53 protein-coding genes (2 of these 53 running past the window's edge) are annotated in these 56,883 nt (G+C 60.6%); 12 read left to right on the top strand and 41 right to left on the bottom strand.

The features are described from left to right. From clpB to rluD, 3 genes are all read right to left on the bottom strand, one after another. Window positions 1-2,067 carry the 5' portion of an ATP-dependent chaperone ClpB gene (gene clpB, locus AAF659_RS10700; RefSeq protein WP_349751740.1) on the bottom strand. The gene continues 510 nt to the left of window position 1, outside the view, so the window shows 2,067 of its 2,577 coding nt (coding positions 1-2,067); the start codon lies at window positions 2,065-2,067; its stop codon lies beyond the left edge, outside the window. 97 nt (window positions 2,068-2,164) lie between these two features. Beyond that, window positions 2,165-2,923: a peptidoglycan editing factor PgeF gene (pgeF, locus tag AAF659_RS10695; protein WP_349751739.1), complete on the bottom strand. Its 759-nt coding sequence runs from the start codon at window positions 2,921-2,923 to the stop codon at window positions 2,165-2,167. Further along, window positions 2,920-3,894, bottom strand: a complete 975-nt coding sequence (gene rluD / locus AAF659_RS10690; protein ID WP_349751738.1) for a 23S rRNA pseudouridine(1911/1915/1917) synthase RluD — start codon at window positions 3,892-3,894, stop codon at window positions 2,920-2,922. The genes pgeF and rluD overlap by 4 nt, the downstream gene beginning before the upstream one ends. A gap of 102 nt (window positions 3,895-3,996) precedes the next feature. Here rluD and AAF659_RS10685 point away from each other — a divergent pair, with 102 nt between their 5' ends. Continuing rightward, window positions 3,997-4,881, top strand: coding sequence for an outer membrane protein assembly factor BamD (locus AAF659_RS10685; RefSeq protein WP_349751737.1), 885 nt, complete (start codon window positions 3,997-3,999; stop codon window positions 4,879-4,881). Window positions 4,882-4,887: 6 nt separating this feature from the next. Here the strand turns inward: AAF659_RS10685 and AAF659_RS10680 are convergent, their stop codons facing one another. Further along, the gene (locus tag AAF659_RS10680) at window positions 4,888-6,510 is read right to left on the bottom strand and encodes an NAD+ synthase (protein ID WP_349751736.1); all 1,623 of its coding nucleotides are present in this window, start codon (window positions 6,508-6,510) and stop codon (window positions 4,888-4,890) included. A gap of 85 nt (window positions 6,511-6,595) precedes the next feature. Between AAF659_RS10680 and AAF659_RS10675 the strand changes: the two genes are divergently transcribed. The 3 genes from AAF659_RS10675 to AAF659_RS10665 all read left to right on the top strand — a co-directional run bounded on the left by AAF659_RS10675 (window position 6,596) and on the right by AAF659_RS10665 (window position 10,247). After that, a complete protein-coding gene (locus AAF659_RS10675) occupies window positions 6,596-8,236 on the top strand; it encodes an ATP-binding protein (RefSeq protein WP_349751735.1) in 1,641 nt (546 codons plus the stop codon). Between the two features lie 3 nt (window positions 8,237-8,239). Further along, a complete protein-coding gene (locus tag AAF659_RS10670) occupies window positions 8,240-9,610 on the top strand; it encodes a sigma-54-dependent transcriptional regulator (RefSeq protein ID WP_349751734.1) in 1,371 nt (456 codons plus the stop codon). Window positions 9,611-9,689: 79 nt separating this feature from the next. Continuing rightward, window positions 9,690-10,247, top strand: coding sequence for a GspH/FimT family pseudopilin (locus AAF659_RS10665; RefSeq protein ID WP_349751733.1), 558 nt, complete (start codon window positions 9,690-9,692; stop codon window positions 10,245-10,247). A 5-nt stretch (window positions 10,248-10,252) separates the two neighbouring features. Here the strand turns inward: AAF659_RS10665 and AAF659_RS10660 are convergent, their stop codons facing one another. The 13 genes from AAF659_RS10660 to murJ all read right to left on the bottom strand — a co-directional run bounded on the left by AAF659_RS10660 (window position 10,253) and on the right by murJ (window position 26,357). Beyond that, window positions 10,253-10,705 (bottom strand): type IV pilin protein, encoded by a 453-nt coding sequence (locus AAF659_RS10660; protein WP_349751732.1) that lies wholly within the window; start codon window positions 10,703-10,705, stop codon window positions 10,253-10,255. Then, on the bottom strand, window positions 10,702-14,319 hold the full coding sequence (locus AAF659_RS10655) for a pilus assembly protein (RefSeq protein WP_349751731.1): 3,618 nt from the start codon (window positions 14,317-14,319) through the stop codon (window positions 10,702-10,704). The genes AAF659_RS10660 and AAF659_RS10655 overlap by 4 nt, the downstream gene beginning before the upstream one ends. Continuing rightward, window positions 14,306-14,827, bottom strand: coding sequence for a pilus assembly PilX family protein (locus tag AAF659_RS10650; protein WP_349751730.1), 522 nt, complete (start codon window positions 14,825-14,827; stop codon window positions 14,306-14,308). Before AAF659_RS10650 ends, AAF659_RS10655 begins: the two co-directional genes overlap by 14 nt. Continuing rightward, the gene (locus tag AAF659_RS10645) at window positions 14,827-15,867 is read right to left on the bottom strand and encodes a PilW family protein (RefSeq protein WP_349751729.1); all 1,041 of its coding nucleotides are present in this window, start codon (window positions 15,865-15,867) and stop codon (window positions 14,827-14,829) included. The genes AAF659_RS10650 and AAF659_RS10645 overlap by 1 nt, the downstream gene beginning before the upstream one ends. A gap of 56 nt (window positions 15,868-15,923) precedes the next feature. Next, window positions 15,924-16,316, bottom strand: coding sequence for a type IV pilus modification PilV family protein (locus AAF659_RS10640; protein WP_349751728.1), 393 nt, complete (start codon window positions 16,314-16,316; stop codon window positions 15,924-15,926). Between the two features lie 21 nt (window positions 16,317-16,337). Continuing rightward, window positions 16,338-16,823, bottom strand: a complete 486-nt coding sequence (locus AAF659_RS10635) for a GspH/FimT family pseudopilin (protein ID WP_349751727.1) — start codon at window positions 16,821-16,823, stop codon at window positions 16,338-16,340. 245 nt (window positions 16,824-17,068) lie between these two features. Further along, window positions 17,069-18,778 carry a hypothetical protein gene (locus tag AAF659_RS10630; protein ID WP_349751726.1) on the bottom strand — a complete coding sequence of 570 codons (1,710 nt, stop codon included), beginning with the start codon at window positions 18,776-18,778 and terminating at the stop codon, window positions 17,069-17,071. A gap of 149 nt (window positions 18,779-18,927) precedes the next feature. Beyond that, window positions 18,928-19,884, bottom strand: a complete 957-nt coding sequence (ispH, locus tag AAF659_RS10625; RefSeq protein ID WP_349751725.1) for a 4-hydroxy-3-methylbut-2-enyl diphosphate reductase — start codon at window positions 19,882-19,884, stop codon at window positions 18,928-18,930. Between the two features lie 18 nt (window positions 19,885-19,902). After that, on the bottom strand, window positions 19,903-20,331 hold the full coding sequence (gene fkpB / locus AAF659_RS10620) for an FKBP-type peptidyl-prolyl cis-trans isomerase (RefSeq protein WP_349751724.1): 429 nt from the start codon (window positions 20,329-20,331) through the stop codon (window positions 19,903-19,905). Continuing rightward, window positions 20,328-20,840 carry a signal peptidase II gene (lspA, locus tag AAF659_RS10615; protein ID WP_349751723.1) on the bottom strand — a complete coding sequence of 171 codons (513 nt, stop codon included), beginning with the start codon at window positions 20,838-20,840 and terminating at the stop codon, window positions 20,328-20,330. The genes fkpB and lspA overlap by 4 nt, the downstream gene beginning before the upstream one ends. Before the next feature lie 4 nt (window positions 20,841-20,844). Beyond that, complete coding sequence (gene ileS / locus AAF659_RS10610; protein ID WP_349751722.1) at window positions 20,845-23,664, bottom strand: isoleucine--tRNA ligase; 2,820 nt, start codon at window positions 23,662-23,664, stop codon at window positions 20,845-20,847. A 27-nt stretch (window positions 23,665-23,691) separates the two neighbouring features. Then, a complete protein-coding gene (gene ribF / locus AAF659_RS10605) occupies window positions 23,692-24,672 on the bottom strand; it encodes a bifunctional riboflavin kinase/FAD synthetase (protein ID WP_349751721.1) in 981 nt (326 codons plus the stop codon). An 83-nt stretch (window positions 24,673-24,755) separates the two neighbouring features. Then, window positions 24,756-26,357 carry a murein biosynthesis integral membrane protein MurJ gene (gene murJ, locus AAF659_RS10600; protein ID WP_349751720.1) on the bottom strand — a complete coding sequence of 534 codons (1,602 nt, stop codon included), beginning with the start codon at window positions 26,355-26,357 and terminating at the stop codon, window positions 24,756-24,758. A 154-nt stretch (window positions 26,358-26,511) separates the two neighbouring features. On the opposite strand from murJ, the gene rpsT reads away from it, so the two are divergent. Next, window positions 26,512-26,781 (top strand): 30S ribosomal protein S20, encoded by a 270-nt coding sequence (rpsT, locus tag AAF659_RS10595; RefSeq protein ID WP_349751719.1) that lies wholly within the window; start codon window positions 26,512-26,514, stop codon window positions 26,779-26,781. A 78-nt stretch (window positions 26,782-26,859) separates the two neighbouring features. On the opposite strand, the gene proB is transcribed toward rpsT, so the two are convergent. From proB to rplU, 4 genes are all read right to left on the bottom strand, one after another. Then, a complete protein-coding gene (gene proB / locus AAF659_RS10590) occupies window positions 26,860-27,987 on the bottom strand; it encodes a glutamate 5-kinase (protein ID WP_349751718.1) in 1,128 nt (375 codons plus the stop codon). A gap of 11 nt (window positions 27,988-27,998) precedes the next feature. Continuing rightward, window positions 27,999-29,171, bottom strand: coding sequence for a GTPase ObgE (gene obgE / locus AAF659_RS10585; protein ID WP_349751717.1), 1,173 nt, complete (start codon window positions 29,169-29,171; stop codon window positions 27,999-28,001). Between the two features lie 70 nt (window positions 29,172-29,241). Next, on the bottom strand, window positions 29,242-29,502 hold the full coding sequence (rpmA, locus tag AAF659_RS10580) for a 50S ribosomal protein L27 (RefSeq protein ID WP_349751716.1): 261 nt from the start codon (window positions 29,500-29,502) through the stop codon (window positions 29,242-29,244). A gap of 9 nt (window positions 29,503-29,511) precedes the next feature. Then, a complete protein-coding gene (rplU, locus tag AAF659_RS10575; RefSeq protein ID WP_349751715.1) occupies window positions 29,512-29,823 on the bottom strand; it encodes a 50S ribosomal protein L21 in 312 nt (103 codons plus the stop codon). 275 nt (window positions 29,824-30,098) lie between these two features. Here rplU and AAF659_RS10570 point away from each other — a divergent pair, with 275 nt between their 5' ends. Beyond that, complete coding sequence (locus AAF659_RS10570; protein WP_349751714.1) at window positions 30,099-31,067, top strand: polyprenyl synthetase family protein; 969 nt, start codon at window positions 30,099-30,101, stop codon at window positions 31,065-31,067. Here the strand turns inward: AAF659_RS10570 and AAF659_RS10565 are convergent. Further along, window positions 31,059-32,075, bottom strand: a complete 1,017-nt coding sequence (locus tag AAF659_RS10565; RefSeq protein ID WP_349751713.1) for a glutathione S-transferase family protein — start codon at window positions 32,073-32,075, stop codon at window positions 31,059-31,061. The genes AAF659_RS10570 and AAF659_RS10565 overlap by 9 nt on opposite strands. A gap of 115 nt (window positions 32,076-32,190) precedes the next feature. Here AAF659_RS10565 and AAF659_RS10560 point away from each other — a divergent pair, with 115 nt between their 5' ends. The 3 genes from AAF659_RS10560 to AAF659_RS10550 all read left to right on the top strand — a co-directional run bounded on the left by AAF659_RS10560 (window position 32,191) and on the right by AAF659_RS10550 (window position 34,954). Then, a complete protein-coding gene (locus AAF659_RS10560; protein ID WP_349751712.1) occupies window positions 32,191-33,105 on the top strand; it encodes a LysR substrate-binding domain-containing protein in 915 nt (304 codons plus the stop codon). 40 nt (window positions 33,106-33,145) lie between these two features. After that, a complete protein-coding gene (locus AAF659_RS10555; RefSeq protein WP_349751711.1) occupies window positions 33,146-34,579 on the top strand; it encodes a wax ester/triacylglycerol synthase family O-acyltransferase in 1,434 nt (477 codons plus the stop codon). A gap of 162 nt (window positions 34,580-34,741) precedes the next feature. After that, window positions 34,742-34,954: a DUF6316 family protein gene (locus tag AAF659_RS10550; protein WP_349751710.1), complete on the top strand. Its 213-nt coding sequence runs from the start codon at window positions 34,742-34,744 to the stop codon at window positions 34,952-34,954. Window positions 34,955-34,963: 9 nt separating this feature from the next. Here the strand turns inward: AAF659_RS10550 and AAF659_RS10545 are convergent, their stop codons facing one another. From AAF659_RS10545 to glyA, 8 genes are read right to left on the bottom strand one after another with little or no spacing between them, the layout of a single operon-like run. Then, window positions 34,964-35,446, bottom strand: coding sequence for a phosphatidylglycerophosphatase A family protein (locus tag AAF659_RS10545; RefSeq protein WP_502949205.1), 483 nt, complete (start codon window positions 35,444-35,446; stop codon window positions 34,964-34,966). Continuing rightward, complete coding sequence (gene thiL, locus AAF659_RS10540; RefSeq protein WP_349751709.1) at window positions 35,439-36,401, bottom strand: thiamine-phosphate kinase; 963 nt, start codon at window positions 36,399-36,401, stop codon at window positions 35,439-35,441. The genes AAF659_RS10545 and thiL overlap by 8 nt, the downstream gene beginning before the upstream one ends. Window positions 36,402-36,415: 14 nt before the next feature. Continuing rightward, a complete protein-coding gene (gene nusB / locus AAF659_RS10535) occupies window positions 36,416-36,889 on the bottom strand; it encodes a transcription antitermination factor NusB (RefSeq protein WP_349751708.1) in 474 nt (157 codons plus the stop codon). Further along, a complete protein-coding gene (gene ribH / locus AAF659_RS10530; protein ID WP_349751707.1) occupies window positions 36,886-37,365 on the bottom strand; it encodes a 6,7-dimethyl-8-ribityllumazine synthase in 480 nt (159 codons plus the stop codon). Before ribH ends, nusB begins: the two co-directional genes overlap by 4 nt. Before the next feature lie 26 nt (window positions 37,366-37,391). Continuing rightward, on the bottom strand, window positions 37,392-38,528 hold the full coding sequence (ribBA, locus tag AAF659_RS10525) for a bifunctional 3,4-dihydroxy-2-butanone-4-phosphate synthase/GTP cyclohydrolase II (RefSeq protein ID WP_349751706.1): 1,137 nt from the start codon (window positions 38,526-38,528) through the stop codon (window positions 37,392-37,394). 22 nt (window positions 38,529-38,550) lie between these two features. Continuing rightward, complete coding sequence (ribD, locus tag AAF659_RS10520; protein WP_349751705.1) at window positions 38,551-39,684, bottom strand: bifunctional diaminohydroxyphosphoribosylaminopyrimidine deaminase/5-amino-6-(5-phosphoribosylamino)uracil reductase RibD; 1,134 nt, start codon at window positions 39,682-39,684, stop codon at window positions 38,551-38,553. A gap of 22 nt (window positions 39,685-39,706) precedes the next feature. After that, window positions 39,707-40,225, bottom strand: a complete 519-nt coding sequence (gene nrdR / locus AAF659_RS10515; RefSeq protein ID WP_349751704.1) for a transcriptional regulator NrdR — start codon at window positions 40,223-40,225, stop codon at window positions 39,707-39,709. Window positions 40,226-40,263: 38 nt separating this feature from the next. Further along, window positions 40,264-41,520, bottom strand: a complete 1,257-nt coding sequence (gene glyA / locus AAF659_RS10510; RefSeq protein WP_349751703.1) for a serine hydroxymethyltransferase — start codon at window positions 41,518-41,520, stop codon at window positions 40,264-40,266. Window positions 41,521-41,781: 261 nt separating this feature from the next. Here glyA and ettA point away from each other — a divergent pair, with 261 nt between their 5' ends. The 3 genes from ettA to AAF659_RS10495 all read left to right on the top strand — a co-directional run bounded on the left by ettA (window position 41,782) and on the right by AAF659_RS10495 (window position 45,520). Beyond that, a complete protein-coding gene (gene ettA, locus AAF659_RS10505; RefSeq protein WP_349751702.1) occupies window positions 41,782-43,443 on the top strand; it encodes an energy-dependent translational throttle protein EttA in 1,662 nt (553 codons plus the stop codon). Window positions 43,444-43,506: 63 nt separating this feature from the next. Then, window positions 43,507-43,872, top strand: coding sequence for a PilZ domain-containing protein (locus tag AAF659_RS10500; protein ID WP_349751701.1), 366 nt, complete (start codon window positions 43,507-43,509; stop codon window positions 43,870-43,872). Next, window positions 43,844-45,520 (top strand): HAD family hydrolase, encoded by a 1,677-nt coding sequence (locus AAF659_RS10495; protein WP_349751700.1) that lies wholly within the window; start codon window positions 43,844-43,846, stop codon window positions 45,518-45,520. The genes AAF659_RS10500 and AAF659_RS10495 overlap by 29 nt, the downstream gene beginning before the upstream one ends. Before the next feature lie 5 nt (window positions 45,521-45,525). Here the strand turns inward: AAF659_RS10495 and AAF659_RS10490 are convergent, their stop codons facing one another. From AAF659_RS10490 to AAF659_RS10440, 11 genes are all read right to left on the bottom strand, one after another. Then, entirely contained in the window at window positions 45,526-46,449 is a 924-nt protein-coding gene (locus tag AAF659_RS10490) for an AgmX/PglI C-terminal domain-containing protein (RefSeq protein WP_349751699.1), read from the bottom strand. Continuing rightward, window positions 46,446-46,937: an ExbD/TolR family protein gene (locus tag AAF659_RS10485; protein ID WP_349751698.1), complete on the bottom strand. Its 492-nt coding sequence runs from the start codon at window positions 46,935-46,937 to the stop codon at window positions 46,446-46,448. Before AAF659_RS10485 ends, AAF659_RS10490 begins: the two co-directional genes overlap by 4 nt. Next, window positions 46,934-47,455, bottom strand: coding sequence for an ExbD/TolR family protein (locus AAF659_RS10480; protein WP_349751697.1), 522 nt, complete (start codon window positions 47,453-47,455; stop codon window positions 46,934-46,936). The genes AAF659_RS10485 and AAF659_RS10480 overlap by 4 nt, the downstream gene beginning before the upstream one ends. A 9-nt stretch (window positions 47,456-47,464) precedes the next feature. Next, on the bottom strand, window positions 47,465-48,118 hold the full coding sequence (locus AAF659_RS10475) for a MotA/TolQ/ExbB proton channel family protein (protein ID WP_349751696.1): 654 nt from the start codon (window positions 48,116-48,118) through the stop codon (window positions 47,465-47,467). A 41-nt stretch (window positions 48,119-48,159) separates the two neighbouring features. Beyond that, entirely contained in the window at window positions 48,160-48,468 is a 309-nt protein-coding gene (locus tag AAF659_RS10470) for a hypothetical protein (RefSeq protein WP_349751695.1), read from the bottom strand. Then, window positions 48,465-49,061 carry a tetratricopeptide repeat protein gene (locus AAF659_RS10465; RefSeq protein ID WP_349751694.1) on the bottom strand — a complete coding sequence of 199 codons (597 nt, stop codon included), beginning with the start codon at window positions 49,059-49,061 and terminating at the stop codon, window positions 48,465-48,467. The genes AAF659_RS10470 and AAF659_RS10465 overlap by 4 nt, the downstream gene beginning before the upstream one ends. After that, on the bottom strand, window positions 49,045-51,846 hold the full coding sequence (locus AAF659_RS10460) for a tetratricopeptide repeat protein (RefSeq protein ID WP_349751693.1): 2,802 nt from the start codon (window positions 51,844-51,846) through the stop codon (window positions 49,045-49,047). The genes AAF659_RS10465 and AAF659_RS10460 overlap by 17 nt, the downstream gene beginning before the upstream one ends. Then, window positions 51,843-52,904 (bottom strand): tetratricopeptide repeat protein, encoded by a 1,062-nt coding sequence (locus tag AAF659_RS10455; RefSeq protein WP_349751692.1) that lies wholly within the window; start codon window positions 52,902-52,904, stop codon window positions 51,843-51,845. The genes AAF659_RS10460 and AAF659_RS10455 overlap by 4 nt, the downstream gene beginning before the upstream one ends. 99 nt (window positions 52,905-53,003) lie before the next feature. After that, window positions 53,004-56,159 (bottom strand): DUF1631 family protein, encoded by a 3,156-nt coding sequence (locus AAF659_RS10450; RefSeq protein ID WP_349751746.1) that lies wholly within the window; start codon window positions 56,157-56,159, stop codon window positions 53,004-53,006. Between the two features lie 34 nt (window positions 56,160-56,193). Next, on the bottom strand, window positions 56,194-56,697 hold the full coding sequence (locus AAF659_RS10445) for a hypothetical protein (RefSeq protein ID WP_349751691.1): 504 nt from the start codon (window positions 56,695-56,697) through the stop codon (window positions 56,194-56,196). A gap of 100 nt (window positions 56,698-56,797) precedes the next feature. Further along, a protein-coding gene (locus AAF659_RS10440; RefSeq protein ID WP_349751690.1) for a tetratricopeptide repeat protein crosses the window boundary here: on the bottom strand, window positions 56,798-56,883 show its 3' end. 1,243 nt of this gene lie beyond the right edge of the window; only the last 86 of its 1,329 coding nucleotides appear in the window; its start codon lies off the right edge, out of view; its stop codon occupies window positions 56,798-56,800.

Raw genomic sequence — 56,883 nt, 5'->3', positions numbered from 1 at the left:
GATGTTGAACACATCCCCGTGCGCTTTTTCGACCTCATCAAGCAGCAGCACCGAATAGGGCCGACGCCGCACGGCCTCGGTCAGGTAACCACCCTGCTCATACCCAACGTAACCCGGCGGTGCACCGATCAGCCGCGCCACAGAATGCTTCTCCATGAACTCGGACATATCGATGCGCACCATGGCGTCTTCGGTGTCGAACAAAAAGTTCGCAAGCGATTTGCACAGTTCTGTCTTGCCCACACCAGTGGGGCCCAGGAACAGGAAGGAGCCGTTCGGCCGATGCGGATCCGACAACCCAGCGCGGGACCGCCGCACCGCATTGGACACGGCGCTGATGGCCTCATCCTGGCCGATCACGCGCTCATGCAGGCTGTTTTCCATGCGCAGAAGCTTATCCTTCTCGCCCTCAAGCATCTTGGAAACCGGGATTCCCGTCCACTTGGCGATGACTTCCGCGATCTCTTCGTCGGTCACCCGATTACGCAGCAGCTGCATCTCCATCATCTCAGCCTGGCTGGCCATGTCCAGCTGGCGCTCCAGTTCCGGAATCTTGCCGTACTGAATCTCGGACATGCGCTGAAGGTCGCCGGTGCGCCTGGCGTTATCCAGCTCAATCCGGGCTTCTTCCAGCTGCTCCTTCACCTTCTGAGCGCCATGGAGCGACGCCTTCTCGGTATTCCAAACCTCCTCGAGATCCGCATACTCCTTCTCAAGGTCCGAGATCTGCTCCGACAGTTCATCCAGGCGCTTCTTCGAGGCCTCATCTTTTTCTTTCTTGAGCGCCTCGCGCTCGATCTTGAGCTGGATCAGCCGGCGCTCAAGCCGATCGAGCGATTCCGGCTTGGAGTCCATCTCAATTCGGATCTGGCTGGCCGCCTCGTCCACCAGGTCGATCGCCTTGTCCGGCAGTTTGCGATCCGCGATGTAACGATTGGAAAGCTTGGCTGCCGCGATGATCGCGCCATCGGTGACCTCCACACCGTGATGCACCTCATAGCGCTCCTTGAGACCACGCAGGATGGCAATGGTGTCCTCCTCGGTGGGCTCATCCACCATCACCTTCTGGAAGCGACGCTCCAGAGCGGCATCTTTCTCGATATTCTCGCGGTATTCATCCAGCGTCGTGGCTCCCACACAGTGGAGCTCACCACGCGCCAGGGCTGGCTTAAGCATGTTGCCGGCATCCATGGAGCCCTCGGTCTTGCCCGCGCCCACCATGGTGTGGAGCTCATCAATGAACAGGATGACCTGCCCTTCTTCCTTGCCGAGCTCATGAAGCACCGCCTTGAGGCGCTCCTCAAAGTCGCCCCGGTACTTCGCGCCAGCCAGCAGCGCACCAAGGTCCAGCGCCAGCACCCGCTTGTCCTTGAGGCCGTCTGGCACCTCGCCATCAACAATCCGCTGTGCGAGCCCTTCAATAATGGCCGTTTTGCCGACTCCCGGATCGCCGATCAACACCGGGTTGTTCTTCTGGCGACGCTGCAGCACCTGGATCGTGCGGCGGATCTCATCGTCACGGCCAATCACCGGGTCCAGTTTACCGTCGCGCGCACGGGCAGTAAGATCCGAAGTATACTTATCCAGTGCCTCACGGTTTTCCTCTGCTGAGGGATCGTCCACGGTCTCACCTCCCCGCATGCTGTCGATGGACTGAGCCATGGCGTCCTTGGTAACGCCAAATTCCTTGAACAGCTTGCCAAGAGCCCCTTTATCCTCGGTCGCTGCAAGAAGGAAAAGCTCACTCGAGATGTAGCCATCGCCGCGCTGCTGCGCCAGTTTGTCTGCCATATTGAGCAGACGGCCCAGCTCCTGCCCCATCTGGACATCGCCCTGGTTGTCCTTCACACGCGCCAGGTTGTCGATGCCATCCGCCACAGACTGGCGGAACCGGTTGGGATCCACGCTCAGCTGCTGCAGCAGCCCGCGTGTCCCGCCATCTTTCTGGTCAAGCAGAGCCTGCATCAGGTGCAGCGGCTCAATGGTGTTGTTGTCGTTACCCACAGCCAGTGACTGGGCATCCGCCAGCGCGTTCTGGAGCCGGCTTGTCATCTTATCGATTCGCATGGATTCGTTCTCCCACTGTTTCCGGAACCGCCTGATGGCGTCATCAACGGTTATGATCTTGCCTTTGCTGGAAGATATTGGGGCTTTTGTCGACTCTTCAAGCGTTGTCAAGCCAGATGAGCGACGCCATCCGGCCAGTGGTGCCATCACGGCGGTAGGAAAAGAAGTCCGCCTCATCCGAGAACGTGCAGGCGCAGCCCCCGAAGATGCGCGTTACGCCTGCTGTTTCAAGGCGCTGTCGGGCGAGGCCATAAAGGTCGGCATACCAGGTTTCGCCCAGCGAAGAAGCCGGCTGGAAATGGAAGGCCGCCTCCGGATCATCGGCCGTGAAAGTGGTGCGGACCTCGTCGCCCACCTCGAAGGCGGCGGGCCCGATAGCGGGCCCGAGATACGCCAGAACCCGAGCAGGCTCCGGGAACACCCCCAGCGCAGCCTCCAGCACACCCGCCGCAAGCCCCCGCCAGCCGGCATGGGCCACTGCTACCCGGCTCGCCTGATCGTCACAGAAAAGAACCGGCAAGCAGTCCGCCGTCATCACCGCACAGGCCTGTCCGGGTTGATCCGTCCAAGCTGCGTCCGCCACCGGCGTCGCCTCCATGGCGGGCACGCGAACCACGCGATTGCCGTGGACCTGCTCAAGCCAATGAAAAGCATCCTGAGCCAGCCCACTGATCCGAGCCAGTTTGGCACGGTTCGCCCGCACCGCAGCCGGAGCATCATGGACATGAACCCCAAGATTGAAACTCTGCCAGGGCCCCTCGCTGACGCCCCCTCGGCGGGTTGTGACCAGCGCGTGTACGCCTGGCGGCGCCGGCCACTCAGGGAGGAAAGCACTCTCGTCGGACACCGGCCTCATGACGCGGAGCGCCTCTCAACGAAGGCCGCCAAAGCATCCAGAAGCTCCCGCAAATCCGCGGGCAGCGGCGCCTCCCATTCACAGAACTCGTCGGTGGCCGGGTGCGCCAGCTCAAGGCGGCTGGCATGCAAGGCCTGACGGCGAAAGCCATCCAGAACGGCCCGCAACGGTTCATCGGTTCCCTTCGGATAACGCATACGGCTACCGTAGGTTGGGTCACCAAGCAGTGGATGATGAACGTGGGCCATGTGGACCCGGATCTGGTGGGTCCGACCACTTTCGAGCTGACACCGGATATGGCTGAATCCGCCCATACGGTTCACCAGCCGGTAATGCGTGACCGCTGGACGGCCATCAGGTACCACCGCCATCTTTTTGCGCTGCCTGGGATGGCGTCCAATGGGCTCATCAATGCGACCACCGCCCGTCAACTCGCCAACGCAGACCGCCTGGTACTCGCGCCCCATGCGCCGTTCCTGCAGCTGCTCGACCAGAGATGTATGGGCCTCCAGGCTGCGGGCCACAACCATAATACCGGTCGTATCCTTGTCCAGCCGATGCACAATCCCGGCACGGGGAATCCGCTCGAGCTCGGGCGCATGATTGAGTAGCGCGTTCACCAGCGTCCCGGCTTCATGCCCCGCGGCCGGATGTACCACCAGCCCTGCCGGCTTGTTAACCACAATCAGGTGCTCATCTTCATGGATGATGTCGAGATCAATCGGCTCCGCCTCCCAGGTGACCTCAGCCACCGTTTCAGCGGCCACCGCCACCTGATCGTCCACCAGCACCCGGTCGCGCGGCCGGCGCTTCTCGCCATTGACCGTCAGCTCTCCAGAGCGCACCCATCCCTGGATGCGTGAACGGGAGTGCTCCGGCATCAGCCGTGCCACGGCCTGATCCAGCCGCTGGTCGCTGAGTTCCGGGGGTACACTGAAGCTTGCCTCGATGCGCTCTGTGCCGCTTGTCATGGATTGCGCTGTCCTGCCTTCTACTGGTTCCGAATCATGATCCCGGCCGTTACAATGGCCGTCAACTCACACCCTTCCAAACCACAGTATACAGGTATTTGCATGACGCGCCGGGCTCCATTCCAAAACGCTCAGGGCAGCCGCCAGCGCACCACTGGCAAAGCTCTTGCCTGCGTCCTCATCACGCTGCTGGTCGCCGGTTGCGCCAGCACTGGCGACGATACGCTGCCGGAAGAAAAGTATTACGAGCAGGCCCGCAGCTCCATGAACGCCGGTAACTTCGAGTCCGCCCAGCAGAATCTGGAGGCTCTGGAGACTTACTATCCCTTTGGCCGGTATGCGGAGCAGGCCCAGCTCGACCTGATCTATGCCCGCTACCAAAACCTGGACCTCCAGGGGGCGCGGAGCGCGGCAGACCGCTTCCTGCGGCTCAACCCCCAGAGCGAGAATGCCGACTACGCACTCTACATGCGCGGCATCGCTTCCTATTACATGGACCTGGGCCTCGCCGCCCGGTACTTCCCCATTGAAGTGGATGCCCGCGACCCAGGTCAGCAGCGCCAGGCCTTCGACGATTTCTCTCAACTGGTGAACCGCTACCCGGACAGCCGCTATGCGGCCGATGCCCGCCAGCGCATGATCGCCATTCGCAACCGCATGGCCGGGCAAGAGCTGGCGGCAGCCGAATACTACATCAAGCGGGAGGCCTATATAGCGGCTCTTAATCGGGCACAGACCGTGGTCGAGGACTACAGCCGCACGCCGGCGGTGGAAGAAGGACTGGTCATCATGGCGGAAATGTACGCTCGCCTGGGCCTTGACCAGGAGCGCGAGGACACCGCCCGCGTACTCGCGCAGAACTACCCTGACAGCCCGGCACTGAGCGACGACGGAGACTTTCTGCGCCAAAGCTTCGGCATCCGGGACCGCACATTGACCAGTGTGCTGACCTTCGGCCTTCTGGGCGAGCCAGAGGGCACGGAATAACGGGCGTCAGTCGCCCGCTTTCCAGCGGTTGGTGATCGGGTAACGCCGATCCCGACCGAAGCCGCGCTGCGTGATGCGCGTGCCGATGGGTGCCTGACGGCGCTTGTATTCATTGATGTCCACCAACCGGACCGCTCGCATCACGTCCTCGCGCGCATAGCCTTCGGCAATGATGCCTTCAGCACTCACATCCTTCTCCACGTACAGCGCCAGAATCCGGTCCAGCACTTCGTAGGGCGGCAGGCTGTCCTCGTCCTTCTGGTCCGGCGCCAGCTCCGCCGAAGGCGGACGTTCAATGATCCGTTGCGGAATCGCCTCCTGTTCCTGGTTGCGCCAGCGTGAAAGCCGGTAAACCAGCGTCTTGGACACATCTTTGAGCACACTGAAGCCACCCGCCATGTCGCCGTAGAGGGTGGAGTAGCCCACAGCCAGCTCACTCTTATTGCCCGTGGTCAGAACCAGACTGCCGAACTTGTTGGAAAGACTCATCAGCAGCGTGCCACGGATCCGTGCCTGGAGGTTCTCCTCGGTGGTATCCGCAGCCTGGCCACCGAAGGACTCGGCCAGCGTCCCCATGAAGGCCTCGTAGATGGACTCGATGGACAGCACCCGATACTCAACGCCCAGCCCGTTCGTCATACGCTCCGCGTCCTCCAGGCTAATCCCCGAGGTGTAACGGAATGGCATCATCACTGCGGCGACCCGGTCCGCCCCAAGGGCATCCACCGCCACAGCCAGAGTCAGCGCCGAATCAATACCGCCGGACAGCCCCAGAACCACTGACGGGAAACCGTTCTTGCCAATGTAGTCACGCAGCCCAACACACAGAGCCCGGTAGGCGAGCGCATCCTCGTCCGGTTCTGGTGCGGCTTCTGTCTCCAGAATGCCACCCGTGGCATCCAGCATTACGGCATGCAGCCCCTCGTCAAAACGCGGCGCTCGAGTGCACTCGCGCCCCTGACCATCAAACGCCAGTGACCCGCCATCAAAGACCAGCTCATCCTGCCCGCCCACGAGGTTCACATAGACGATGCTCAGATTGTGGGCGCGGGCAACCCTAGCGAGGCGCTCCCGGCGCTCGGGCTGGCGGTTTAGGTGGTAGGGAGAGGCATTGAGGTTGATCAGCAGACGCGCTCCTTTTTCAGCGGCGGAGGCCGCAGGGCGCTCATGCCAGATGTCTTCGCAGATGGTTATGGCGACAGGCAGCCCCCGCAGCTCAAACACGCTTGTCTCCACTGCGGGAATGAACCAGCGTTTCTCATCGAACACATCCTGATTCGGCAGGTACTGCTTGGCCGCGTGCCCCAGAACCCGACCGGAATCCAGCACCATGGCTGCATTGACCAGACCTTCATCGGTAACCTGCGGTGCACCGAAGACGAGGACGACCTCCGGCATATTAGCCGCAATATGGGCCACCGCCCGCTCCACCCTGACACCAATACTCGGCCGCAGCAGCAGGTCTTCCGGGGGGTAGCCGGTCAACGCCAGCTCCGGAAAAACCACCATCTCCGCCCCTTGCTCACGTACGGCGTCCTGAGTCATCGAAAGTATGCCCTCAGCGTTACCGGGGATATCCCCGACCGTGGCATTAAACTGGGCCATCAGAACCCGCAAACCCGCTGTCATTCCACTGTCTCCTGTCACCATGGGCACTGGAACGCTATTATAACCCGCTGAAACCATTTTGACGTTGCACCCACAGGGAGTCTCCATGGAGGCGTCGCCCACAGCAGTAAGGAAAGACCAGCGCGCCCGCCTGTTCCGGGTCTACAACTACTACCGGATCGCCGTCAGCCTTCTGCTGGTCGCCCTGCTGCTGCTCGAGACCGATCTGGTCGGCACTACGCTGCGCGATGAATGGCTTTTCCAGGCAACGGCACTCGCTTACCTGGCGATGAACATTGTTACCGGTATGCTGCTGCTGGCCGGTTATATACTCCGGCCCTGGCACATTACCGTCTCCATCCTGACCGATATTCTGATGATCCACCTGCTCGCCTTTTTCAGCGGCGGCATCAGCAGTGGCATTGTGAATCTGGTGATCATCAGCGTGGCTGCGGGCAACATCCTGATTCCGGGCCGCATCGGCACTTTCTACGCCGCTCTGGCAACGCTCGCCTCGCTGGTCACGGCCACGCTGTTGATGCTTCAGGATCTATCAGGCGTGGATACCATCGTGCGCGCCGGGGTTATGGGGGGGATCTACTTTGCGGCCGCCTTTCTGCTCCAGAATATTACCCGCCGCCTGGCCTCCAGCGAACAGTTGGCTTCAGAACGTGCCCGCAGCATTGAGGAGCTGGAACACCTCAACCACCAAATCATCCAGCGCATGCACACCGGCATCCTGGTGGCGGAACCTAATGGCGCCATCCGCCTGGCCAACGCCGCTTCCGGCGAACTTCTACTGGGCGAGCGTGGCGCCTCGCCCCGGCTCACCACGCTTCCCCAGCCCCTGAAACAGCGATTGGATCAATGGCTCGAGCAGCCCGGCGAGCGCACACCACCATTCCAGGCCCGTAACGATACGCCCAGCGTCCAGGCCAACTTCATGCGCCTGGACAGTCCGCTGGAACACCTGATCCTGATCTTTCTGGAGGACACGGGCAAAATCACCCAACAGGCCCAGCAGATGAAACTGGCCTCCCTGGGTCGGCTCACCGCCGGCATCGCGCATGAAATCCGCAACCCCCTGGGCGCAATCAGTCACGCCGCCCAGTTGCTGGGCGAGTCCAGTAGCACTAATGAGGGCGATCGCCGGATGGCTGGCATCATCCAACGCCATAGTGAGCGTGTGAACACCATCATCGAGAACGTTCTGGAGCTCTCCCGTCGGCGGAGCACCAGTGTCCGCCTGATGGATCTGGGTGAATGGCTGGCCCATGTCGTCAATGACTATGTCGAGACGGTTCAGGAACCGGTATTGATTGACCTTAAACTGTCGGGTTCCCCTGGATCAGCGCGCTTCGACCCATCACAGCTCCAGCAGGCCCTGACCAATCTCATCGACAACGGCCTGCGTTACAGCCAAAAGCGCACCGGTCGCCCCCAACTCACCGTGCGTACCGGTGTGACCGACGACGGCCAGAGAGCCTATATTGATGTATGGGACTACGGGCCAGGGCTGAGTGACTCCCAGCAGGCCTCCCTGTTCGAGCCTTTCCAGACCACGGAACAGGAAGGCACGGGCCTGGGCCTCTATCTGGCCCGGGAACTGTGCGAGGCCAACCAGGCCCGGCTCTTTCTCCTGGAAAGCGGCACGGAGGGATGCTGTTTCCGCATCACCTTCGCCCATCCGGGCCGCCGCGCGCTGGATTTCAGTGCCTCGGGCGCCAACCTGATAGGGAATGAATGAACCATGAGTGATTACAGGGCCCTGATCGTTGACGACGAACCCGACATCCGGGAGCTTCTCGACATCACACTCAGCCGTATGGCCATTGAGTGCACCGCTGCCGCAACACTGAGTGAAGCGCGCGACCTGCTCGCCAATCAGCCCTTCCACCTCTGCCTGACCGACATGAGCCTGCCGGACGGTAATGGCATCGACCTGGTGGACTGGATGCAGAGCCAGTGCCCCGGCGTACCGGTCGCGGTGATTACCGCCTACGGCAGCATGGACTCCGCCATAACCGCCCTTAAAACCGGCGCGTTCGATTTTGTTTCCAAACCCGTGGAACTGCCCCGCCTGCGCGAGCTGGTGGAAAGTGCCCTGCGCCTGCCCGCGGACACCGGCAGCCAGAGTAAAGGCGACGACCGACCCGACGAGGATGACCCCCTACTGGGCGACTCCCCCGAGATTGACGCCCTCCGCCGCCAGGCGCGCAAGGTCGCGCGCAGCCAAGCGCCGGTTTACATCAGCGGCGAATCCGGCAGCGGCAAAGAACTGGTGGCACGGCTGATCCACGAACACGGCCCAAGACGTTCGCACCGCTTCGTGCCCGTCAACTGCGGCGCCATTCCCCAGGAGCTGATGGAAAGCGAGTTCTTCGGGCACCGCAAGGGCAGCTTCACCGGCGCCACCGAGAACAAAGACGGCCTGTTCCAGGCGGCGCACCAGGGCACTCTGTTTCTCGACGAGGTCGCGGACCTTCCCATGCCGATGCAGGTCAAGCTGCTGCGGGCGATTCAGGAGAAACGCATCCGTCCAGTCGGCGCCAAAGAGGAAACAGCAGTGGACGTGCGCGTTCTCAGCGCCACGCACCGCAACCTAGCCGCACTCGTGGAAGACGGCCTGTTCCGCCAGGACCTGTTCTATCGCATCAACGTTATTGAACTGCGGGTTCCCTCACTGCGCGAGCGCACGGCCGATATTCCAATCCTCGCCCAGCATATCCTCGCGCGCCTGGCGCAGGACTACGAGCTACCACCAGCCCAACTCAGCAAAGAGGCACTGACCGCCCTTCAGGCGCATCCTTTTCCCGGCAATGTGCGGGAGCTGGAGAACTGTCTAGAGAGGGCTTTCACGCTGAGCGAGGACGACGCCATTAACGCCTCGGACCTACAGCTCGGCGGCCCCTCAAAAACCCCGGAGGGAGGCGGCAACGCAGGCCTTCCAGACCCTGCGGAAAGCGGCATGGACCTGGAGTCCTATCTGGAGTCCATCGAACGCACTACCATCGACAAAGCCATGGCCCAGACCGAGGGCAATAAAACAGCAGCTGCACGCCAGCTTGGGGTCAGCTTCCGGGCGCTACGCTACAAGCTGAAAAAACTGGGAATGGAGTAGTTGCCCGCCCGCGCCCGTTTGCCTAGAATCTGTGCTTCCGAACAGGGATTGAACGGATCAGACAAAAGGACTCTCAGGGATGAGACGCAAACAATGCGGCGTGACGCTGCTCGAACTGATCATTGTGATCGCGGTGCTGGCCATTGCAACCACCACCGTCGTGCCCGGCATGCAGAAACTTTTCGAGAATACCGCCCGCCGAAGCCAGATGCAGAGCATGGTGGGCCTCTTCCATCTTGCCCGAACCGAGGCCGTCAGCCAGGGCACCATCGTAACCATCTGCCCGCTCGATGCCAGCAATCAATGCACAGGCGATTGGCAACGGCCGGTGCATGTATTCGCTGATCCGGACAACCAGCGGGCGCTCACCAGTAATCAGGCGGTTTTCCGCGTTAAGGAGCCGCCCGAATCAGGCAACTGGCACGTGCGCGTGGGCAACCGCGGCTATTTCCAGTACCGGCCCAATGGTATGGCGCGAGGAACGCTCGGCAACCTGACCTGGTGCCCGGAAAGCGGTGACGAGACAAACGCCGGCCAACTCATCATCAATATGGGCGGGCGCCTGCGCTACGCCCAGGATCAGTCCGGGGACGGCATTGTGCAGGGCAGCAGCGGGCAGCCCGTGAGCTGCCCGTAACCCGACTACCAGCAATCACTGCCGCCAGAACCGCGATTACCCTGATGGTCCAGCGTCAGGGTGCCACAGTCGTCGCCGGTCTGGGCGTTCTTGGGTTTTGCCTGCAACGTGTAAGCGTCATCCGTGACACTACCATCAAAGCTGATGCCGTAGTACGCCTCCGCTGCCTTATAGTCCTGAGGTGAATGATTGAAGGGCAGCGTGGGCGCATTGTCGTTATTGTCCTGATAGCTGAAGTTCCTGCTGTAGCGCTTTTCCATCCACTGTGACAGCTCCATAAGATCGCTCTGAGCAGTGGCGCGCCGGGTCTGCTCCACATACCCCTGATAGGTCGGAACCGCAATGGCAGTGAGGATACCGATGATCGCGACGACGATCATCAGTTCAATCAGCGTCACGCCCGTGCATCCTCTCCAGCCGAGGCGCACATCCCGTCTGAATGTTCGTCGTTCATTCATTGGATGAGTTCCCGCCAGCCAAGCCGCCAGTTCACATCTGCTGAATTGGGCGAGATCGGTGTCCCCTCCAGGCTGCCGTCAGAGAGCGTGGTGGTTCGGTAGTCTTTATCACCACCGCCAACCGTCTCTGACTCATTAGGCAATCCGCCAACTTGGTAACCTACAATTGGTTTATCAAACTCAAGGAATACCGGTGTCTGAGGTGTACGGCCATCAATCCCAAACGCCATGAGCCACCCTCGCCCTCCCTGAGCACAAGGGTTTACGTCAGGAATCATGGAATTAATGAACGCAACCTGACGCACACCGGAAGACGTTTTAACGCGACGGATACTGGCAGCCGTTGTCACCCGCTCAAACTGCTTCGGCAAATCGATGTACCAGCCCTCGTTGCTATTATAATCCATCTTATCGCCATTGGACTGGCGTACTTTAACGTTCCCATCCTCCCCTTCTTTCGACTCTTCAGATGTGGTGAAAGCCCGCGAGACCAGTGCATCCCGGTCGAGCCCACTCTCTCCCTGGTCCCGCACCGCGTAGACGCTCTGCGTCTGGTCGTCCTGCGGGGCGCCCTCGAATTCGTACTCACCCGTGCCCAGAACTACCAGAAAATCATCATCGTTAGCACTCACATTAGGAAGAGGCGTTCGGGTTACTGCCGGTGCGGCTGTTATAGGCTGTGCATTGCCCTTGCCGTCACGTGCCTTGAACAAGGGTTGGGGCGTTGCGTTTCCTCCCTTACCACTGGAGTAAACCGATCCCCAACCATTCCGGCTGGAAGCCGCCCACAGATTGCCCTCCAAATCCCCAGCATAGACCCGGTCCGCAATGCCATCGGCATCGGTATCCAGAACTTTCAACGGTGAAAGGCCGGTTGCGCCGAATCCGGTATCAAACTCCACATAATTGACAGCCTTTTTGCTCCAACCGTCCTGTATACCCGCCTCAAAATCCAGCATAAAGAAGCCCGTGGACTGGGAGCCCGACTTGTAACCGTTGGGCAGAAAAACCGTCCACCGCACATCCTGCCCATTATTGCCCCAGGCAGCTGGTGTAATGATAGGCGCTTGGGTGATGCGACCTAGCCGCTCATCGTCAGCATCGGAGAATTCCCACAGCGCAATATCCGTTGCATTGCTCTCAGAGAACTCAGCCGGATCTGTGACATCGAGTGCAAAAATCCCGCTCGCCCCGGTGCGGCTACCGCCGATCAGAATAGTTCGCCATTCTCCATCAACGTAAACATCCTGAGTCCTTGGCGGCAGATCAACGTAATATTGATGCTGATAGGCCGGATCGGCTAGTGCATGCAGGCCCTGGTTCGGTTGATCGGAATAGAGATACTCAGGTATGTACGCAAGCACCTCTTCGCCGCCATCCTCTGTGGCCTTGAAACCATGAAGCATGCCGTCATTAGCGCCCGCGTAGATCACCGGCGTGCGATCCTTCTGATCAAACTCAAAGTCCGAATAAGGCGAATTCTTTGGTGCGTAGGGCTCTTGGTCAGGCCAGCCGGCGTTGGGCGCACCAACATAGGACGGTGTCGAGTTCACAACGTCTCCCAACCGGCTCGCTCTTTCACGAAACATTGACCCCTCCTGCTTTCGTGCTCCGCGCAGAAAATCAAGCAAAGCCTGTGGATTGTCCCCGGGGCCCGCTTCCAGGTCAGCTTTCTGTGCCGAATCAAGCTTATCCCATCTAAACGCTATGCCCTCGCCATCTGATCCAGTAATAATGGTGCGGTCGAGATTCGTGAATCCCGGCTTGTCCAACTGATCCGCGGCTGACCAGATACCCCCGTCCAGAGTATCTGGAAAGGTAAAGTCTCCATCCTTTTCTTTAATGATCGGCAATGCCTGAATATCGCCGCTCCAACTCGCAGGATCAAATGAAGCTGCAAAGGTTAAAGCATCCTCTTTGATAGTGGCGACATCAAAAGAAACACCACTGGAAGACGCAGCTTCCGACTCAATTTCTTTCAGGAGCCCGCCCATCTCTTGAGCGAATTCATCAACTCGGCTGGTGCTGAAAAAGCTGCCCCGGCTGTTCATGGCTGCATGGAGTAGATCATCGATCCTTTCCGGCGAACCGTTTCCAGCGGCGACCGGATCCGGCCAATTGACGTCTTTCAGGTCGGCCTCAGTTAACGGTTCCTGCTCCTCATCAGTTGGATCCAGCTTCTGGAGCTCATCAACAACAGAATCCGCATCAAGCGTTCCATCAACGCCCAGTCCCACACCATGAGTGACCATGTGTTGCCAGAATGCCGGGTTAAGCTTTGAACTGGGCACAAAATTGTCCAAGCCACTGCGGATATCCCGCTTCCAGTAATCCATGGCGACGTCCGCAAGCGTGTTACCTTCGGAATCCGACCAAAAATCGTTCGCTTGGTACCGGTAGCTGTCGCCTGCAGCCGTATTCTGTATCAGCTCACCGGCCTCACTATCGATATCACCAGGGAGCGGTCTACCGGGTTGGTTGGAGCTCCAGAATCCATCCGTCATCAGAATGGTATTGGACTGACGGCATTCACGCAGCTCGGAGGTGGAAGAACTCGGATCGTCTGCCCAGGACCGATCATTCTTCTCATAGTACCGACCAGCACCATTCAGAGCCCGGCGAAGCGGAGTGCCCCCGTTGGCATCTACCGTATAAAGAAAATCATAGAAGGTCTTGCGATGCGACTGACCGTAAGGGCGAACCCCCTGAATAACTGCCTCCTGGCGGGTGCCATCCACATTCCCCGCCTGAAAGGATCTGGTGTTGATGGTGCCCCAGCCAAGGCGCGCTTTCTCACCCAGCCTATCAAACCCTTCACTGATGGCGGCACGCGCGGTATAGCGGCGCGTTCGGTAGTAGGCATACCAGTTCGCAAAACGCTGTCTGACATCACTATCAGCCGAGGTATCATTAACGGCCACGTAGTTGTAGCACTTGTTCTGTCGCGGGTCAGACTCACAGCCCTCTTCATCCCCATCGAATTCGTAGTAGAACGCCCCAGACTCATCAAATGTCACCCCACTGTGCTCAAAATCATCCCGCAAATCATCCTTGGTGGTCCCGCCCTCGGCGAAGTAATCCTGGTACCCGTTCTTCCATGCATTGTCATAGCGCGCGTCGGGCATGCGGTCATCATCGTCTTCCGCATTGGGCTTGAGGGGGGGGCGGTATTCTTTCTCGGGGTCCGGATCAAAATAAACGGTGTTCTCTTTTGAGGAGAAATACCACTGGTTTTCCACCTCCTTCCCCGAACTAACCGCTCTCTCAAGTCGACACCTAAAGTCACCATTCAGATTTACCAGGTCACCATCACCACAATCGTAAACAGAGCTACCCACATCCCAAGGACTTCGATAAACATACTCACCAAAAGCCGAGCTGATTTCGTTTGGCATATACTCAAACTGCATGGACCCAGAATCATCCATCAGGAACATGATATTCGGCTGAACCTTCGAGCCCACAAACAGGGGCTTATCCACCAGCTCGGCCCCTACAATCAGCGATGGCCAAAGCAACAGGGCCAGCCCTATCCCTGACAACCATTTGTAAAACGTTTTATTGCGTATAACCCAGCTCATACTTCCCCCACACTCAGGTTCAGGCGTCATCATAGACGTAGAACGATTCAATCAGCCGCTGCCCATTGCCATGCGGGCTATGAGCGTTCACCACGATTCGGACCCGGCGCGCATCCACCACGGATGAGTTGGTCACGTCCATCGATCCCGTTCGCACCTGCATTTCACCCATATCTTCCACGAAGAACCGATACTCGGGCGAGCGCTCATCCTCGAACCCTTCGAGTTTGACTTCGTGCGAGTTCGCGTCATTCCAGGTGTCGCTTTGGAACGGGTCAGGGGCATTGCCCTTGTTGTAGAAATCGTCGGTTCCCAACGATCCTGCTCTAATCTGCGTTTCAACTTCATCCAGAGCCGCATCAGCCAGTTCCAGCGCTACCACACTCTGGCGCTGGGCATTGGCCATACGTGTTTGCAGCAGGCTGCCGTCCAGGCTTGAAATCCCAAGAAGGGTGAGCACAAGCAGTATGATCAGCGCCAGCAGCAGGGCGGCACCCCGATGTTTTGTTTTTCCGGGAACCGCTTGCCTATGCCTACTCATTATTGCCCTCCACTCATCAACCGGTTACGTACTGATGCAGTCGCCGTATAAACTCGATAGACGCCTTTATCCGCCGCAGTTTCCTGATTCGAGGGCTTACACTCTTTTGGGTCTCCTGCGACCGTCCACGGCTCCCCTGGAAAACAATAATTCATCGGGTCTTCCACTACGTTCGTCTCAGGCGAGCGCACCAGAATACTGATTCTGGCGGCCTTTACTTGGGTCCAGTCGGTTACATCCGAGGGAGTCTCTTTCCAGTCACCGGCCTGCCAGTATTGAATCTTCATCTTCTGGATGCCCCGCACCAATTCCTCCTCATTACCTGCGGTCAGATCCCGGCGGTAGAGGCTCGAGACACCATCAGCGGTCTCCTTGATGTAGAACACATAGGATTTAACCTGGTTGATTTGTGCTCCATCGTTGTAGAGCCTGCTCGGGCAATTATTGCCCGAGCAGTTCGTATGTGGTTGGTCATAGCTGTTGCCGGGCGACTGTGTGTTACCTGTATTGGCGACAATAACGCCATTGGTGCCCTGAACATTGGTAACCTGAACAACATCACCCCCAACGCAGTCCGTGATGGCGATAATATCTCCTTCTTCCAGCGCTTCCGCGTTATTCACTTTAAAATTGGCTGAGTTGGGAACGTCTTCCACCCGCATCTCGATCGAATCGCCGCTACTGTCCCGCGGTGACTTGGCCGCCATCAGCCATAAGTGATCGGTATCGCTTTTTTGGTCCGTTACAGCCGCAGCACGTGTTTTGATCGGTTCCTTAGCGTTCAGAGCATGCGCGTTTTCATCGTACTCATCATCCGACTCGTCAAGATTGTTCGCCAAGTCAGCCTCTGCAGGCGTACACCCCATGTAGCCTGCATTGCGGACTTCCCGCGTTAGCATCTCAAGCGCGATTCGACCCGCTTCCTGGGTTCGAGCGTTCGCCTGCTGCAGTTGGAAACTCTGGTTGTTGGCTATGAAGATCTGAACAATTCCGAGCATGATCAGAGACGAGAGCAGAATGCCGATCATCAGTTCGATCAATGTCACACCCCTATGAAAGGTAAGGCCCCGGCTTCCACAGCTTGCAACTCGACGCATCACGGTTCATTCCTCGCGTAAACGGTTACAGTTTGCTTCTGTTGCTTATCGTTCGACTTCCCGGCATTCCAGCTCACGGTTATGCGTTGCAATTCATCCTCGGATTCCAGACTGATCGTTGCATCGTCACCCAGATCCCGCTGGACCGCAGCTCTAATGGGTTTCAGCGTTTCACTCCAGTCAGATCCACCAGAAAGGCGGTATTCCTCGGCAACCGTATTAGCGTGCAGCGTGGCGATGCTGTAACGGTTCATGTCGGTTGTCTGCTTCATTGCCTGCGTCTGCATCGCAGCCATGCCCAACAGACCGATGGACAGAACAAGCACCGTCACAATGACTTCCACAATGGAAAACCCCTGGCTCCTGCTGGCGCCATTCGAGTAACTGGTCATCTCATCTCTCCCATGCACTGATTACGGCCCACACCCAGCATCTTTTGACCGCACCTGCCCAGCCGGCGACACGGTTACTGAGTGGCGACCACTACCATTGCCGTCAATGATCTCCAAACACTTACCACTGCCGTCCTGAACCTCGCCTACGGCACGGAATGTAAACGCTTGGCCGCTGAACTCAACACCCTCAGGCGTCGATGCTCTGTGAATGCTGGCACCATTGGCTTTGAGGCTGACACCCTTCGCCCAATCACCTTTTAACGGCACAACATCAACGCTCTCACCGCGCGAAGCGGCCTCAGAGCGGGCCAGATTCAAAGCACCAACGAGGTCATTGGTTGTGGCTGTTATGCGATTACGGCTGATAAAGCCATCAAACGCGGGAACAGCGATAGCCGCCATAACGCCAGTAATGGCAACAACAATCATCAGCTCAACCAAAGTGAGCCCCTGGCTGCCACGCCATGAAAGACGTAAACGGTGGTTTCGATTGCCTGGGTTCATAAAGGTTCCATAGCTCTATGGCATCAATTCCTATTGGACCAGCATAAAGTACGACACGGCTGTGTCATTCGGGAGGTGATGAGCGGTTTAGAGGAAAGGATGAGTGGGGGTCAGGAAACTATTTGTATATAAAACCTCCCCGCGCAGGGGAGGTTTCTGGATATTGATAGAACAGCGGTCCGCCCGGTGCGAACACGCTCAGAAAGGGAGATTTTCCTAACCGGAAGCTCCCAGATTACAACCACTCACAGATCACGGGACGTCTCAGCGGCTGACTCCCCTGTCTGCGGATCAGCCACAACAGTAAGTCTCCCCGGCCCAACCGCTTTGACGCAGAACGTCTCTGCCACTGTGCTTCTGGGATCCTCTGACACGGTTCTCTCTGTCGTCTTGGAGGTGATTTCCCCATCACCGTCGCTGTCAAACGAAAAGCTGATTGTGGTACCGCTGGGCGGGGGCGTTGAATTGCCATTGCCTGTCTGACCGGAAACGGCAGCACAGTACTCGCCATCGCCGCCACCGTTAGGGCCATTAAGCTGGACCTGCAGGTTATCGGATGTCATCCAAAAATCCGTTATCGCCCGCCAGACCGGCACAGGCCCTTGCGTGCAGAACGATTCACCCGCAGGGCAGCTGGCACCATCGTATGCCGTCGTGCCCGTGGCGCTGCGAGTCTTATCATTGTCTTGATCGAAGAAATACTCAGTGTTGTCCCACGAGCCATTCTGATTCGCATCCACGTAGGGTTCAGGTCTGGAGTTTCTGTATGGCTCGCCCTGAGAATATTCACGGTTCCCGTCTGAATCGGTAAAGCTCTCCTCACCCAGACTCCGCGCCATAATCGTCACGCGACCATTGCCTGGTCTGGGCCGCTGGCTCCGCCATGTCACCGTACACTTGCCGCTCTCATCGAGGATACAATCACCCTCTATGGAGCCGCCAGACGTTACAAAGTTAACAACGGCATTACCCGAATTGTTGCCGTAGTTGTCAGTCGCCCTGACCGTGATTTCAGAAGTCACGCCATCCGTATTCCACGCGGCAGGAGGGAGCGCATCGGAGACCGATAGTGAGAACCCCTCCTGGGTTGGAATCCCACCACTGACGGCTATTGGCGCAGAAACCGTTCTGATAGCTGGGTTGTCCGCTAAAGACGCTGCTACACGGACAACCGCGTTCCCTGTCCCTGCCGCGACAAGCGCCGGCGCTTCACCAGAGCTGTCTGTCTCAGCTTGTTGGCTTTCCAAAGATGGCGCCCCGTCTCCGCTAAGGGCATCTGCACCAATCAATTCAAAGTTGACTTTTTCACGAGCCACTTTCGCACCGCCTTCTGCGGTCACTGTGAATACCACCTCGGCAGTCTGCCCGTTACCACTGACCCCTGACCCTTTAGTATCCAACGTTTGTGGCGATGGCGTGGCAGCGCTGACCTTTAGGTTGTCAGGCGCCGCAATATCAAGCGTGGAGCTGACCTCGGGAGTAGTGAAGCTGATCTCGCTGGATGCGTTTGCGCCATCAACAGCGGATGCAGTCGCAGTTACTGTATCCTTACCCTCGCATCCTTTCGCGGTATAGCGCACGGATACATCACCCGAACCGGTTTCAATTTCCAGGGGACCGTTAAGTTCCGCTTTTGGCGACGATTCCAACAGGCAACTGGACGCGAACGAGACCGCTACAGGGTCGCCGCTGTAGATTTCATTGCCTTTTCCAGTATTAACGATATTAAATGACAGATTCGTTGACCCGCCGGCAGACAGGCTCTTGCTACCAACCCGCATCTGCCCTGCCTGAAAACTGTCTCCTGACCCTGTTCCTACTGCCAGGCTGACCTGCTCCGTCGTATCGGGATCATCATTACCGTCTTCGCTTTCACCAGACCCTTCGTCAGTGCCGCAAGCAACGAGAAAGATGCTCACCAATAAGGTCAAAAACTGTTTCGTCCAGGCAGACATTGAAATCCCTCTTATCTACATATTCACTAACAGTCGCACAGGACTGCATACGATGTGCAGATTAGCACACTTCACAAAAAACGCCCGGAGACAATGCGTCCGGGCGTTACAGTTTGAAACCACGTTCACAAGCAGGTGATGGCCTGCCTTCAGGCCTCCACTTCCTTCGCCGGAATCCGCAACGCCTTCGGCATGCTGAACACCACGTTCTCCTGTTCGCCTTCCAGCTCATCCGGGGTCTGGCCGCCGAATTCGCGCAGGCGCGCGATCACCTCCTCTACCAGCACCTCGGGGGCGGATGCGCCGGCTGTCACGCCCACGGTGCCGATGTTTTCAAGCCATGAGGCGTCTATCTGGTCGGCGGTATCGATCAGGTAGCCGGGGGTACCGATGCGCTCGGCCAGTTCGCGCAGGCGGTTGGAGTTGGAGCTGTTAGGCGACCCTACCACCAGCATCACGTCGCTCTCGCCAGCCAGCATCTTAACGGCATCCTGGCGGTTCTGGGTGGCGTAGCAGATGTCGTCCTTACGCGGACCCTGAATGGCTGGGAAGCGGGTCTGGAGGGCGTCGATAACGCGTGCGGTATCATCCATGGAAAGCGTGGTCTGGGTGACGAACGCCAGCTTTTCCGGGTCCTTGACCTGCAGCTTCTCAACATCGGCCTCGTTTTCCACCAGGTAGATGTCGCCGCCGTTGTTGCGGTCGTACTGGCCCATAGTGCCTTCCACTTCCGGGTGGCCGGCATGGCCAATAAGGATGCATTCGCGCCCCTCACGGCTGTAGGTCATGACCTCCATGTGCACCTTGGTCACCAGCGGGCAGGTGGCATCAAACACCTGTAAGCCGCGGTCCTGCGCTTCCTGCTGCACCGCCTGGGAGACACCGTGGGCGCTGAAGATCACCCAGGCGTCATCAGGTACCTGATGCAGCTCATCCACAAAGACGGCGCCGCGCTCGCGCAGGTCATCCACTACGAACTTGTTGTGCACCACCTCATGGCGGACGTAGATGGGCGCGCCGTAGACATCGAGCGCGCGCTTAACGATTTCGATGGCGCGGTCAACGCCGGCACAGAATCCACGGGGGTTAGCGAGCTTGATCTGCATGGTCATGGTTCCCGGTGCTTACTGGACATCCACAATGGCAACCTCGAATTCGAGCGTTTTGCCAGCGAGCGGATGATTAAAATCAATCTCAACACTATCATCATCAAACGCCTTGATAATACCCGGCACCTCGGCCTTGGCCGCATCCGCGAAGGACAGCACCATGCCTTCCTCCAGCGGCAGCTCCGGGCTGAACTCGCGGCGCTTGAACGTCTGGACGTTGTTGGGGTTGGGCTGGCCGAAGGCATCCTCGGGCGGCACTGAAAAACTCTGGCGGTCGCCGGCTTTGAGTCCATGCAGGAGCCGTTCGAAGGGCTCCGGCAGGTTGCCGTCGCCCATGGTCAGGGTTGCGGGGTCCTTCTCGAAGGTGGAGTCCACGTCTGAACCGTCTTGCAGCCGCAGCGCGAAGTGCAGTGTCACCTGGCTGTCCGCTCCGATTACGCTCATTGCTTGTTGCCTTTATCCAGTGTGTCGCTGTCTCGGTGCTCACCGCTCATGAAAACGTCGAGCAGCAGCATGAGCGCGCCAACGGTAATGAAACTATCCGCCACATTAAAGGCGGGGAAATGGTAGCCGGCCCAGTGGAAGTGAAAGAAATCCACCACATAGCCGTGCACCACCCTGTCATACAGATTACCCACAGCGCCACCGAGCACGAAGGCCAGCGCAACGCCAAGCCAGGTCTCATGCTGCTTCAGGCGCGTGAGCCAGACCACCAGGACCCCGGATATGACCACCGCCAGCGTAATGAACAACCAGCGCTGCCAGCCGGAGCCCTCTGAAAGAAAACTGAAGGCGGCGCCGGTGTTGTGCAGCAGCGTCAGGTTGAAGAACGGCAGCACCACGTTGGCCTCACCGTAATCCAGCATGGCCGTGGCCGCGGCCTTGGTAGTGAGATCCGCCACCACAATGGCGGCAGCGATGATGAGCCCATAGCGGGCCAGCGGCGTCAGCATGGCGTTACGCAAACCAGCGGTTTTCGCCGTTGCCGCTGATGTTGCTGATGCAACGACCGCACAGCTCCGGGTACGCGCTGTGCTCACCCACATCCGGGCGATGATGCCAGCAGCGTTCGCACTTGGTGTGGCTGGCGGCACTAACGGCGACCTTCAGACCCTCAAGCTCGGTTGCCGGCGCCTCACCCGCCTCGGCCAGCGGCGCAATCCGGGCCTCGGAGGTGATCATCACAAAGCGCAGTTCATCGCCCAGACGTTCCAGCAGCTCCTTCAGGCCACCATCCGCATAAAGCGTGACCTCACCGCTCAGTGAGCCTTTGATGGTGCCCTCGTTGCGCGCGGCTTCGAGCTGCTTGTTCACCGCGCTGCGCACATCAATCAGCGTGTCCCACTCTTCCTGCTTGATGGGCGCATCCGCCGGCAGTGCCTCCAGACCCTCGTGCCAGGTGGCCCAGTGCACGCTCTCGTCCCGCTCGCCGGGAATATGCTGCCAGATCTCATCCGCGGTAAAGGTCAGAATGGGCGCGATCCAGCGCGACAGAGCCTCGGCCACGTGGTGCAGCGCGGTCTGGCAGGAGCGGCGCTCAAGGCTGTCCGCCTGAGTGGTGTACTGGCGATCCTTGATGATGTCCAGATAGAACCCTCCCAGATCCAGAATGCAGAAGTTGTGCACCTTCTGGTACACCTGCAGGAAGCTGTAGCGGTTATAGGCATCGATCACTTCGTCCTGCAGGCGCCGCACCCGGTCCACCATCCAGCGGTCCAGCGCCACCATATCGTCAAAAGCCACGCTGTTTGCGGCCGGATCGAAGCCGTCCAGGTTGGCCAGCAGGAAGCGCGAGGTATTGCGGATGCGGCGGTAGGCATCCGCGGTGCGCTTGAGGATGTCCTGAGAGACCGACATTTCTGCGCTGTAGTCGGTGGCTGCCACCCACAGGCGCAGGATGTCGGCGCCCAGCTCATCCATCACCTTCTGGGGCGCAATAACGTTGCCCATGGACTTGGACATCTTGTAGCCCTTTTCGTCCACGGTGAATCCGTGGGTCAGCACTTCTTTGTAGGGCGCCATTTTGTTGATGGCGATGCCGGTCTTGAGCGAGGACTGGAACCAGCCCCGGTGCTGATCCGACCCTTCCAGATACAGATCGGCGGGATAGCGATTAAGATCCTCGCGCCGGTCAAGCACCGAGGCATGGGTTACACCGGAGTCGAACCAGACGTCCAGGGTGTCCGTGACCTTCTCGTAGGTATCGGCGTCGTCGCCGAGCAGTTCGCGGGCGTCGAGCTCGTACCAGGCGTCAATGCCGTCCTTCTCAATGGCCTTGGCGGCGTCTTCGATCAGCTCGGGCGTGCGCGGATGCAACTCATAGGTATCTTTATGCACGAACAGCGTGATGGGCACGCCCCAGGTGCGCTGGCGCGAGATGCACCAGTCCGGGGACTGCTCGATCATGCCCTCGATGCGCTGCTGGCCCCAGGAGGGAATCCAGCGCACACCGGGAATCGCTTCCAGAGCCCCCTTCTTGAGCCCGTTGCGGTCCATGCTGATGAACCACTGGGGCGTGGCGCGGTAGATCAGCGGTGTCTTGGTTCGCCAGCAGTGGGGATAGCTGTGCTTGAATGACTCCTGGAACAGCAGGCAGCCCTCGCGTTCCAGCGCCTCACAGACCGGGGTATCCGCCTTGTAGATGTGGATGCCCGTGAACTCGCCGGCGGCATCGGCATAGGTGCCGTCCGCCTTCACCAGATTCAGCGTGCCGATGCCATTGGCGCGCCCAATCTCGAAGTCATCCGGACCATGGTCCGGTGCGGTGTGCACCAGCCCGGTACCCGCGTCCGTGGAAACATGATGCCCCAGCACAACAGGCACCTGGCGCTCATAGAGCGGGTGCTGCAGGCTCAGGCCGGTCAGCGCCGCGCCACGGCAGCGTGCCACGACCTCGGCATTCTGCAGGTTCCAGCGTTCGGTCACCGTCTCGCGCAGCTCCTCGGCCACAACGAGGTATTCAGTTCCCCGGCCGGCATCGGCGCGGATCAGGCTGTACTCCAGCTCCTCGTTAACTGCCACCGCCTGGTTGGCCGGGATGGTCCAGGGCGTAGTGGTCCAGATCACCATCGAGACGGGCGCATCCAGCTCGCTTTGGCCGAAGGCACCAGCCACTTTCCCCGGCGCAACCGCCGGGAAACGCACATCAATCTGGATGGAGGTTTTCTCCTGGTACTCCACCTCCGCTTCCGCCAATGCGGACTGGCCGACCACGCTCCAGTAGACCGGCTTGAAGCCACGCTCCAGGTGGCCGTTATCAATGATGCGGCCCAGGGAGCGGACGATGTCGGCCTCGACCTTCGGATCCATCGTCAGGTAGGGGTTGTACCAGTCCCCCATCACGCCGAGCCGGATGAAGTCCTGGCGCTGGTTGTCCAGCTGCTCAGCGGCGTAATCGCGGCAGGCCTGGCGGAAGGTCTTGTAGTCAACCTTGTCACCGGCCTTGCCGATGTCCTGCTCCACTTTATGCTCGATGGGCAGACCGTGGCAGTCCCAGCCCGGTACATAGGGGGCGTCATAGCCCATCAGGTTGCGGGACTTGACCACCATGTCCTTGAGGATCTTATTGACCGCGTGACCAATGTGAATGCTGCCGTTGGCGTAGGGCGGGCCATCGTGCAGCACGAAGCGCTCGGCGCCCGCACGGCGCTGGCGCAGCGTGCCGTAAAGATCCAGACGGTTCCAGCGTTCAAGCATCTCGGGCTCGCGCTTGGACAGGTTCCCCCGCATGGGGAAATCCGTCTTCGGCAGGTTCAGCGTGTCTTTGTAATCGCTCATGAAGGTTCCCGGAGTCTGTCGTTTCGGTCAGCGTTCCACATTGGTCGGTACCGGGCGGTTGTTCGCCAGCCAGTCACGGCCCTGGTTGATGTCCTCGTGAATGCGGTATTCAAGCTCTTCCACGGAGTCAAATTTGACCTCATCCCGCAGATGGTAAAGGAACGTCACACCCAGCCGCCGCCCATAAAGGTTGGCGGAGAAATCCAGCAGATGGACCTCCACTGACGGGTACTGCCCGTTAACAGTTGGCCGCATCCCAATATTGGCCAGACCGCGCTCAACGTGGCCGCCGGGCATTTCCACCATCACCACATAAACGCCGCGCAGCGGCGGCTTACGCCCCCCAAGCAGGATATTGGCGGTCGGTACGCCCAGCTCCCGGCCCAGCGCCTTGCCATAAACGACGCGCCCGGTAATGGCATAGGGGCGACCCAGCAGCTCCCCGGCGTCCGCCAGCCGGTTTTCTCCCAGTGCCTGGCGCAGGCGGGTGGAGCTGATGCGCTCGCCGCCAACCTGAATGGTCTTGGTGTGTTCCACCTCGAAGCCACGCTCCGCCCCAACCTGCTGCAGGAGCCGGAAGTCGCCCTTGCGATCACAGCCGAAGCGGAAGTCATCTCCGACCACCAGGTGCTGGACGTTCAATCCTTCCATCAGCACCTGCTCGATGAAATCCATGGCGGACAGGTTACGCAACCGGGAACCGAACTGCAGGCAGACGACGATATCCACATCATGGGCGAGCAACACCTCCACCTTCTCGCGGAAGCGCATCAGCCTCGGCGGCGCGTCCGCTCCGCCAAAGAATTCCCTTGGCTGGGGCTCAAACACCATCACCACCGAAGGAACGCCCAGCTGATGGGCGCGATCCCGCACCTGGTCGATAATGACCTGATGACCGCGATGGATGCCGTCAAAGTTGCCTATGGTGGCGACACACCCGTTAGCGAGGGGGTTGTCACTGCGTTCCGCCCAGCGCTTGAGATTGTGCAGCCCTCGGATCAGGCGCATGCGGGGCTCCTTCGTGAGTCTCGGGGGACGCGGATTATACCGCAATGGCGGGACAAGGCCCAATGCCCTCGACCACAAAGGCGTCAATGCATACGGAAATGACGCACACGAACCCCTGAAAGAAGCAGCACAGCGAAGTACACCAGGGCCCCGCCCACAACCAGCGCCGCTGTGTAACCCATTCGCATGAACAGGCTGAAATCCAGCCACTCAGCAGCACCAGGAGAGACCAGCAAAAGCAGCACCCCCATCAGCGCATTAGCCGCCAAAAGCTGCAACGCGAAACGGCCCCAGCCGGGCTGCGGGCGGAAGACACCTTCCCGATGCAGCCCACGCAACAGCAAACTGGCGTTCATCCAGGCGGACAGCGCCGTCGCCAATGCCAGCCCGGCATGCGCCAGCGGCCAGACCAGGATCAGGTTGAACACCATATTGGACGTCATCGCTATCACCGCAATCCGCACCGGCGTGCGCATATCCTGACGGGAGAAAAAGCCCGGAGCCAGCACTTTCACCAGCATGAAGGCAACCAGCGCCAGCGCGTAAGCCCGCAGGCTCTGGGCGGACATGAAAACGTCCCGCGTTGTGGTCTCGCCATAATGGAACAGGGTCGCAATCAACGGTTCCGCCAGCAGGCACAGCGCCAGCCCTGCCGGAATCCCCAGAAGCAATACACTGCGCAGCGCCCAGTCCAGGGTGCGCGAGAACGATGCCATGGACTCATCCGCGTGCTTGCGCGACAGATTCGGCAGGATCACGGTGCCGATGGCCACACCGAAGATGCCCAGAGGCAGCTCCGAGAGCCGGTCGGAATAATACAGCCAGGACACACTTCCGGTCTCGAGCATTGAAGCCAGTATGGTATCCAGCAGCAGGTTGATCTGGCTCACCGAGACACCGAAAAGCGCCGGCGCCATCAGTTTCATGATCTGGACCACGCCCTCGTGCCGGTAGTCGATACGCGGCCTCGGCAGCAGGTTGAGCCGGGCCAGGAACGGCAGCTGAAACAGCAATTGCAGCACACCAGCAATCACAACACCCCAGGCCAGTGCCAGTATTGGTTCCTGCATGTAAGGCGTCAGCCAGATGGCGCTGGCAATCATGCTCAGGTTCAGGATCACGGGCGTGAACGCCTGAACCCCGAAAATGTCGTAACTGTTCAGAACACTGCTGCAGAAAGCGGTGAGCGAGATCAGCATCAGGTAGGGAAACGTGATGCGCAGCATCGCCACCGCCAGCGGGTAGCGGGCTTCGTCGCCGATGAACCCCGGAGCAAAGGCGGCAGTAATCCAGGGGGATCCCAGCACTGCCAGCACGGAAACAACCAACAGCACGAACCCGAGCGACCCGGCCACGGTATTGACCAGTGAATGCACGGAGCGGGTGTCGTATTTTTCGCGGTATTCCGACAGGACCGGCACGAACGCCTGATTGAAGGCGCCCTCCCCGAACAGGCGGCGCAGGAAGTTGGGGATCTTGAAGGCAACAAAAAAGGCATCGGCGTCCGGACCGGCGCCAAAGTAGCGGGCAATCACAATGTCACGGGCCAGCCCCAGAACCCGGGAGAGCATGGTGAAGACCGCAAAAATGCCGGAGGAGCGCAGAAGACCACGGACATGGCCCGATGAGGCCTCCTCTTCCTCCGGTTCCTCCGGTACTGGCTCGCTCTGCGGCTCCTGAGACATGCCTGATGATCCCGGGTGAAAACGCGGGATACTACCACCCTGACCGGCACCTGACGACCGCACCACCGCTCAATCCTTGACAACAGCGCATCTGCGCGGCATGATTCCGCGTCATTTCAGACCCATTGGTAACCCGAATTCGAGGAGTCAAACGGTGGCTAACTCTCCGCAAGCAAGAAAGCGTGCCCGCCTCAACGAGCTGCAGCGCAAACACAACGCTGGCCAGCGCTCGCGCGCGCGCACCTACATCAAGAAAGTTGAGACCCAGCTGCGCAACGGCAATGCCGAAGGCGCACGTGAAGCGTTCCGCGAGATGGAGCCCGTGCTCGACAACAGCGTGAACAAGGGCGTGTTCGCCAAGAACAAAGTGGCTCGTCACAAGAGCCGCCTCAACGCACGCATCAAGGCGCTTCAGTCCGGCTGAACGCAACGGGTTGCCGTTCACAGCAGACCCCGCTTCGGCGGGGTCTGTTCGTTTCAGGATTCAGCGGCGGAGCTGGAGCTAGACCAGGACCATGTTGTCCCGATGCACCAGCTCTTCCTCCTGCACATACCCCAACCGCTCGGCAATCCGCTCACTGGGGCAGCCGGCAAGCTGCTGGGCCTCAGCCGCATCGTAGCTGACTAACCCGCGCGCCACTTCCTGCCCCTGTGCATCCACACAGGAAACCATCTCTCCCCGACGGAAGCCGCCTTCGACAAGGCGCACCCCAACAGGCAGCAAGCTCCGCCCCCCCTCACGCAACACCCGTACCGCGCCATCATCCAGCACCAGCCGTCCACGAGTGCGAAGATGCCCGGCGATCCACTGTTTACGCGCATCCAGACGCTCCTGATCCGGAACCAACAGGGTACCCAACACCTCGTCAGAGCGAACCCGTTCAAGAACGCGCTCGATGCGGCCACCAACAATCAGCGTGAAGGCACCGGAACGAGCCGCCAGCCGTGCCGCGCGCACCTTGGTCGCCATACCACCGCTTCCCAGCGAGCCACGACTGCCGCCCGCCACCATGGCATCGAGACGCTCATCGCTGGCCCGCGCCTCAGGAATCAAGGCAGCATCAGGGTTGCTGCGAGGGTCACTGTCATAGAGGCCTGGCTGGTCGGTCAGAACGATCAGGCCATCGGCCTCTACAAGGTTGGCGACGAGAGCCCCGAGTGTGTCGTTATCACCGAAACGGATTTCGTCTGTGACCACCGTGTCATTCTCGTTGACGATAGGGATAACGCCCATGGGCAGAAGCGTCCTGAGCGTACTGCGCGCATTCAGGTAACGCTTGCGGTCGGAGAGATCATCATGGGTCAGAAGGATCTGAGCGGTGTGGGTACCGTGGCGCTGAAACTGCGCCTCCCAGGCCTGCACGAGCCCCATCTGGCCCACGGCTGCGGCTGCCTGGAGCTCATGCACATGTTCCGGGCGCTGAGCCCATCCGAGCCGACTCATGCCCTCGGCAACCGAGCCGGAAGACACCAGCACCACCTCGACGCCCGCGCGCCGCCATGCCATGAGCTGATCGACCCACTGCGTGAAGGTTTCTCGGGACAGGCCGCGGCCGTCGTCGGTCAGCAGGGCGCTGCCGATCTTAACCACCAGCCGGCGCGCCCCGGCAATGCGCTGGCGCTCAGTCATGGCGCGCCGCCTCAGCGTGCGTAGACCACCTCAACATCGTGATCATCGTCTTCGTCATCATCCTCGTCTTCATCCTGCTGAGGTCCCCGCAGCGACTGGATCTGCTCCCGGGCCTGCGCGTCGACCTGCTGGCGAAGCTCGGCCTCAGCCCGGGCGAACACCGGATCCTCCCGTTCACGCTCAGTCTGCTGCTCAAGCCAACGCATGATCGCCTGGGCAAGCGCCTGAATGCCATCGCCGCTGAGCGCTGAGATCAGGAAAATCGGGCCTTCCCAGCCCAGGGATTCACGCAGGCGCGCCACTTCGTCCTCGGCATCCGGAAGCGAGTCGGCCTTGTTGATCACCAGCCAGCGCTCGCGCTCGGCCAGCGCCGGACTGAAACGCTCCAGCTCACGGGTGATGGTGTGGACCGACTCGACAGGGTCCTCATCATCCCAGGGCATGGGATCCACAACGTGCAGCAGCAGCCGGGTGCGCACCAAGTGCCTCAGGAAGCGGATACCCAGTCCCGCGCCCTCGGAGGCGCCTGCGATCAGCCCGGGAATATCCGCCACCACAAAACTCTGGTGCGCGGCCACTGAGACCACGCCCAGATTCGGCACTAGCGTAGTGAAGGGGTAGTCCGCAACCCGGGGCTTGGCGGCGGACATGGCGCGGATCAGGGTGGACTTGCCGGCGTTGGGCAGCCCCACCAGCCCCACATCCGCGAGCACTTTCATTTCCAGACGGATTTCGCGGGCTTCACCCGCGGAGCCGGAGGTGGTCTGACGCGGCGCACGGTTCACGCTCGACTTGTAACGGGTGTTGCCCAGCCCGTGAAAACCGCCCTGGGCTACCCGCAGGGTCTGCCCTGCCTCAGTCAGATCGCCCAGGATTTCATCGGTATCACAGTCGACTACGGTCGTGCCGAGCGGCACATCCAGCACCCGATTCTCACCCTTGCCGCCCGAACAGTTGCTGCCACGGCCATCCTCGCCCGTACCAGCGCGGAACTTGCGCTGATAGCGGTAATCCGCAAGGGTATTGAGATCGCTATCCGCCCGCAGGATGATGGAACCGCCATCGCCTCCGTCGCCACCATCGGGCCCGCCCTTGGGCACATATTTCTCACGCCGGAAACTCAGGCAGCCATTACCGCCCTTGCCGGCCTGAACCACTATGGTGACTTCGTCAACGAACTGCATGGGATGCCTCGAATCAAAAAACCCCGTACCGCATTGCGGCACGGGGTTGCAGAGCCTCAGAAATCGCGGTTCAGCCCGCGGATTCGATGCTCACGTACTTGCGGTTGCGCGGCCCTTTCACATCGAACCGCACCACACCCTCGTCCAGAGCGAACAGAGTGAAATCCTTGCCAACGCCCACGCCCTGACCGGCGCGGAAGCTGGAACCACGCTGGCGGACAATGATGCTGCCGGGCTGCACTGCCTGGCCACCAAACGCCTTCACACCGAGGCGTTTCGACTCGGAATCGCGTCCGTTCTTGGTACTACCTGCTGCCTTTTTGTGAGCCATGCTGCCCCCTTAAGCCTTGATACCGGTAATCTTGACTTCAGTATACCACTGCCGGTGCCCCATCTGCTTCATGGAGTGCTTGCGGCGGCGGAACTTGATGATCTGGATCTTGTCGTGACGACCGTGGCTGACTACCTCGCCAGTCACTTTTGCGCCATCTAGGTCCGGGGTACCGATTTTCACTTCGTCCCCTTCTCCCGCCAGCAGTACACGGTCGAACTCCACCGTGCCGCCGGTTTCAGTCTCGATTTTCTCGAGCTTGATCTTCTCGCCTTCGCGAACGCGGTGCTGCTTACCACCGCTGACAATCACTGCGTACATGCGCCTTCTCCGTCGATGACCCATCCCTGCTCTTGAGCCTGGTTCTAAGGGAAGCACTCTGGCGACCCTATAGCAGGGAGCGGCAGGTATTGGGATGAGTTACAGGGCTGCGGATTATAGAGAAATCCGGCCTCGGGAGCAATAAGCGCCGGTTAATGACCACTCACTACATTGATGCATCACTCCAAGTTGACAGCCCCTGACACGCCCCATAATCTACGACTCCTGCATGTCCTGGCGCCGCTGGGGCGCTGCCCGACAACTGCTGAATGCCTATGAGTCTGGATGCCATCTACGCCCCTGTCCGGGATGATTTCGAGCGCGTTAACGCGCAGATCCACGAGCAGCTGAACTCGCGCGTGCCGCTGGTCGAGCACATTGGCCATTACATCGTGGACAGCGGCGGTAAGCGCCTGCGTCCGCTTTTAGTGCTCCTCAGTGCCGGGGCACTGGGGAATACAGGCCAACGCCAGGCGACCCTGGCGGCGGTGATCGAGTTTCTGCACACCGCAACCCTTCTGCACGATGATGTTGTGGATACCTCCGAGCTGCGCCGTGGGCGTGAGACCGCCAATGCCCGCTGGGGCAACGCGCCCAGCGTGCTCGTAGGGGATTTCCTCTACGCCCGCGCCTTTCAGATGATGGTCAGTCTCGAAAACATGCGCGTGATGGATCTGCTTTCAGAGGCCACCGGTGTGATCGCCGAGGGCGAGGTGCTGCAGCTCACCAATATCCGTAACCCGGATCTTTCCGAAGCGGACTATCGCAACGTCATACACAGCAAGACAGCCATGCTTTTCCAGGCGGCCTCCCATTCCGCTGCCGTACTGACGCAGGCCGATAGCGCCACCGAAGCCGCTCTGCGCGATTACGGCCAGCATCTGGGCATGGCGTTCCAGCTCGTGGATGACGTGCTGGACTATGAAGGCAGCGCCGGGACCATGGGCAAGAATGTGGGCGACGATCTGGCCGAGGGCAAGGCCACTCTGCCGCTCATCCATGCCATGACGAACGGTCACTCCGCAGATGCCTCAACGGTGCGTCAAGCCATCCGCAGTGGTGGGTCCGATCAGCTCACGCCTGTGCTTGAAGCCGTTCACAACAGCGGCGCCATTGAGTACTGCCGCCGGTGTGCCGCTGCGGAGGCGGCACAGGCGCGGCGATGCCTTGAAGTGCTGGCCGACTCGCCTCATCGCCAGGCTCTCCATCATCTGGTGGATCTGGCGGTCCAGCGCTCAGACTGAGCCGGCAGCGCAAGCCTCAGGGAAATCCGGGCCGAGATGACCCCGGTCATGAGCCTGTTCCAGCTCAAGCACCGGCCCCGCCGGCACGATCTTGGTCGGGTTGATGGTCCTCTGGCTGCGGTAGTAATGGCGCTTGATCTGGTCGATGTTCACCGTCTCCGAAACGCCCGGAATCTGGTAGAGGTCTTTCAGGTAGCCCTGCAGATTCGGAAAATCGCGCAGCTGGTGACGGTTGCACTTGAAGTGGCTGTAGTAGACCGCGTCAAAGCGCACCAGGGTCGTGAACAGGCGCCAGTCCGCCTCGGTCAGGCGGTTGCCCACCAGATAGCGCTGCCGCGCCAAGCGGCTTTCAAGCCACTCCAGCGCTTCAAAGACTTCCGTGAACGCCTGCTCGTACTTGTCCTGAACCGTGGCGAAGCCCGCCCGGTAGACGCCGTTGTTGACGCTGTTGTAGATCCGCTCGTTGACGGTGTCGATCTCATCTCGCAGCGACTCAGGATGAAAATCCAGGGGCCGTGCACCCTGGCCGTCAAAACCGCTGTTGAACATCCGGATCAGATCCGCGGATTCATTGCTCACGATCCGTTGCTGATGTGTATCCCACAGGCACGGGATTGTTACCCGGCCGGTGTAGTCCGGCGTATCCCGGGTGTAGATCTCATGCATGAAACGGGCCCCGTTTTCATGGTCACGATGGAAGTGATCATCAGGCCGGAACTCCCAGCCGTTCTCCAGCATGTCCGGATGCACGATGGATACCGGGATCATGTCCTCCAGCCCCTTGAGCCTGCGGAAAACCAGCGTACGGTGCGCCCATGGGCAGGCCAGTGCCACATAGAGGTGATAGCGCCCGGGTTCTGCCGCAAAGCCAGCCTCGCCCGTGGGTCCGGCACTGCCGTCCGGTGTTACCCAGTTGCGGAACTGGGCGCTCTCGCGCACAAAGGCACCCCCGCTCTTGGCGGTGTCGTACCACTGGTCATGCCACTCCCCATTGATCAACAGGCCCATAGCGCTTTCTCCTCTCATAAAACTCAGGCAATGAATACGTCTATAGCCAGATTGCGTTAGAATGGCATTCGCGACAACCAATTAAATCTGGCCAACCCTTTCAGTATTTTTGACCATGGCATTTCCCATCACCATTGACGCCCTGCGCGTCCTCGACGCCATCGCCCGCAAGGGCAGCTTTGCTGCTGCCGCCGAGGAAATGCACCGGGTGCCGTCCGCGATCAGTTACACGGTGCACAAGCTGGAGGAAGATCTGGATGTGCTCCTGTTTGACCGTTCCGGCCACCGCGCAACCCTGACCAACGCCGGTCACTACCTGCTGGAAGAAGGCCGGCAGCTTCTGGAGGCCGCCAACACACTGGCGCGCACCACTCGACGCGTAGCCGAAGGCTGGGAGGCGAGTGTAACCATTGCCGTGAATGCACTACTTCCAGTGGCAGCTCTGTTCCCGGCGGTCAGTGCATTCAACGAGCTTGGGGTTCCGGTAGAAATTCACCTGCTCGATGAAGTATTCAACGGCCCCTGGGATGCCCTCCACACGGGCAGGGCGGACCTCATTGCCGGGGCCACCAGCGAAATCCAGCCCCCAGGGGATTTCGAGCACCGGGATATCGGCCAGGTGCCCTTTGTCTATGCCGTCGCCCACAATCACCCACTGGCGGCCGAAACGGGCCCCCTCTCCGAGGAGACCCTGAGCGCCTGGCCCGCGGTTGTGGCGGCGGACAGTTCCCGCCAGCTGCCGGCCGGTTCGGCGGGCATCTTTGCCCGCCAGCGCACTCTTACGGTCTCCAGCATGGCCCACAAGATCGAGGCCCAGAAAGCCGGCATGGGCGTTGGCTGGCTGCCGCGCCCTCAGGTGGAGCCGGCCCTGGCATCCGGCGAACTCGTGGCACTGGACGTAGCCACCAGGCGCCCTCCGGTGATACTTTGCATGGCCCGCCGGCGTGGGGATCAGGGCAAGGCCATCAACTGGTTCTGGGATCATCTTTCCCAACCGGACTATTTCAGCCCCTGGCTCACCCCGGTCTGAGACGAAGATCATCCATCACGGAGCAAAGCGGATTTCCCTGATGCATCAACTGAACGAACTGGACGCGTCCTTTCTTTTCCTCGAATCCGAGACCACACCCATGCACATCGGCGGTCTCTACATCTTCGATGCCGCGGAACGGGAGAAGGCGCTGACGTTCGATGACTTCCGGGACTACCTGAACCACCGCCTGCACCTCGCGGGTTTTTTCCGCCAGAAACTGATGCACCTGCCCTTTAACTTGGACCGCCCCTACTGGATTGACGACCCGGATTTCGCCATTGAGCGCCATATTGAATCAGTAAATCTGGAGGGCGGTGACCACGCCGCACTCATGGCCCTGACAGAGGATCGACTGGCCACCCCCCTGCCCCGCACACGCCCACTCTGGCATGTCACCTGGGTGGAAGGGTTTGGTCCGGACACCCTGCTTCCCGCGGATGGCTTTGCGCTGGTGGTGCGCGTGCATCATGCCGCCGTAGACGCCTTCAGCGGCGAGGAAGTCATGGGTAAGCTGCTCGAATACACCCCGGACACGCCCACCAAGACGCGGCCACCGGCATGGCAGCCGGAACCCGTACCGCGACCGGAGCAGCTGCTGACGCGCGCATCACTGAATCTGCTGCGCAAGCCGTTCCAGTTCCTCAGCCTCACCCAGTCAACCATGACAGCGGCACTGCGCGACTTCATGGAACACCCCATCGGCCGAATCCGGACCCCGAAAAATGTTCTGAGCGCGCCACGCACCCCCTTCAATCGCAACCTCACGACACGCCGGCGCCTCAACAGCACTTCATTTGACCTGTCCCGGCTGAAAACCCTGAAAGGCGCCATCGGCCCGGACATCAGCCTCAATGACCTGGTGCTCGGGATCTGTGCGGAAGCGTTGAAACGCTACATGACGGGCCATGGCATTCAACCGGAAGACAGCCTGGTAGCGCTGACGCCGGTCTCAGTACGTTCGCGCAGCCTGCGCCAGCCAATGGGCAACCAGATGTCAGCCATGCTGGTGAACCTGGCCACTGAGGAACCGGATCCCGCCCGCCGGGTCGCCCTCATCCGGGATAACACGCGGACCTCGGAGAACTACGGGGAAGCCATTGCCGCGGACCGCCTGACCGAACGTCTGCCTTCAACGCTGGTTGCCCTCTCCACGCGGCTCTACAGTGAATTCCATCTGGCCCAGCACTACCAGCCAGCATTCAACCTGCCCATCACCAATGTGCCCGGTCCCCAGGTGCCGCTGTATCTCAAGGGCGCACGGCTGGTTCATCAGGTCAACTCCGCGCCTCTGTTCCACGGCGCCGGCCTGGCAATCCTGGCGTTGAGTTACGCCGGCGCTATTCACCTCAATCTGACGACCTGTCCAGACCTGGTTCCGGACGGCGAGCAGCTCGCGGAACTGATGGAAACCGCTGTTGAGGCAATTGAAGCCAGCGCCATAGCCGGAACTGACAATCCAGCGGTAAGCTGACGTCATTAAGCCGATCAGAGTCGCGCTACAAATCCGGGTCTCTGACGGATTGTCAAACCGGGTCAAAATCTGTCTATACTGCAACACGGATTGTTTAATGACTATCCAATAAAGACATCCGAGAATAACAAACCACATCGCATGGTATTAAAGGGGGCAACCATGGAGCCTAAAGCCAGGGTGGGAGAAGAGCGCATCCCCATTCCATTCCGCAGCAGCCGCTTTTTCTGCGTGGGAAACCGTTGGTACTTCACCACTCGGGAAGGCTTCGACAGCGGCCCCTATGCCACCCGTGAACGCGCTGAAGTGGGTCTGCGCCGCTTTCTCAACGTCGTCCAGATGCTTCCCGAGCAGCGCGATGAGGCGCGACACTGACGCAGTGGTTCAGACCCCCCACTGGAGCAGAGCCATCAGCACCAGTGCATAGGCACCAGCCACCACGTCGTCGATCATGATGCCAAGGCCTCCCGGCATGCGCCGGTCCAACCAGCCGATGGGCCAGGGTTTGATGATGTCGAAAAAACGGAAAGCGAGGAAGGCGAACAGCAGCCAGAAAGCCCCGGTCGGTTGCAGCGCCAGTGCCAGCCATATGCCCACGAATTCATCCCAGACTATCCCCGGATGATCATGCACGCCCAGCGCTTTTGCCGTGCGGGCACACAGCTGAACACCCGCCACGAAGGCGGCAACCAGCAGAGCGAGGTAGACAGGGGCCGGCAGCCAGACGATCAGCGAGTACAGCAGCAGACCCGCCAGCGTACCCCAGGTGCCCGGAGCCCGGCGAATGCAGCCGGATCCCAGCCCCAGCGCGAGGCAGTGCCCGGGGTCCCGCAGCAGTGTCCGTGGGTTCATTGCACTCTCAGCCATGATGCGCCCCGAAATGGGTGTAGCCCTGCTCTGCAATGTTGATCCTGCCATCAGGCCCCAGGAGTGTCACGCCGGCCTCTTGCGTTACGGTCCCGATCACCGTCTGAGGCAGTGTGCCGCCGTTGGGGCCTGAAGGGGCTGGCGCATCCAAGGGCCAGGTATAGAGCAGTTCATAATCATCCCCGGCGGAGGCAGCCAGCCTCCGCGCACCGTCCGCACCACGCAAGCTCACCAATTCCGGGGAAACGGGCAGCGCCTGCCAGTCCACACAGGCCCCGCGATCAACCAACAGATGCCCTAGATCGGCCAGCAGGCCATCACTCACGTCCACGGCGCAAGCACCTGCCTCACGCAACCACTGCCCCAGTGCCAGCCGGGGTTGCGGATACCGGTAGCGTTCAAGCATCGCGGATACGGCGGGCGCCGGCGCATCCGCAGCGTCCAGCCAGTTGAGCGCTTCTCCCGCCTCGCCGAGCGTACCGCTGACACAGATGCGGTCTCCAACCTGAGCGCTTCCCCGGCGAACGGCTGAGCCATCGGGCAACAGCCCCTGAGCCTGGATCGTGATGCTTAACGGCCCGCGCGTGGTATCGCCGCCCACCAGCTGGATATTTTCCTGGACCGCCAACGCTCCTATGCCATCCGCGAAAGCAGCCAGCCAGGATTCGCTGGCCTCGGGCAACGTAACAGAAAGGGTAAAGCACAGGGGCTCAGCCCCCATGGCGGCAAGATCACTGAGATTCACCGCCAGAGCGCGCCACCCCAGGGCGTGGGGCGGCATATTGCGGGGAAAGTGAACGCCCTCAAGCAGGGTATCCATGGTCACAACCTGATTCTGCCCCGGCGGACAGCGCACCACGGCGCCGTCATTGCCGATGCCCTCGATCACCTCGCTGCGGGTAATCGCATCCCCAAGAGGCTTCCAGAAGCGGTCGATCAGGCTGAATTCATCCATGGAGGCAAGCGCGTTCAGGCGTGCCGCGAGCGCGTTTCCGCGGGACGCAGACGCGGACAGAGACGATCCAGAATGCTGTTGATGTACTTATGGCCATCGGTACCGCCAAAGCGCTTGGCCAGTTCAATACCCTCGTTGACCACCACTCGGTAAGGCACATCAGCGCGGTTCATCAGCTCGAAGGTTCCGATACGCAGGATGGCAAGCTCAATGGGATCAAGCTCACTAACCGGCCGATCCAGCAGCTGCTCGAACTGGCGGTCGAGCTCACTTCGGGAGCGGTCCACGCCCTGCAGCAGTGCCCGGAAGTAGGCGCCATCAATCTTTTCCATGTCGTTATCGGTCACAAACTCGGCTTCGATCTGGCTGATCGGGCTGTTGGAAAAGTGGCGCTGATACAGGGCCTGCAGCGCCAGCGAACGCGCCTTGCGGCGGTCCGCCGGGCGTGATTTGCCCTGGTTGTTCTCTGGCTCACCGCCTTCACTCATTGCGCGTCAATCCTCCGGAACAGGCTGACCATTTCCAGCGCCGTCATGGCGGCGTCGGCGCCCTTGTTGCCGGCTTTGGTTCCGGCCCGCTCAATGGCCTGTTCAATGGTATCCAGCGTCAGCACGCCGAAGATGACCGGGAGTCCGGTATCCAGAGCGACGCTGCCCACTCCGGAAGAGCTCTCACCGGCCACGTAGTCGAAATGCGGCGTCCCGCCGCGGATCACCGCGCCCAACGCGATCACCGCGTCATGGCGCCCGCTGCGCGCGACTTTCTGGGCGGTCACCGGGATCTCGTATGCGCCCGGGACGCGGTAGATGGTGATACTCTCCCGGCTGATCCCGTGTCGGACCAGCGTATCGGTGGCGGCCTCCACGAGGCTTTCAACCACAAACCCGTTGAAGCGACCCACCACCAGCGCGTAATCGCCACGGCAGTCGATGAAGTCCCCTTCAATGGTCTTTATGTCTGTCATTACTGTCTCCGTACCGGCAATAGCCGTTATTGGTCATTCCCGTCATGGTAGGGCAGGTACTCAACAACCTCCAGATCGAAGCCGGAAATTCCCGAGAACTTGATGGGCGCACTCAGCAGCCGCATCCGACTGACACCCAGATCCCTCAGGATCTGGGAGCCGGTGCCCACTGTCAGGTAGACACCGGAGCTGCCCGAGGCATCCGGCGAACCCTGGCCACTGGAAAGGGCCTCAAAGAACCCCCGGATGCGCTCCTCCAGCGCGTAGCTGTCGCGGCCGTTATTGAGCAGCACAATCACACCAGAGCCCTCTGTCGCTACCTTGCGCATTGCTGCGTGCAGAGGCCAGCGTGGTGATCCCGGATAGTTGGCATGCAGCAGGTCGCGCAGCGTGTCCGTTATATGAACCCGGACCAGGGTCGGCTCCTGCGGGTCGATCTCGCCCATGGTCAGCGCCAGGTGGGTCTCACCCTGAATGGAATCACGGTAGGTATGCAGTCGGAATTCCCCGTATTCTGTGGTCATCTCGTAATGATCCACGCACTCCACGGTCCGCTCGTTCATGGTGCGGTAATGAATCAGGTCCGCAATGGTGCCGATCTTCAGATCGTGGCGCTGCGCAAACGCTTCCAGCTCGGGGCGGCGCGCCATAGTGCCATCGTCATTCATGACCTCACAGATCACGCCGGCGGATTCGAGCCCCGCCATGCCTGCAAGGTCACAGGCCGCTTCCGTATGCCCGGCACGCGATAGCACCCCACCAGGCTGGGCCATCAGGGGAAATATATGCCCGGGGCTCACAATGTCTTGCGCTTGCGCGCCCCGACCCGCTGCGACCTGCACAGTGCGTGCCCGATCAGCCGCCGAGATGCCCGTGGTCACGCCCTTCGCCGCCTCAATGGAGACGGTGAACTTGGTACCGTACCCGGAACTGTTGCGCTGGACCATCAGAGGCAGGTTCAGGCGCTCACAGCGCTCGCGGGCCATGGGCATGCAGATCAACCCGCGCGCCTCGGTGGCCATGAAGGTGATGTGTTCCGGCTGGACGCACTCCGCAGCCATGATCACATCGCCCTCATTCTCCCGGTCCTCGTCGTCCATCAGAATGACCATCCGGCCCTGCCGGATGTCCTGAAGGATTTCGTCAATACTGTTCAGTGCCATTCTGCACCCTGTTCGCCGTCACTTAATGGGCATGCGCCGCCGGTTTCAGGATCAGTCTCTGATCCGCGCCGACCACCCGCCGCTCCCATACCGCCATACGGTGCTGCTGCGCCATCTGATCCAGCGCCAGCTCCGCCATGGGTCTCGCCCGGCTGCCCAGTATCGTTGGTGCCTGATACAGCCAGAGCTCGTCGATCACTTGCGCTTCCAGAGCCGCACCCGCCAGCGTGGCGCCAGCCTCAATAAGCACATCGTTGATGCCGCGTGCCGCCAGCAGCTCAACAACAGCACGCAGAGCTGGACGACCACGGCTGTCCGGCGCCACGGTTACCACCTCGGCGCCGTGTTCCCGCAAACGTGCGGCACGGCCTTCGTCCACGGCTGCCGGCGTGCTCACAAGCAGGCACTCGCCCTCGCCCTGAATAACACGGGCACCAGGGTCCGTTCCCAGGCAGGGATCCAGAACCACCCGCAGCGGTTGCTCAGGCGGAAGTGCCTTACCCCCTGTTTCACCCATTTCAAAGGCGCGCACGGTCAATGACGGGTCATCGGCACTGACCGTGCCGGACCCCGTCATGATCGCGCCGGAACGCGCCCGCAACCGCTGGACATCCCTGCGGGCATCAGACCCTGTAATCCACTGACTTTCACCAGAGGCCATGGCGGTGCGCCCATCAAGGCTGGCGGCCAGCTTGAGCCGTACCCAGGGCGCTCCCCCGGCCATCCGCCGCAGGAACCCCGCGTTGAGTTGCCAAGCGGGTTCAGCCAGTACACCACTGTCTGTTTCGACGCCCGCAGCCCGCAACAGAGCCAGACCTCGGCCCGCAACCGCTGGATTCGGATCACCGGTAGCGATCACCGTCCGCGCAATACCCGCATCCACCAGCGCCTGGGCACAGGGCGGCGTCCGACCGTGGTGGCTGCAGGGCTCCAGAGTCACATAGGCGGTAGCGCCCCGTGCCCGCTCACCCGCAGCCGCCAGCGCGTTCACTTCCGCGTGTGCCTCCCCAGCCTTCTGGTGCCAGCCGGTGCCAACCACTTCGCCCTCGTTGACCACCACACACCCTACCCTCGGGTTGGGGTGCGCACTGTATAGCCCGCGCTCGGCAAGCTGCAGAGCCATTGCCATGTATCGGGTATCAGTGGCTTTGATCAACGGCGGGTCACCCGGTTCCGGATTATTTATCCACGGATTCCTTCAACGCACGTGCCGCCACGGTTACCGGAGACTCATCACCCACGTCACCGGAGCGGCCCAGTCGCTCGATCTCTTCCTTGAATTCATTGATGTCCTGAAAGCTGCGATACACGGAGGCAAAACGCACATACGCCACTTTGTCGAGCTGGCGCAGTTCGTACATCACTTCCTCGCCGATCATCCGGGATTTCACCTCCCGTTCACCGGTCGAGCGCAGCCGGAACTTGATCCGGTTGACGGCGGCCTCGATGGCCTCGATATCAACTGGGCGCTTTTCGAGGGCCTTCATCAGACCCTCGCGCAACCTGTCCTCATCGAAGGGAACCCGCGAGCCGTCCTGTTTGACCACGCGGGGCATGATCAGCTCCGCCCCCTCAAAGGTAGTGAAGCGTTCACGACATGAAAGGCATTCACGACGCCGTCGCACCTGGTCGCCGTCGCCGACCAGGCGCGAATCGATCACTTTGGTATCCGCCTCGCCGCAGAAGGGGCAATGCATCCAGTCACACTCCCGGACGGCAAGCGAGCCGCCAGTGATCAGTCAGCGTAAACCGGGAAACGCCGGCACAGCTCCTGAACGTCTTTGCGAACCCGCTCGATGGTCTCTTCGTTATCCAGATCATCAAGGATATCACACATCCAGCCGGCCAGGTCGCGTGCCTCGCTTTCACCGAAACCACGCGTGGTCATCGCCGGTGTACCAATCCGCAACCCGGAAGTCACGAACGGCGAGCGCGGATCATTGGGGACCGCATTCTTATTGACCGTGATGTTGGCCTTGCTGAGCGCCGCATCGGCGTCTTTGCCGGTAATATCCTGCTTGATCAGGCTCAGCAGAAACAGATGGTTCTTGGTGCCCCCGGAAATGACATCAAAACCACGCTTCTGGAACACCTCGGCCATGGCCTGGGCGTTTTGCACCACGCGCTGCTGATACTCGCGGAAGTCATCCTGCATGGCTTCCTTGAAGCACACCGCCTTGCCGGCGATGGCATGCATCAACGGGCCACCCTGGCTGCCCGGGAAAACTGCGGAGTTGAACTTCTTCTCCAGATCGGGGTTGGACCTGGCCAGGATCAGACCGCTACGCGGGCCTCTCAGGGTCTTGTGGGTCGTGGTGGTGACCACATCGGCATAGGGCACCGGGTTCGGATAAACGCCGGCAGCAACAAGACCTGCGAAGTGCGCCATATCAACAAACAGATAGGCGCCTACCTTGTCCGCGATTTCACGGAAACGCTTGAAGTCGAGCTGCTGGGAATAGGCGGAGAAGCCGGCCAGAACCACTTTCGGCTGGTTCTCAACCGCCAGACGCTCGATCTCTTCGTAGTCAAGCAGGCCGGTTTCTGTATCAAGACCGTACTGCACGGCGTTATAGATCTTGCCTGAGAAATTGACGCTGGCACCGTGAGTCAGGTGCCCGCCGGCATCCAGGCTCATGCCCAGCACGGTCTCACCCGGCTTCATAAGAGCCAGATAGACCGCGTTGTTGGCGGAGGAACCGGAGTGCGGCTGAACGTTGGCGTAGTCAGCCCCGAAAAGCTTCTTGGCTCGCTCGATGGCGATCTCCTCAACCACGTCCACATGCTCGCAACCGCCATAGTAGCGCTTACCGGGGTACCCTTCAGCGTACTTGTTGGTCAGTGCCGAGCCCTGCGCTTCCATCACGCGTGGACTGGTGTAGTTTTCGGACGCAATCAGTTCGATATGCTCTTCCTGTCGGCGGACTTCCGCCTCCATGGCATTCCAGACTTCCTCGTCGTAACCGGCAATGGTCATATCTCGCTTAAACATTGTCAGCCTCTCGTGTGCTGGCAATTGACGCGCCCCGAGGAACGCCTTTGCTTGCCAGAAAATGGTCGATCATGAACTCTCGGGGTCTCTCCTGCAGAAATCCTATTCTACCGAAAAGGGGCGAGAATAACAGCCGCCCTCCCGGAATGCGCCGCAACCCCCCCGCCATTGGTGGCCTTTATTGCCTCAACCGCAGGGATTGGTTAACGTACGCACAGACCACGCTTCCATTTCCCGACTCCTGATCAGGACACTGCTTCCATGGCTCAGTACGTATTCAGCATGAGCGGCCTCGGCAAGGTCGTTCCTCCAAAAAAAGAAATCCTCAAGGACATCAACCTGAGTTTCTTCCCCGGCGCCAAAATCGGCGTTCTCGGCCTCAATGGCGCCGGCAAGTCGACCCTGCTGCGGATCATGGCCGGCGTTGAGACGGACTATGTCGGCGAGGCGCGGCCACTGCCCGGCCTTAACATCGGCTATCTGCCTCAGGAGCCGGAACTGGACGACGACAAGACCGTGCGCGAAGTGATTGAGGAGGCCGTTGAAGGAGTGCATAAGGCCCTGGCAAGGCTGGACGAAATCTATGCCGCCTACGCCGAGCCAGACGCCGACTTCGATGCTCTGTCTCAGGAACAGGGCGAGCTGGAAGCCTTCATTCAGGCCTCCGAGGGCCACGACATTCAGCGGCGCATGGAAGTGGCCGCTGAGGCTCTGCGTCTACCGCCCTGGGATGCGCAGGTGAGTCACCTTTCCGGCGGCGAGCGCCGGCGCGTGGCGTTGTGCCGACTGTTGCTGTCCAGCCCGGACATGCTGCTGCTGGATGAGCCCACCAACCACCTTGACGCCGAGAGTGTGGCCTGGCTGGAGCGATTCCTGCACGACTTCCAGGGAACAGTGGTGGCGATCACGCACGACCGTTACTTCCTGGACAACGTCGCAGGTTGGATTCTGGAGCTGGACCGTGGTCAGGGCATTCCCTTCCAGGGCAACTACACCGAATGGCTGGAACAAAAAGAAAAGCGCCTGCAGCAGGAAGCCAAACAGGAAGCGTCGCAGCGCAAGGCTGTTCAGCAGGAGCTGGAATGGGTGAAGAGCCAGGCCAAGGGCCAGCAGTCCAAGAACAAGGCCCGCCTCAAGCGCTTCGAGGAGCTCAATTCCCAGGAATTCCAGAAACGTAATGAGACCAATGAGCTCTATATCCCGCCAGGGCCGCGCTTGGGCAATAAGGTGATCGAGGTTGATGGCGTCACCAAACGCTATGACGACGAGGTTCTGTTTGAAAATCTGACCTTCAGCGTACCGCCAGCCAGCATTGTTGGCATCATCGGCGGCAACGGCGCGGGCAAGTCAACGCTGTTCCGGATGATCATCGGTACCGAAGAGCCTGACGAGGGCCAGATCGTGCTGGGCGAGTCGGTACAGCTGGCCTATGTGGACCAGATGCGCGAACTCAATGAGGGAAACAGCGTCTGGGAGGAGATCAGTGGTGGCCAGGACATCATCCAGGTTGGTCAATACCAGACCCAGTCGCGAGCCTATGTAGGGCGCTTCAATTTCAAGGGCGCCGAGCAGCAGAAGCGCATCAAGGAGCTTTCCGGCGGTGAGCGCAGTCGCGTCCATCTGGCTAAGCTGCTGCAGGAAGGCGGCAACGTCCTCCTGCTGGACGAACCCACCAACGACCTGGACGTGGAAACCCTGCGCGCGCTCGAGGAGGCCCTGCTGGTTTATCCCGGCTGTGCAATGATCATCTCCCACGACCGCTGGTTCCTGGACCGGGTGGCCACCCATATCCTGGCCTATGAAAGCGATGGCGACGTGGTCTTCTTCGAGGGCAACTTCTCAGAGTACGACCGCGACCTGCGCGCCCGCAAAGGCGACGACGCCTGGGTACCGAAACGGGTCAAGCACAAAAAACTTGCCTGAACGATTTTCCCCATCAGGGCATCTTTCACTATAGTGAAGGAAATGCCCTGATGAGGTTTGCCCATGGCCAACCAGGAACGTCGCGTTTTCAGCCGCATCCTGTTCGATGCCCTCTGCGAGATCCATCTGGGAGACCGGATCTGGCCCAGTCAGGTATTGGATATCTCCCTCCATGGCGCCCTGCTGAAAGCACCAAAAGACTTCAGTGGTGACCCCGGTGATGGGTACACCGTAACTGTCTGGCTTTCAGACAACAGCACCTGCATCACTATGGGTGCCACATTGCGCCACAAGGAAGATGACCAGCTGGGTTTTGAATGCCGCTCGCTGGATCTGGACAGCGCTACCCACCTCCGGCGCCTGGTAGAACTAAACCTGGGCGACGAAGCGGAGCTGCACCGTGAACTGGCCCGACTCACCGACCCCTGAGCTCATCCTTTTTGACTGGCACGGGACCCTCGTGGATACCCACGATGCGATGTTCTCGGCCATGGAAGAGATGCTGCCCCGGCTGGAAGAACTCGGGCTGGTGGAAGAATTGCTCCCGGAAGAGTGGTGCAAGACAGCTGATGACACCCGGCTGGTGCGCTACATTCGCCTGTTCCGCCGCCTCCACCCGCGCATTCTCTCAGAGCGCCGCGTTTCGCGCACCGACATTTTCAATGCCATCTTTGGTAACAACACCCGAGCAAAACAGGTTGCCCATGAAGCCTATAACGCCTGTTACCGCCATCACTACGGCGAGGTCACACCATTCCAGGAGGGCATTGGTGATTATCTCAGGGCCTGGCGTGCGGCGGGCATCCAACTGGGCATAGCCACCAACCGCAACCGGGAATTTCTGGAGCGCGAGTTGACACTGGTTGATAGTGGACTCTGGCAGCCGCTGATCGACCTCACTGTCTGTGCCGGCGATATCACTGCTTACAAGCCTGATCCAGACATCATTCTGAAAGCGACCGAAGCCGCACAGCATCCGGCGGATGCCCGCATCTGGTATATTGGCGACAGCACCACAGATATGATCACGGCCGGCAACGCTGGTGTTACGCCGGTGTTCTTCAACGGTGGCCAATGGGAACCGGAATACATCGAACGCCGTTTTTCCGGGGATCCTGAACACTATCCGGTGGCCATCGCCCATTCTTTTGAAGCCCTGACCGAGCGCATCGCACACAGCCTTGAAGGCCGCTCCCTCACCATCCTGGAATCCGAGCGACCGGCGCCTTACCCCGCACCCAAGCCACCCGATCCCCGAGTCGAGCCAGACTGGCATCCCTCAGTGGTCAATCTGACACCGCCCCGGGTCATCCTTTTCGACTGGCACGCCACTCTGGTCGACACACTGGACGCCATGTATCACGCGGTGGACGACATGCTGCCGGAACTGCGGCAACTGGGCCTTCTGGATAACATCGCCACCTCCTCGAATGCCCGCTCCCCCGAAGAACAGCGCCTGGTGGATTACGCGCGCGATCATTCCCGCCTCCACCCGCAAGTGCAGGCCGATCGCAAAATCTCCAGGACAGACATATTCGAAGTTCTTTTCGGGGAGGACGATGCGAGCAAAAACCGGGCTCACGAGGTATTCCGGAATCACTACCGGCGCCACTACGGCGCCGTTCTGCCTCTGGAACCACGCGTGCGGGAGCTGCTTTCGACACTGAACACTCTGGCGCTGGACATTGGTGTCATCACCAACCGTGATCGCGAGTTCTTCGAGGATGAATTGCGGCTCGTGGATGGAAGCGGCTGGGAGCAGCTGTTCACCATCAACATCTGTGGGGATGACGTTCCCCACCGAAAGCCTCATCCGGACCAGCTGCTACTGGCCGCAGAGCGACTGGGCGAGCCCTCGGATCTGGGCATATGGTACGTGGGCGACAGCACCACGGATGTAAGCGCCGCCCGGCGTGCTGGGCAGACCGCAGTTTTGTTCAACAGCGCCCAGTGGGATCTACCAGCACTCACCCGCCTCTTCCCAGCCGATACCAATCACCCCTACCGACCGGACGTGGTCGTGAATGACTTCTCCGAATTCTGGGCCATGCTGCTGGCCTGCATGGATACCCCCTGAAGCCCCTATCCCGGCGGGGCCAGTTCCACTGGGAAACGCACCGAGCGCTCCGGTACCTCCATGGCTCCGAAATCAAACAGAGCGACACGCTCAGCAATCTTCCGGGCCACACCACCGTCCCCCAGTGTGGACTCAGCTACCGCCACATCCAAGACAGAACCATCAGGGGCAATCGTCAACGCCAGCACCACCTCACCTTCGAGCAGCGGGTTCTGGCGACGGGCCCGATTGTAGATCGAAAAGAGCGCCGAGCGATTGCGCTGGAAGGTTTCGCGAATGGTCGCCATGGGACGTTGCCGGGGTTCTTCTTCCGCAGTCTCGGTGGTTTCACTGGAAGTGGCGACATCACGGGTTTGGCGCTGTGCTATGTCGCCTTCCTCAACGCTGCCGCCCGAGGGTTCAGCCGGCCCACCTGAGCCCGCCATGATCCGCTTTTCACCGGGCTCATCCGGTATTTCACCGGTCTGCTGATCGGTGTTGCTTTCCGCGGGCTCCCCCAGTTCCGTCTCGGATTCCGGAGCCAGCGAGCGCAGCTCCGCCAGTTGATCGCGCATCCCTACAAGGCCGGACTCCCGGGCTACTTCGCGCGCCTGCTCAACGGTTTCCTCAGGTTCTGTCGGTTTCGGCGCAGGTTTCGGCTCCGGCTCAGACTCGGCGGTTGCCGGTTCCGGCTCCGGTTCCGGTTCCGGTTCCGGTTCCTCGGGCTCCTCGGGCTCCTCGGGCTCCTCGGGCTCCTCGGGCTCCTCGAGCATTCGTGCCATCTGGGGGTCAGGTTCTTCTGCCTGCTCCGGCGCCCGCTCCGGCAGTTCCACCCCCGGAATCAGTACCGCCAGCGGCACGAAGATCACCAGCAGGAGCGCCAGTATCACCCCGAGCAGACGATCCTCGCCCCTGGTGCTGCGCCACGGCAACGCCGGAGATCGGCTCAAGGCGCACCTCCTTCACTGTCCGACACGGCCTCCACGGCAAGGTGAAGCCGGGTGTAGCCCGCGTTCACCGCGCTGCGCATGACCGGGCGCAGGCGTGCGTAATCCAGGCTGCGATCCGCCACGATCATGGCACCGGCGTCCTCCCCGGCCTCCGGGCGCCCGGCCAGATGCGCCTGAAGGTCCATAATGACCTCACCGCCCTCGCCGTCGCTCACCCCTTCCAGCCGCGCGACCTCACGGCCACCCACCAGGATGCTCTCGCCGGCCACAACCACACGGAGGGTACTCTCGGGCACCTGCTCCGCTTTGGAACGGGGCAACTGGATATCACTGTCCTCCTTGAGCACCTGCACATCTGAGGAGTTCACCATCAGGAAGAAAACGAGAATGGTGAAGATGTCCATCAGTGCGGTTAGATTAAGGCCTCCGGGGCGATTCATACGCCGGTAATGGCGCTGGATGCGGCGGGCCCGACGGGATTCCTTCATGAGCCTGCCTCCTCACCAGCAGGTGCCGGCGCGTCTCCCAGAGCGATCTCCGGGAAAAGCTCCGCGGTTACCACATCCGTCGCCACAAATTCAGGATAGCCCCGAACGGTATCCATGGTGGTTACCAGCGTCTGGTAGTCGGTTTCCGACCCCGCGAGCAACCGGATGTCGCGGGTCTCAGGAAACCGCTCTTTCACCCCTTTGAGCAGCTCGCGCAGTCCGGCAAAATCCGGCTCTCCTTCCGCCTTCGGCTCGAATCGCTGGAGCACACCGCCATTGCGGTCCCCCACCTCCAGGCTTCCATCACGAATCACCACGTAAAGCGCCAGCTCCTGCTTATTCTCCACCATCTCATCAAGGCGCTCACCGGCTTGCGGGAAGCTCAGCTCCAGGATGCGCGTCTGGGTGAAGACCATGCTCAGCAACAGCACGGGCACCAGAACAATCATCAGGTTGAGGAAGGGCGTAATGTTCAGCTCGGCTTCCGCCGTCTGGCGGCGATGTCGGCGTCGTCTCATGAACCTGCCTCACCCTTCGCTGCGCGCCGTGCTGCCCGCCTGAGTTTCCGAGATCAGGTTGAGAAGCTTGACCCCCGCCATTTCCAGACTGTCGATCATTTCATTGGTGCGGGTCTGGAGATAGGCATGCGCCAGCAGCAGCGGGATGGCGGACATCAGGCCAAAGGCCGTGGTATTCATGGCCACGGAAATACTATCCGAAAGCATGCTGGCTTTGTTGGCCGGATCCGCGTCCGCCACGGCGGTGAACGCCGATATCAAGCCCATGATGGTCCCGAGAAGTCCGAGCAGTGTTGCCACGTTGGCGAGGGTCGCCAGGTAGGGTGTGCGTTTCTCGAAGCGCGGCAGTACTTCCATCAGCCCTTCCTCCATGGCGTATTCCACATCCGAACGGGACTGACTGTTACGGAACCGGGCCAGACCGGCTGCCACCATTTCACCAACTTCCGCGCCGGACTCACGCGCCGCCTTGGAGGCTTTCTGGAACTCCCCTTTCTGCAATAGCGGCCACAGACCGGACTCAAAGACCACCCGGTTACGCCGCCGAGCAAGCTGCAGATAGATCAGCCGCTCCAGCACAATGGCAAGGCCGATAAGCAGGATCAGGGCGATGGGGATCATGAACAGTCCACCGTCCTGGAAGAATCGGACTGCAATTTCCATCAATGGGGTCTCCGTCGCGTTGGGTGTCGGTGTCTGCATGGTCAACGTGTCTCTCCGGTTGAGGCAGTCTCCGGCAACACTTTCAAAAGCGTGCCGGGATCACTGCGGTATCTGAGATAGCGGCGGTAGCTCTGGTCATCGACAGGGCGGAGAAGGTCGCCGAGACGCCCCTGCTCCGCCCGGGGTTCCTGCATTGGCGCATCCCTGGGCAGCCGCCAGGGCATCAGGTGCATCACGCCCGGGCGCTCATCCACGCCCCGGATGCGGATACCCTGATTATCGTTCTGGGCTACTGCCGGGAGGGTCAGAAGCACCAGGAGTGTCAGCGCGGTGGCCGGCTGTTTTCTCATTCCACCCTCCGTTCCAGATCCCGGATCCACAGACCCACTTCTTCATCTTTGGTTTCGGTCAGCGCCTGATAACGCCGGTAATGGGCCAGAGCCTGTTCCAGATCCAGTAAGTAGAGTTCGGAAAGAACCGCCAGGTTGTAATGCAGGCGCGGATTCCCGGCATTGGCCTCCAGCGCGGCGCGCAACAGGCCTGCTGCCTCTTCAATACGCCCCTTCTGGCGATAGAGCAGCGCCAGATCATTGGCCGCCGCGGCCTCATCCGGAGACTGCTGCAGCAGTCTCTCGAGCGCCCGGATCGCTCGTCGCGGTTCTTTGTTGTGGCGCGCCACCATGGCCCTCAGCATCAGAACCTCCGGATTGAACCGATGATCCGCCTCCACCGATGCCAGCTGCTGCCCGGCAGCTTCCGGGTTACCGTCGGCAAGCTCCCGCTGCACCTGTGCCAGCCGCTCACGATCCGCCCCATCTAGTGGCAGCGTCACCAGCGCCACCCTTTCAGGCACGCGCCTGCTGTCCGTCGCCGGTTCCATACCCGCGCAACCGGCCAGCAGCACTATGATGACAACCGCCAGCCATTCAGCGCGCCGCTTCATAGCGAGCCTCCGTCCACTCAAGATCACGCTCATAACGGGCTGGGAATAGATCCGCCAAGCCTTCAAGACTACGACTGACCCACCCGCTCCAGTGTCCCTTGGATATCCGTTCCTGGTTGCGCTGGTGCAGTTCGATGGCCTTCTCCTCAAAGGGATAGGCTTCTTCCTCAAGCAGCATTTCGTACTGACTTGCCTGGCGCTCCGTCAGGCCCGACGGTCGCTCGGAATTCATCACATCCTGCGCCAGCTGACGATAGAGCTCCGCCATGCGGTAGGTGCTTTCAGTGGCAGTTTCCGCTATACCGAACTGTTCCGCCCGTCGGAACCAGTCCAGTGCCTGCGCCAGAGCCTCGCGCTTGCGCGCCAGGGATTGCTCAAGCGGCGCACCCAGTTCGATCGCCTCAAACTCATGGGCGGCGCGACGCCCCAGCCATAGCGCACTCTCGCTGGCAAGACGGGCACCGCCACCGGTTGCCTGGACGTCGTCTTGCGCCTCGACAATGGCCCTGTGAGTATCGCCGAGCGCCTGTTCACGGCCCAGCTCCTTCTGCATAAATGCCAACTCGTGCCGCCGCTCCTGCTGAAAGGTATGCCCTCCCAGGTGGTCGACCCCCTCTGCCAGGTAGCGTTGATACAGCGCCACCGCATCCGGCAGGCGATCGGCCTTGCGGTAATAGCGCGCAGCTCTCAGACGATAGGTCCAGCGCTCCTGCGCATCCAGATCCTCGGGGATTGCCGCGAGCATGGCATCCGCAGCCGCTCCCGGACGCCCGGCCTCTTGGTGGGCGTGGACAATGCGCTCCACCGCCCTCGGTGCCAGCTCATGATCCGCAAAACGGTCCCGGAAGCTTTCAAGCAGACGAATAGCCTCATCCCATCGCCCCCTATCCAGAACCAGACCGCTTTCATCAAAACGGGCGCTTGCCGCCACATCCGTTCCCGGGGCCGCCGCATAAGCCTGCTGAAAATGTTGCCGCGCCTGTTTGGGCTGTTCATCGCTGCGTAAGCGCTCGGCCTCCCTATACAGAGCCAGCCCATGGCGCTCCCGGAAATTGCCCAGCCGCTCATCATCAGCCGGGGTCAGTGCGCGCACCTCGGCCCAGGCACTGGCGGCAGCCGCGTATTCCTCTGCCGCCATACGGAGCTGCCCCAGAAGGATCCAGCCTGCCCGGCGCTGGTCGGAGGTGGCATCAGCTTTGACGAGGACCTGCGCCCTACGACGAGCCTCCGCATGCTTCCCGGCTTCATAAAGCCGATTGGCCAGCACCTGTCTGATGCCATTGATATCCGTATGCCAGGGAAAGGTTTCGACAAAACGGCGCGCATCGCCGATCAGCCGACTCCGGGTTCCATTTGTGTCCTGCTGACGCCACTGGTCATGGCGGATCTGGACAAGGGCGTAAGCCGCCTCGCCGGCTCCCGGAAAAGGCGGCTCGGACCAGGCAGCCCGTTCGTAGAGACCGGCAGCACTGCTGGTTCTACCGCCACGCTTGGCGGCATCCCCGGCGAGCAGAACCATATAGCCAGCTCCTGTACCCATGAGATCCGCTCCCGCTCGGAAACGCTCGGCGCGATCGGCATACTGAAGCAGCCGCCGGGATGCGTCTCGATAATGGCGGCGGGCTTCAGCCTCCTCCAGGGTCTGCCCCTGGGTGTAATGCCACACGCCCAGCCTGCGCAGATAGCCCATTACCTTGCGACGCACTGGCAGCTCCAACCGCACCATGGCATCCGGCGTGGCATGATCTGCCACCGCCTTTCCCATGGCATCGCGCATCCGCGCGCTATTACCCGCCAGTCGCCAGCTTGCGACTATCTCGGTCAGCATCGCGGGCGCTTTTGGATGGTCCGGATAGCGTTCACGGAAGGCTTCGGCGGTGGCAACGCTGCCCCGGTGATCCCCACGCTCGCGCTGGAAACGCAGCAGGTGCTCATAGAGAGTGGCAACATAGGGCCGCTCTCCGTGGGTATCCAGAATACCCGCCAGCGTTTCCGGGCCGCGGCCATAGGTGGCGATGAGGCTGAGCACTCGCTGGGCGTCCGCCACCTGTTCCGCGTCTTTGCCCGAGATCGCATCGAACCCGCTGCCCTTGTCGTGATAGCGGTCCAGAAAACGCAGGAACAGCCCAGCCGCGCTCATGGCCCGTTCATCCAGAAAATGACTCCATCCCAGCATGTAAAGACTGTTATTACGGAAGCCGTTATCAGCTCCCTGTTCGTGAGCCCTCCTGAAGGCGTCTGCGGCTCCGGCGTAACGGCCTTCACTGAACCGGTGCTCACCCGTTCGGAAGGCGGCTTCCGCCACGAAACCGGATTCACCGTGTTCGTCCAGAATCCGCTCCAGGTACGCCACGGAACGCCGTTTCTGGCCGGCAAGATCACTGGCCCGGGCCGCCTCGTACAGAAGCTCAGCCTCACGCTTGCCCGTGGCCTCGGTCAGCAGCGTCTCAAAATCCGTCAGTGCCGACCGGTGCAGGCGCTTTGACGCTGCCTCGGACAGCCCCAGCGCCCCACCAAAGCGGGCTTGCAGATTCTGAATGCGGTTGAGTGTATGCACCCGTACCAGCGGATCATCCGCGCGCCGGAATACACGGACATGGCGATGAACCGCCTCCTCCAGGGAGGTCTCCGGCATATCCCCATCACCCGTTCTGATGACAATGGGGCTGAGATCCCCGAGGGTTGCCGCCCCCTCCTGCAGGAGCACCGTTGCCTGGACCCCGCCGGCGCCGGTCATGAGCAGCACAGCGATGCAGACACTCAGCATACTTGCAACACACTTCATTCCCAGCTTCCCCGCTGCACTGGTCGTTCCGTCTGCCGTAGTGCCAGCTGCTCATAGACCAGGGCCTGCTGCCTGAGGTTGCGGTCCCGGAACGCCACCAGCTGTTCGCGCTCGCGTTCGAGGAACGCCAGGAATCCGGAATCCAGCGCCGCGGGATCCGCCTCAGGGTCACCCCCGTCGGCCACGTATTCCAGGACCCAGGCGATTAATGGCGAACGGGCGTGGTTGCGGCTGTCGCGCAGGAATGCCACCAGATCCCGGTCGCCCTCCAGATCGGAACGGATCAGCCGCGCTACTCCCTGCGTCCTCACCTGCTCGCGCAGCCTATCCAGTTCCTCAATGCCGCGCTCAAGATAAGTATGGTTGCGCTCCGCCGTCGCCAGGGCCTCATCATGATAACCGGATTCGCTGTACCCCCAGACGCGCGCCAAGCGCGCCTCCACCACACCGGGCCAGGCCACCGGAAAGCGTTCGACCCGCTGCCAGGTCTGAAGGGCGCGATGCAGTCTGCCATTACGGGCTCGGGCGATGCCGAGCAGATAGAGTCCCTCGCTTACCAGCGTGCTGTCGGTGCGTACACGGGCGAAGGCCTGCTGTGCGCCCTGCGGATCGCCTTCGCGAAGAGCCAGCAGCCCCTCGGCTATATGCGCCCGGCTGACCAGGTCTGCGCCGCGTAGTGACGCCTCACCAGCAGCCAGAGAGCGCACAACCCGCAACGCAACCCGTGCACGGCTCAGCGATTCACGCTCCAGATACGCCATGGCCAGATTGAAATACCCCATGCCACCCCAGAAGGGATCGCTGATGCGGTTAAGCTGGTTGCCGGCCTCACTGAAGTGCTCATAGTAGCGCGCGGTTTTCGCCAGCAGGAAGAAGAGTTCGTCCTGTTGCGCCTCGTCCACGTTTCCAGAGGAAACATTACCGGATAGGATAGCTTCAGCCCGACCGGGTGTGTCCTCGTCCAGCGCCTGGCGCGCACGCTCCAGCGAAGAGGCCAGCACAGACGGGGCACAAAGGGCACACAACAGGACAGAAAGCGTAATCAACCGGATCGCCATAACCTCCAGACTCCGGATTACTGGGAAAGGCGGAAGGCAGTCTATCAAGCGCGATCAGGACGGGATGTGGGACAGGTCACCCACTGGCAATCCGGAGTGTTACGGCTGTCGCAAATCAAGCGATCGAGGGCGGGCGATGCCAAAGCCCTGGGCGTAGTCAACGCCGATTTCCTTCAGGGTCTCCACGGTTTCCAGATCCTCAACGAATTCCGCGATAGTGCTCAGGCCGAGGAAATGGGCCAGCTCGTTGATGGAACGAACCATGGCGTAATGGGTCAACTCCTGATTAAGGTCACGTATAAATACGCCGTCCATCTTGAGGGCATCCACGGGCAGCTGCTGAAGGTAGGCGTAGGAGGAAAGGCCGGTACCGAAGTCATCCAGCGCGAAACGGCACCCAAGATGCCGCACTGCACGCATGAATTCCGCGGTATAATGCAGGTTGGCCACAGCTGCCGTTTCCGTGACCTCAAAGCAGAGCTGGTCCAGCGGGACCGCCGTCTCGCGCAGCCGCTGTTCAAGGTTCACCAGAAAACCATCATCGTTCAGCGAGGCGCCGGATAGATTGATATTGACGGCGCCAAGCCCCGCCACCTGTTCCGGGTGATCCGCCATCCATTCCAGGGTGCGCTCAACCACCCAGCGATCCACGCGCGCCACGCGCCGCGACTCCTCGGCGGCTTCCATAAAAGGCTGGGGTGAAACGGATGCCCCTTGATCGTCCCTGATTCCCAGCAGAACCTCAATGGACCCCGGGCCCTCTCCGTGAAGCGGCATAATCCGCTGGCCGCGCAGTGTCAGGGTGCCGTCTTCCAGGGCACGGTCAATGCGCGGAATCCATCCCAGCACATGCCGCCGCCGTTCCTGTTCGTGTTCACCTGCGAACCGGATATTATCACCGCCAGCCCTGCGTGCTGCCTCCACTGCAAGCCCCGCCGCATTCAGAAGCGCATCCGGTTCTTTGCTCGTACCGTCAAACAGGGCAACGCCTACACTCACACTGGCCCCGAAGCCCACGCCTTGGCTCCGGAAACCGTGCTCCGCTACACGCCGGCGTAACCGCTCTCCGAGATCCAACCCTAATTCCATGGGCATGGGCTGCAGGGCAATAGCAAATTCGTTGCTTCCCAGGCGACCAACGGCGGATTCCGCCCCCTGCAGCGCAGCCTCTTCCTCGAGGAGGGCTCCAAGCTCCCTGAGTACGGCGTCACCCGCACGGGTGCCGTAGCTGGCATTGATAACGCTGAACTGATCGACATCCACAACCAGTAGTGTACCGGCGGCCTCAGCCGATCCTGCCTGCCGTGCTAGGCGTCCCAGGTGTTTTTCAAACTCATGACGGATAAAACAACCTGTCAGCGGATCATGGGTGGCCCGGAAAGCCATCTCCCGATAGAGATCCTGCACAATCGCGTAAAGAGACTGATCAACGAAGGCCACATCTTCCGCCTCCACAAGTTGTATACGCCCTGTGGCCAGGCTTTCCACCATCTCCGAAAATCCATATTCCACCTCATGCAATCCCTCCGGGGTCAGGAATACAAAGCGATAGGCATCATCGCCAACCCAGACGAGTCGCACACGGCGGTTGTCCCCCTTTTCATCGACGAGTTCGACCCAGTCGCCCACCGTCATCTCGCGGGCTCGCCGGCCCCAGCGGCCCGCATCAGACGCTGCGGGTTTTTCCGGCTTCTCGGGTTCCGGGGGCTCACCCAGCGGATAGGATGCCAGCCAAACGAAGTCCGGGCGTTCCTCCGCCCGCAGCTGGGCGCCCAACCGCCGCACCACGCCCTGATACCGGCCCGGCTCCCCGGAACTGGCTAACTCCCGTTCCAGAAAGTCCAGCAATGCCGGTGTTTCCAGCTCGCGCTCCAGGCTCGAACCCGCTCTTTGGTTGTAGCGCCCAAGCCAGGCCTGGATCTGCAGGATCACCTCAAAACGCTCGATCACAGCTTCGCTCTCCGCTCCCTCCCTGAGCAGGGCCATCACCAGACTCTGCTCCCACCCCGCGGCGAGCAGATCGAGCAGAATCATGGGAACCTCGTGGCCAGCGAGCGACGCCCGGATACGACGCTGTATGGCACAGCGGGCACGCTCAAGCTGCTGACGCCCTTCGTGATTACGGGCAATGCGGTCAGCGTTGCGCATAAAGGCCCGTTCCTGACGCTGAACCAGCTCTAGGAGTTCAGCCGCAACCACCTCAAGGGTTTCGGGAGAAGGCAAAGGGCGAGCGGTGAGCCGCTCAACCACACTGCTGACGGTTTCACTGAGATGCCGGGTTGATCCCTTATCCGCCACACACAGCTGCATCAGCTGATTCAGCAGACTGCGGGCGGTATGGCCGGGATCATCGAGGAAATCCGGATCATTCAGGATCAATTGCAGTACCGGAACCCGCAGGCGATCCAGCAGCGCGCGCAGATTGTGCGGCAGGTGCTCAAGCTGGTCCATTGCGGCAAATAAGCGATCCACAAGGCGGACCTGGTCCCAGTGCGCCGGAGTCAACTTATCGGCGCTGGCGGGATCCGCTTCCATGGCCCTGCTCAGTGCAGCCTCAAGGTTGCCGTCTGTGTGCTCCAGAGCTGCCAGAAGCTCATTGTGAACCGCCGCAATAATGGCGGAGGCGCTCTCTGATCCGACTTCCGGGTCCGAGGACTGGGGATCGCGCTGCAGACTGATTAACCGAAGCACGGTTCCGTTGCCACCAGTACCCGCAGCCATGCCGCCTTCGATGTCACCAGCCACCCCGGAAGCAGCGCCGTCGTCGTTCACCCGTAAGGAACGCGGTTGGACAGGCTGGGTGCGCCAGCGAATGGGCATCTCTTCCAACCGGAGCACCCTCAGCCCTTGCGCGATCATGGCTGACTCGAGCGTGTGCATCGCTCGGCTCCAGCATGTCTCCAACGCTTCCTCGAAAGCCTGATTAAGAAAAGGCTTGGCCGCAGCCTCGTAGCCACCACGGGCCATGCTGTACTGCAGTGCCTGACACAGCGCCATGGGTGCCAGTGGGTTGTTGCGGTCGTGGTATTCCGACTGGGTCAGTTGTGACAGCAGCTGATTAAGCCGGAACAGAACCTCGGGGTGCCGGGCGGCCACGGATGAGGCCACCATCTGGAGCTCCAACCAGTCCTCGAACAGATTCTTGTCCACCAATGCGAGTCGGGCACTCTCGCCGCCGCCATGCTCCGCCGAAAGCCCGCTGTGTTCCCACCAGGCCTGCATGAACCGGCGCATCAGCCCGTCCCGTTGATCAATAAGAAGCAGACGGGCATCCCGCAGTTGATTGCGTTCATTCAGGGTTGCTGTTTTTTTCCAGAGCCTGATTGATAAGCCGAAGTGAGGCTTCTACAAAGTGCTCCAAGAGCGGCGAAAACAGCGTGGGAATCTGCTCCCGGAAAACCCGCCAGAGCCGGGCATTCTCTTGAGAATTCATCAGAAGCCGCCGTTTGGCGACGCCTGGCCTGCGCAGCGCAGCCACCATATCTGGCGCGGGCTGTTCCAGCTGGACGCCGATACCCGGGCTGCGTATGCGCCGAACCCGCGCCATGTGGCGCTCATGGCGTTCACCGTCATTACCGCTGATGAAAAGATGAATCTCCACGGGCAGAGTCGGATCGCGGGTCAGGCGTTCAATGACGGACTCTGCCGCAACGCCTTCCAACCACATGCCCCGCTCACACACGTTCGCCACCTGACACGCGGTAGGACCACCCCCCTGCACCACCAGAAGAGCATCATGACGCAGCTCATGGCGTGTATGACGCCGACGTCCCCGTTCCGTTTTCCACGGCACACTCGCAATCTCTCGCCTTCTCTTCGGGGTCACAAGTGTAACGGCTATGACGTTGTAATGCTGCCTGAAAACATCAACGAACCACGATTCGGATCACGCTTTACGAGCTTTTTATGCCTGATGTCGCTGACGCTTCAAGCTGTTCGCGACGCTTCTGCTCTTTCTGAACATAGTCATGCCACTGGG

The sequence above is a fragment of the Salicola sp. Rm-C-2C1-2 genome (assembly GCF_040196175.1).
Lineage (GTDB): Bacteria > Pseudomonadota > Gammaproteobacteria > Pseudomonadales > Oleiphilaceae > Halospina.
The sequence above is the reverse complement of the archived record's forward strand: the minus strand, read 5'-3'. Positions and strand labels throughout refer to the sequence as shown.

What these genes read in the sequence shown, in the direction of transcription:
- pgeF (WP_349751739.1), bottom strand. Translation starts at nt 2,923, where the DNA reads ATGAGGCCGGTGTCCGACGAGAGTGCTTTCCTCCCTGAGTGGCCGGCG.
- rluD (WP_349751738.1), bottom strand. Translation starts at nt 3,894, where the DNA reads ATGACAAGCGGCACAGAGCGCATCGAGGCAAGCTTCAGTGTACCCCCG.
- AAF659_RS10685 (WP_349751737.1), top strand. Translation starts at nt 3,997, where the DNA reads ATGACGCGCCGGGCTCCATTCCAAAACGCTCAGGGCAGCCGCCAGCGC.
- AAF659_RS10680 (WP_349751736.1), bottom strand. Translation starts at nt 6,510, where the DNA reads ATGACAGCGGGTTTGCGGGTTCTGATGGCCCAGTTTAATGCCACGGTC.
- AAF659_RS10675 (WP_349751735.1), top strand. Translation starts at nt 6,596, where the DNA reads ATGGAGGCGTCGCCCACAGCAGTAAGGAAAGACCAGCGCGCCCGCCTG.
- AAF659_RS10670 (WP_349751734.1), top strand. Translation starts at nt 8,240, where the DNA reads ATGAGTGATTACAGGGCCCTGATCGTTGACGACGAACCCGACATCCGG.
- AAF659_RS10665 (WP_349751733.1), top strand. Translation starts at nt 9,690, where the DNA reads ATGAGACGCAAACAATGCGGCGTGACGCTGCTCGAACTGATCATTGTG.
- AAF659_RS10660 (WP_349751732.1), bottom strand. Translation starts at nt 10,705, where the DNA reads ATGAATGAACGACGAACATTCAGACGGGATGTGCGCCTCGGCTGGAGA.
- AAF659_RS10655 (WP_349751731.1), bottom strand. Translation starts at nt 14,319, where the DNA reads ATGATGACGCCTGAACCTGAGTGTGGGGGAAGTATGAGCTGGGTTATA.
- AAF659_RS10650 (WP_349751730.1), bottom strand. Translation starts at nt 14,827, where the DNA reads ATGAGTAGGCATAGGCAAGCGGTTCCCGGAAAAACAAAACATCGGGGT.
- AAF659_RS10640 (WP_349751728.1), bottom strand. Translation starts at nt 16,316, where the DNA reads ATGACCAGTTACTCGAATGGCGCCAGCAGGAGCCAGGGGTTTTCCATT.
- AAF659_RS10635 (WP_349751727.1), bottom strand. Translation starts at nt 16,823, where the DNA reads ATGAACCCAGGCAATCGAAACCACCGTTTACGTCTTTCATGGCGTGGC.
- AAF659_RS10630 (WP_349751726.1), bottom strand. Translation starts at nt 18,778, where the DNA reads ATGTCTGCCTGGACGAAACAGTTTTTGACCTTATTGGTGAGCATCTTT.
- ispH (WP_349751725.1), bottom strand. Translation starts at nt 19,884, where the DNA reads ATGCAGATCAAGCTCGCTAACCCCCGTGGATTCTGTGCCGGCGTTGAC.
- fkpB (WP_349751724.1), bottom strand. Translation starts at nt 20,331, where the DNA reads ATGAGCGTAATCGGAGCGGACAGCCAGGTGACACTGCACTTCGCGCTG.
- lspA (WP_349751723.1), bottom strand. Translation starts at nt 20,840, where the DNA reads ATGCTGACGCCGCTGGCCCGCTATGGGCTCATCATCGCTGCCGCCATT.
- ileS (WP_349751722.1), bottom strand. Translation starts at nt 23,664, where the DNA reads ATGAGCGATTACAAAGACACGCTGAACCTGCCGAAGACGGATTTCCCC.
- ribF (WP_349751721.1), bottom strand. Translation starts at nt 24,672, where the DNA reads ATGCGCCTGATCCGAGGGCTGCACAATCTCAAGCGCTGGGCGGAACGC.
- murJ (WP_349751720.1), bottom strand. Translation starts at nt 26,357, where the DNA reads ATGTCTCAGGAGCCGCAGAGCGAGCCAGTACCGGAGGAACCGGAGGAA.
- proB (WP_349751718.1), bottom strand. Translation starts at nt 27,987, where the DNA reads ATGACTGAGCGCCAGCGCATTGCCGGGGCGCGCCGGCTGGTGGTTAAG.
- obgE (WP_349751717.1), bottom strand. Translation starts at nt 29,171, where the DNA reads ATGCAGTTCGTTGACGAAGTCACCATAGTGGTTCAGGCCGGCAAGGGC.
- rpmA (WP_349751716.1), bottom strand. Translation starts at nt 29,502, where the DNA reads ATGGCTCACAAAAAGGCAGCAGGTAGTACCAAGAACGGACGCGATTCC.
- rplU (WP_349751715.1), bottom strand. Translation starts at nt 29,823, where the DNA reads ATGTACGCAGTGATTGTCAGCGGTGGTAAGCAGCACCGCGTTCGCGAA.
- AAF659_RS10570 (WP_349751714.1), top strand. Translation starts at nt 30,099, where the DNA reads ATGAGTCTGGATGCCATCTACGCCCCTGTCCGGGATGATTTCGAGCGC.
- AAF659_RS10565 (WP_349751713.1), bottom strand. Translation starts at nt 32,075, where the DNA reads ATGGGCCTGTTGATCAATGGGGAGTGGCATGACCAGTGGTACGACACC.
- AAF659_RS10560 (WP_349751712.1), top strand. Translation starts at nt 32,191, where the DNA reads ATGGCATTTCCCATCACCATTGACGCCCTGCGCGTCCTCGACGCCATC.
- AAF659_RS10555 (WP_349751711.1), top strand. Translation starts at nt 33,146, where the DNA reads ATGCATCAACTGAACGAACTGGACGCGTCCTTTCTTTTCCTCGAATCC.
- AAF659_RS10550 (WP_349751710.1), top strand. Translation starts at nt 34,742, where the DNA reads ATGGAGCCTAAAGCCAGGGTGGGAGAAGAGCGCATCCCCATTCCATTC.
- AAF659_RS10545 (WP_502949205.1), bottom strand. Translation starts at nt 35,446, where the DNA reads ATGGCTGAGAGTGCAATGAACCCACGGACACTGCTGCGGGACCCCGGG.
- thiL (WP_349751709.1), bottom strand. Translation starts at nt 36,401, where the DNA reads ATGGATGAATTCAGCCTGATCGACCGCTTCTGGAAGCCTCTTGGGGAT.
- nusB (WP_349751708.1), bottom strand. Translation starts at nt 36,889, where the DNA reads ATGAGTGAAGGCGGTGAGCCAGAGAACAACCAGGGCAAATCACGCCCG.
- ribH (WP_349751707.1), bottom strand. Translation starts at nt 37,365, where the DNA reads ATGACAGACATAAAGACCATTGAAGGGGACTTCATCGACTGCCGTGGC.
- ribBA (WP_349751706.1), bottom strand. Translation starts at nt 38,528, where the DNA reads ATGGCACTGAACAGTATTGACGAAATCCTTCAGGACATCCGGCAGGGC.
- nrdR (WP_349751704.1), bottom strand. Translation starts at nt 40,225, where the DNA reads ATGCATTGCCCCTTCTGCGGCGAGGCGGATACCAAAGTGATCGATTCG.
- glyA (WP_349751703.1), bottom strand. Translation starts at nt 41,520, where the DNA reads ATGTTTAAGCGAGATATGACCATTGCCGGTTACGACGAGGAAGTCTGG.
- ettA (WP_349751702.1), top strand. Translation starts at nt 41,782, where the DNA reads ATGGCTCAGTACGTATTCAGCATGAGCGGCCTCGGCAAGGTCGTTCCT.
- AAF659_RS10500 (WP_349751701.1), top strand. Translation starts at nt 43,507, where the DNA reads ATGGCCAACCAGGAACGTCGCGTTTTCAGCCGCATCCTGTTCGATGCC.
- AAF659_RS10485 (WP_349751698.1), bottom strand. Translation starts at nt 46,937, where the DNA reads ATGAAGGAATCCCGTCGGGCCCGCCGCATCCAGCGCCATTACCGGCGT.
- AAF659_RS10480 (WP_349751697.1), bottom strand. Translation starts at nt 47,455, where the DNA reads ATGAGACGACGCCGACATCGCCGCCAGACGGCGGAAGCCGAGCTGAAC.
- AAF659_RS10475 (WP_349751696.1), bottom strand. Translation starts at nt 48,118, where the DNA reads ATGGAAATTGCAGTCCGATTCTTCCAGGACGGTGGACTGTTCATGATC.
- AAF659_RS10470 (WP_349751695.1), bottom strand. Translation starts at nt 48,468, where the DNA reads ATGAGAAAACAGCCGGCCACCGCGCTGACACTCCTGGTGCTTCTGACC.
- AAF659_RS10465 (WP_349751694.1), bottom strand. Translation starts at nt 49,061, where the DNA reads ATGAAGCGGCGCGCTGAATGGCTGGCGGTTGTCATCATAGTGCTGCTG.
- AAF659_RS10460 (WP_349751693.1), bottom strand. Translation starts at nt 51,846, where the DNA reads ATGAAGTGTGTTGCAAGTATGCTGAGTGTCTGCATCGCTGTGCTGCTC.
- AAF659_RS10455 (WP_349751692.1), bottom strand. Translation starts at nt 52,904, where the DNA reads ATGGCGATCCGGTTGATTACGCTTTCTGTCCTGTTGTGTGCCCTTTGT.